The sequence below is a fragment of the Streptomyces sp. NPDC054866 genome (assembly GCF_053610745.1).
In genome coordinates this window covers 1-55,001 of the sequence record NZ_JBSGZA010000006.1, presented here as the reverse complement: position 1 = coordinate 55,001, position 55,001 = coordinate 1, and the positions used below count along the sequence as shown (strand labels likewise).

Sequence of the window (55,001 nt, the reverse complement as noted above, 5' to 3'; positions counted from 1 at the left end):
CGTACGCGGCAGGAACAGATCCCGGCCGTGCGGAGTCTCGCGTACGACGACGCCGTCCGGCACCGCCGCGATCGAACCGGCCGGGAGGTACACGACGGCGAACTCGTCCGTGCGGTCGGCGACTTCGACCCGGTTGAAGAACTTCATGCTCTCCAGGTACGCGACCAGCGCGTCCTGCGTACCGGGCTCGACGTGCGCCCACACCGTCTCGCCGTCGTCGACGAGATAGAGGGCGTGCTCGATGTGGCCGTTCGCGGAGAGGATCAGCGCCTCGGTGGCCTGGCCGACGGGCAGCTCGGTCACGTGCTGCGTGAGCAACAGGTGCAGCCAGCTCAGCCGGTCGGGTCCGGAGACGGTGACGACGCCGCGGTGCGAGAGGTCGACGAGACCGGTGCCGTCCGCGAGGGCGCGCTGCTCACGGAACAGGTCGCCGTAGTGGGCGGCGACGCCTTCGTCCACGCCCTCGGCGGGGACGGCGCCGGGCAGGGACAGGAGGGGGCTCTTCATGTTCACCCACACTACGACCTGCCGGTACGCGTACTTATTCCTTGCCGGAGGGCCCGGGCTTCCTGCCGGAGCAGTTCTCGCAGCGCCCGAAGATCGCGAAGTGCTTCAGATCGGTGTCAAAACCGAAGGTGTCCCGCAACTTCGCGGTGAACTCCGCGGCCACCGACACATCCGCCTCGATGACGTTCGTGCAGTCCCTGCACACCAGGTGGAGGTGGTGGTGACGGTCCGCGAGGTGGTACGTCGGCGCGCCGTGCCCCAGGTGCGCGTGGCTGACCAGGCCCAGCTCCTCCAGGAGCTCCAGGGTGCGGTACACGGTGGAGATGTTGACCCCCGACGCCGTCTTCCGCACTTCGGAGAGGATGTCGTCGGGGGTCGCGTGCTCAAGGGTGTCGACGGCTTCGAGGACAAGCTGGCGCTGCGGCGTCAGCCGGTATCCGCGCTGTCGCAGGTCGCTTTTCCAGTCGGTGCTCACCACACCTCGGAGTGTAGGCCTACTTGAAGAAAGCGATGCCGTCGTCCGGCAGGTCGCCCAGGCCCCGGGCCATCTCGGCGACGTCCTCGGGCGTGACGACCTTCTTCAGCTGCGCCGACATGTAGGGACGCAGTGGCACCTCGGGGGTCTGCTTCTCGCCGACCCACATGAGGTCGCCCTTCACATACCCGTAGAGACGCTTGCCGCCGGTGTACGGGCCGGACGCCGCCGTGCGGGCGACCGCGTCCGTGACCAGGTCGATCTGCGGCTTCTGGTCGGCGAGCTCGCCGTACCAGACCTCGACGACGCCGTCGTCGCGCACCATCACGGTCTCGACCTTGCGGTCCTTGTCGACGCGCCAGAAGCCCGACTCGGACTCCAGCGGCTTGACCTTGTTGCCCTCGGCGTCGAGCACCCACGTGTGCGAGTGGTACTCGATGAAGTCCCGCCCGTCATGGGTGAAGGACACTTCCTGGCCGAAATTCGCCTTCTCGGAGCCGGGGAAGTCGGTGACACCCGCGCCGGCCCAGTTGCCGAGGAGCCAAACGAGGGGCACGAGGTCGGGGTGCAGGTCGGACGGAATCTCGATCATGGGAAGCTCAGACGATCTCTAGGTGGCGTACGGGGCGTACGGGGCTCAGCGCTGACCCTGGTACAGCTTCTTCACGGACAGTCCGGCGAACGCGAGAACGCCGATGCAGACCAGAACCAGCAGGGCGGAGAAGAAGGCCTCAAGCACGGGGTGCTCCTCGGTGAGCTATGGGGTGAGCTATTGGGGCAGGTATCAGAGCCGATACCACTGTAGTCGTGCGCGACCCGCCCCTCTCTGCGAGGTGGCCTTACGGGTGACCGCGGGGATGGCCCTACGATGCGGCCATGGCGAAGAAGCTCGTGATCAAGGTGACCGCCGGGGCCGACGCCCCCGAGCGCTGCTCGCAGGCGTTCACGGTGGCGGCCGTGGCCGTGGCCAGCGGGGTGGAGGTCTCGCTCTGGCTGACCGGTGAGTCGGCGTGGTTCGCACTGCCGGGACGCGCGGCGGAGTTCGAGCTGCCGCACGCGGCACCGCTCCCCGGCCTGATCGACTCGATCCTGGCCGCGGGGCAGATCACGCTCTGCACGCAGTGCGCGGCGCGCCGCGAGATCACCGAGAAGGACGTGCTCGAAGGGGTGCGGATCGCGGGCGCGCAGGTGTTCGTGCAGGAAGCCATGGCGGAGGGCACGCAGGCGCTCGTCTACTGACGGGGCCGCCGCTTCCCGTCCAGCTCGTCCCACCACTCGTCGGACTTCGAGTCACCCGAGGGATCGTCCCACCAGCGGTCGTCGGGACCGCGCCGGTTGGCGACCATGGCGGCGACCGGCGGGATCACCATCGCCACGACGCACATCCCGACGGCGACAGGGATGGACCAGAGCCGTACGACGCCCCACGCCAGGACGAAGAGTGCGATGCAGATCCCCATCATGGCGAAGTAGGCGTGCCGCCTTCGCGCGTACATACGACCAGCGTAAGCCGAAGGACCGCACCCCGTTCCAGTGGCGTCCAACCCCCTGGGGTGCGGCCCTCCAGCCGTCAGTGATCCGCTGTCGTCAGACCGCGATCGCGACCTCCGCCAGGCCGCCCGTCTGGGCCACGACCGTGCGGTCGGCCGTGCCGCCCGGGATCAGGGCGCGCAGCGTCCACGTGCCCTCGGCCGCGTAGAAGCGGAACTGGCCGGTGGCCGAGGTGGGGACCTCGGCGGTGAACTCGCCGGTCGAGTCGAGCAGGCGTACGTAGCCGCTGACGGGCTCGCCGTCGCGGGTCACCTGGCCCTGGATGGTGGTCTCGCCGGGCTTGATCGTCGAGGCGTCGGGTCCGCCGGCCTTCGCTCCACACATATGCGTTCGTCCTTAACTGGTCAGGTCACTGCGGGCTTCGGGGAGGGATTACTTGTTGGCGCCGAGCTCGATCGGCACGCCGACCAGGGAGCCGTACTCGGTCCAGGAGCCGTCGTAGTTCTTGACGTTGGTCTGGCCGAGCAGCTCGTGCAGGACGAACCAGGTCAGGGCCGAACGCTCACCGATGCGGCAGTACGCGATGGTGTCCTTGGCCAGGTCGACCTGCTCGTCCTCGTAGAGGGCCTTGAGCTCGTCGTCCGACTTGAACGTGCCGTCGTCGTTGGCGTTCTTCGACCACGGGATGTTGCGCGCGGACGGGACGTGGCCCGGACGCTGCGACTGCTCCTGCGGCAGGTGCGCCGGCGCGAGCAGCTTGCCGCTGAACTCGTCGGGCGAACGCACGTCGACGAGGTTCTGCGCGCCGATCGCGGCCACGACGTCGTCGCGGAAGGCGCGGATCGAAGTGTCCTGGGGCTTGGCCTTGTACGAGGTGGCCGGACGATTCGGGACCTCGGAGCCGTCGACCAGGTCGCGGGAGTCGAGCTCCCACTTCTTGCGGCCGCCGTCGAGGAGCTTCACGTCCTGGTGGCCGTAGAGCTTGAAGTACCAGAAGGCGTACGACGCGAACCAGTTGTTGTTGCCGCCGTAGAGGACGACGGTGGTGTCGTTCGCGATGCCCTTGGCCGACAGGAGCTTCTCGAAGCCCTCCTGGTCGACGAAGTCGCGGCGGACCGGGTCCTGGAGGTCGTCGGTCCAGTCGATGCGGATCGCGTTCTTGATGTGGTTCTTGTCGTACGCGGAGGTGTCTTCGTCGACCTCGACGATGGCGACCTTCGGGTCGTCGATGTGGGCCTCGACCCAGTCGGCGTCTACCAGGACGTCGCTGCGGCTCATACTTCTTCTCCTCCGGGGCAGTTGCGGCGGGGCTGCGGTGCTGTGCGAGGGGTGCCGGGTACGGGCTGTGATCGCGCGGTGGCGCGGCGTACGCGGCGCGGGGTGGCCCTGACGGTGTCAACGGGCCTGGGGGACGCGGGAGTCGGAGCTCCCGCTCAGAAGGTGCGACAGAGCATGGCGGCGACGCGGCACAGGTCTACTGCCCGCCGCTTCGTGAGGTCCGCCTGTCGCTGCATGCGTCCGATCGTAAGGACGCGAGGGCGGCCGTGTCACCGGGGTGTCGAATGATGAGACGGGATCATCCGCATTGTGGGATGGGGAGAGGATTGGTTGAACGGCGAAGCCGCCCGTGCGGGGGCGGGGGCCTGTTTTCGCCCCTGCCGCATCCACCGCGCGGACGGCTTCGTCTCGTACTGCGGAACGGCCGCTCCGAGCGGCCGCCATCAGGCTCGTTCGGCCCGTTCCTGGCCTCAGCCCGCGAGCTTCACGTTCGTGCCCTTGACCGAGATGTCCACGCCGTCCTGCGCCGGCTCCACCTCGTCGATCTTGATGCCGCCCGGCAGGCCGGTGATCTTCTCCTCGAAGTCGGTCACATCGCGGACCATGCCCTCGGGGAGCGGGATCGAGACGCCCATGACCTCGAACTTCTTCGGGATCTCGTCGGCGTTCACCTTGATCGTGTCGCCCTCGACCTTGACCGAGCTCAGCACGTGCACCGGCTTGGGCAGCTTCGCGCCGCCCTTGCTCACCTCGACCTCGACCTTGATCTTGCCGTCGCCGCCGTCCGAGAGCCCGACGACCTTGCCGGTGGCGCCGAGCGGCAGCTCGACGGGCGGCTCGCCCTGCGCCTCCTTGAGCAGCTCGTCGTACGAGATCCGGGCGGTGCCCGTGGCCTTGTCGGCGGTGGCGGAGCTGTAGTCGCCGGAGAACTCGACGCCCTGCATCCGGGCGTTCAGATCGGCGATGCGGATCTTGTCGGAGCCGGAGGTGGCGTCGTAGTTCTCGATGCCGATCTCGACGTCGTCGAGCGTGCCGCCCGCGACCTGGGTCAGGAAGGGAAAGCCCTTGATGGAGACGTCGGGCGTCTCGCTGAGCCCCTCGGTGGTACGCAGCTTCTCCGCCGCCTCGTCCTCGGCGAAGCCCACCGCGAGGCGGTCGGCGCCCACGAAGAGACCCCCCAGGATCACGAGGACGATCAGAAGTATTCGTACGGAGCGCTTCATGTCCGGTGTTCCCCCACCTTGTACCCCCGCTTTGCTGTCGTTGCCGCGAGCCTAAAGGACAGGTCCCCGGCGGGAGAGCCCGGCCGGGGACCTGTCGATCAGCTGTGACGATCAGCCTGTGCGGATCGCGTTCCGTGGTCAGCCGATGGCACGGCCGAGCACGTAGACGGCCGGGGCCGCGGCGGCCAGCGGCAGGGCGACACCCGCCGTCATGTGCACGAAGCGGGACGGATAGTCGTAGCTGGCGACCCGGTGGCCGATCAGCGCGCAGACGCCGGCTCCGAGGCCGAGGAGCGCGCCCTTGCTGCCGAAGTCCGTCGCACCGCCGACGGCGATACCGGCTCCGGCGGCGGCGAGCAGCGCCACGACGACCGAAGCGGGCGTCGGCAGGGGCAGCGCGCGGGCGATCACGGCGACCGCGACGGCGATGCCGCCCACGGTCACGGCGTCGTCCGACGCCGCGAGGTGCCCGGTCGCGATGATCGCGAGCGCGGCGGACGCGACGGTCGCCATCAGACCGGACATCCGCTCGTCGGCGGAGGCGCGGCTGCGCAGCTGGAGCACCAGGACGAGCAGCACCCAGACGCCGAGGGTGCCGAGGATCGCGGCGGGCGCGTTCTCCTTGCCGGTGGCGAGCAGCGCGATGTCGGCGACGACACCGCCCATGAAGGCCAGCGCGATGCCCTGCCTGGCGGGCCACATCCCGTTGAGCCGGAACCATCCGGCGGCGGTGACGGCCTGGAGCAGGATGAGCGGTACGAGGAGCGCGTACTGCCCGACGGCGGCGGTCCCGGCGAGCAGCAGCCCGAGCACGGCGGTCAGCGCGGCGGGCTGGACCCCCGGCTCTATGATCGGCGACCGCCCTTCGGCCCGGGCCCGCTGGGCGTCGGTGACGCGGGGGTTGCCGGTGGTGGTGGCGGGGCCGTAGGTGGCAGAGTCGTCCGCTTCTGGTCCAGCCTCCGCCATGGGCAGGCGTCCCGCAGGGCGATTGGGGTCTCCCCTGCTCGAACGAAGTTGAGAGCTTGGGGAAGGGTGGGCATGGCCACCAGGGCTGCCGGGTTCGGAGTAAGCCGGGGTCGGCTCCGAAGGCAACGGCTGACCGTACGACTGCGGGGGCAGATAAGCCGTCTCCGTCACGTCCACCACAGGTGAAGGCTGGATCGTCGTGTCCCAGGTCTGCCCTTCCCACTGCTGGGTGTACGAGGCGTCCTGGGCGTACGGCTGCTGCGGGTACTGGTACTGCTGCTGGGCGTACTGCTGGTCAGAGGGGTATGCCTGCGGCTCGGCAGGCGGATAGTCCCCCCGGTAGGGGTCGTAATCCCCGTACCCCTGATATCGCGGATCGCTCATATCGCTGCTCACCCTCCTGCGAACGGCGGGAGCACCTCGACCGTGCCGCCCTCGGCCAGCCGTACCGTCTCATGCCCACGGGTACCCACGGGGTCGCCGTCGATGAGGAACGAGCATCGCCGCAGTACACGGACCAGCTCACCGGGGTGTCGCTCGCGCGCCGCGTCCAACGCCTCGGCCAGCGTCGTCGCGGCGTACGGCTCCTCCGCGACGCCTGCGGCTGCTTTGGCCGCGGCCCAGTAACGAATGGTGCCGTTCACCATGGCAGCTCCTCTCCTTCGGCGGATGCCGTTCCTTCGGCGGATGCCGTTCCTTCGGCGGATGCCGTTCCTTCGGCGGTTGCCGACGTCCATGATGCCGTGGCCCACTCGGCGATCCGACCGAGCAGCCCATCGTCCGCCGCGTTCTCCGCGTGCCCCATGCCCGCCTCCAGCCAGAGTTCCGCCCCGCCCTTCGCGGCCGCGGCCAGCATCCGGGGATGGTCCACGGGGAAGTACGGGTCCCGGTCACCGTGCACGATCAGCAGCGGCGTGGGCGCGATGAGGGGGACGGATTCCACCGGCGAGAGCGGTACGGGGTCCCACTCGTGCGGGTGGATTCGCGTGCGCAGACCCCACCGGCCCACCACGCGCCCCGCGGGCCGCGTCACCACCCAGTGCAGCCGCCGCATCGGCGCCGTCCCCCGGTAGAACCAACGGGCCGGAGCACTCACAGCGACCACCGCGTCAACCCGCGCTTCCGTGCGCCCCCCATGCGCTGCTCCCGCGAGCGCCGCGTGCCGGAGCACCACGGAACCGCCCATCGAGAAACCCACGGTCACCACGTGCGCGTGGCCGAGGGACCGGGCCCACTCCACCGCTGCCGCCAGATCGAGTACCTCGCGGTCGCCGACCGTCGAGAGCCCGCCGGACGCCCCGTGGCCCCGGAAGGAGAAGGTGATCACGGCCGCGGCCTTGGCGAAGAGACCGGCTGCGCGCCGCACGTGCGGCCGGTCCAGATCTCCGGTGAAGCCGTGCGCGAGCACGATCGCGAGGTCCGTGTCCGGGTCGGGACCGGGCTCGTACGCGGCGTCGATCGAGACACCGTCGCGTGTACGGAGCGTTGCTCGCTGTTGAACGTGAGTGATCGGCCGCACAGAAGATCGTGCGAATTGACCTGCCGGACCGGAACTCATGTGGGCTATTCTCCTTGGCAGAGGATCCGGGCAGCGAAGCCCCCGGGTCCTTTCGTGCTTTCAGACGCGTTGTGGACACAGAGCGCGCAGGAGCCCAGGGCGCGGGCTCCGGAACCACGGCAGTACGCAGTACGCAGTACGAAGCAGTGCCGTAAACGTCCTCGCAGGGACCGAGGAGGAACCGACGTTATGGGCGAGCGAACCGTGCACAACCGTAAGACGACCCAGGCAGGTGGGGCGCGATGAGTTCTCTGCTGCTCCTCACGAATGCCCTTCAGCCGTCGACGGAGGTGCTTCCCGCCCTCGGCCTGCTGCTGCACAACGTGCGGGTGGCCCCCGCCGAAGGCCCGGCCCTCGTCGACACCCCTGGTGCCGACGTCATCCTGATCGACGGCCGCCGTGACCTCCCGCAGGTCCGCAGCCTCTGCCAGCTCCTCCGCTCCACGGGGCCCGGCTGTCCGCTCGTCCTCGTCGTCACGGAGGGCGGTCTCGCGGCCGTCACCGCCGACTGGGGCATCGACGACGTACTCCTGGACACCGCGGGTCCGGCCGAGGTCGAGGCGCGGCTGCGGCTCGCGATGGGCCGCCAGTCGATCACCGCCGACGACTCCCCCATGGAGATCCGCAACGGCGATCTCTCCGTGGACGAGGCGACGTACAGCGCGAAGCTGAAGGGCCGGGTCCTGGATCTGACCTTCAAGGAGTTCGAGCTGCTCAAGTACCTGGCGCAGCACCCCGGGCGCGTGTTCACGCGGGCCCAGCTGCTCCAGGAGGTCTGGGGCTACGACTACTTCGGCGGTACGCGGACGGTCGACGTCCACGTACGGCGCCTTCGCGCGAAGCTCGGTGTCGAGCACGAGTCGCTCATCGGCACCGTCCGGAATGTCGGCTACCGCTTCGTCACTCCGGAGAAGGTCGAACGAGCGGCCGACGAGGAGAAGGCGAAGGCGGTACGGCCGCCGGCCGAGGGTGAGCACAGGGAGATCCCGACGCGGGATGCGGCACCCGCCGCGTCCGCGCCGAAGTCCCCGCCGAAGGAAGCTGTCGTACGCCCTGCCCAGCGGTAGTTCCATCCGCGTAGACTCCGCGCGTGGCCAAGGTGACTCGGGATGACGTTGCGCGACTTGCGGGTACTTCCACCGCCGTCGTCAGCTATGTCATCAACAACGGACCTAGGCCGGTTGCCCCGGCCACGCGCGAGCGTGTACTCGCCGCGATCAAGGAGCTGGGGTATCGGCCCGACCGGGTCGCCCAGGCCATGGCGTCGCGGCGTACCGACCTCATAGGCATGATCGTGCCGGACGCGCGGCAGCCGTTCTTCGCGGAGATGACACACGCCGTTGAGCAGGCGGCTTCCGAGCGCGGAAAAATGGTGCTCGTCGGCAACACGGACTACGTGGACGAGCGCGAGGCCCACTATCTGCGGGCGTTCCTCGGCATGCGGGTCTCGGGGCTGATCCTCGTCAGCCACGGCCTGACGGATTCGGCCGCCGCGGAGATCGACGCGTGGGACGCGCGGGTCGTGCTGCTGCACGAGCGGCCCGAGGCGATCGACGACGTCGCCGTCGTCACGGACGACTTGGGCGGCGCGCAGCTGGCCACGCGGCATCTGCTCGAACACGGCCATGAGTACGTGGCGTGCGTCGGCGGCACGGCCGAGACCCCGACCGTCGGTGACCCCGTCTCCGACCACGTCGAGGGGTGGCGGCGGGCCATGCGGGAGGCCGGGCACTCGGTGGAGGGGCGGCTCTTCGAGGCTCCGTACAACCGGTACGACGCGTATCAGATGGCGCTGGAGCTGCTGGCTCGGCCCGACCGGCCGACGGCGATCTTCTGCTCCACGGACGACCAGGCGATCGGCATCCTCCGGGCGGCGCGGGAGCTGCGGATCGACGTGCCGGGTGAGCTGGCCGTGGCCGGCTTCGACGACGTGAAGGAAGCAGGCCTGACGGACCCGCCACTGACGACGGTGGCGTCGGATCGCCCCGCGATGGCGCGGGCGGCGGTCGACCTGGTCCTGGACGACGGGCTCCGCGTGGCGGGCTCACGCCGAGAACGCCTGAAGCTGTTCCCGTCCCGGCTTGTGGTCCGGCAGTCCTGCGGCTGCAACTGACCCCTCGGCCTCATCCGCACCCTGCGGCTCCGGGGCTGTGCCAGCCCCGCGGCTGCAACTAACGCCTGCCCCACCGCTCACCCGGAGCTTCGGGGCTGTGCCCACCCTCCCCCACTCTCGGCTGCGCTCGAGCGGGGGGACCCCCATCGCCCTGCGGAACGCCTGCCCACAGCAAGGACGTCGAGGCGGCAGCCCGACAGCCCCCGCCACCCCCACCCACAGCGGGGGCAATCTGGCGGGCCCGCCCCCCCATCCCCACAGCGGGGCGACGCAGCAGCCCGCCCTCCCCCACCCACAACGGGAGCGTTCCGGCAGGGGTGGGTAGCTGCGGGGTGATCGGGTGGGTGGGCGGGAAAAAATCCGCCGCGAAGCGGCGGTCTAGTACGGCCCACCCCCCAGCGGAAGCGCCCCGCTTTATATGGGGCATACAAGGTTCTACCGGTGTTCTCAGGGCGTCCTCAGTCGCCTCTCATGAACACCCCGCAGCCTAGATTCCATGACAAACAGCGGCGAGTACCCCCACCAGCAGCAGTCGTCAGCGCCTGTTCATCATGGCGGTACGCAGGGCGCGTACCCGCCCCCGCCCGCTTTCGCGCCGGAAGCGCAGGCACCGGGAGAGCCCTCGAAGCCCCCGCGACGCCGCGCCAAGGGCCCCCTGGCCCTCCTCGCCGCCGTCGCCATCGCGGCCGCAGCGGTAGGCGGCGGCACCGCGTACGCCTTCCAGGAGCTGACCGGCAAGGACGGCACGTCGAGCAGCGCCACCAACACGAACGTCGTGCCCACCAGCCAGAAAGGCACCGTCTCCGGCGTCGCCCAGGCGGTGAGCCCCAGCATCGTGGAGATCAGCGCGAAGTCCAGCTCGGGCGAGGCCACGGGATCCGGCGTGATCATCTCGGAGGACGGCGAGATCATCACCAACAACCACGTGATCTCCGGCGCCTCGTCGGTCAAGGTGACGACGAACGACGGGAAGTCGTACGACGCGAAGGTCGTCGGCACCGACAGCAAGAAGGACCTGGCGCTGATCGAGGTCGAAGGCGCGTCCGGGCTCAAGCCCGCGAGCCTCGGCAACTCCGACAACGTCAAGATCGGCGACGACGTCGTGGCGATCGGCTCCCCCGAGGGCCTGACCGGCACCGTCACCAGCGGCATCATCTCCGCCCTCGACCGCGACGTCACCGTATCGACGGACGAGGACCAGGGGCAGCAGCAACAGCAGGGCGGTGGCGGCTGGCCGTTCGAGTACGGCGGCGAGCAGTTCAACGGCGACACCGGCTCGTCGAAGACCACGTACAAGGCCCTGCAGACCGACGCCTCGCTCAATCCGGGGAACTCCGGCGGCGCCCTCATCGACATGAACGGCAACATCATCGGCATCAACTCCGCGATGTACTCGCCCAGTTCGTCGCAGGCCGGGGCCCAGTCCGGCTCGGGCAGCGTCGGCCTCGGTTTCGCCATCCCGATCAACACGGTCAAGGCCGACCTCGACACCCTGCGGTCCGGCGAGACGAACTGACCCCGAACACACTCCCCCTGGAGGCCCCCATGCCCGGACCGACCATCACCGTCAACCGCGCCCGGCACGCCCTCGCCGTCTCCATCGGCTGGGGCAGCCTGCCCGACACCGACCCGGCGGGCCTCGGCCTCCCCCTCGCCGTGGCCGGGGAACTGCACGGCGCCACCGCGGCCCGCGCCCCGGAAGTGGCCACGGCCCAGGCGCCGCCCCGGCCCGCCGCACGCCGCAAGCCCCGCGCGCGCGTGCGAGGCTGATACCGGCCCCGTCCACCACCCCGTACCCGAGGAAGTACCAAGCCGATGAGCCCCGCCGAAGGCGACCGCGACCAGCTGCGCATCCTGATCGTCGACGACGAGCCCGCCGTGCGGGAGGCGCTGCAGCGCAGCCTCGCCTTCGAGGGGTACGGCACGGAGGTCGCCGTCGACGGCGCCGACGCGCTGGAGAAGGCCGCCGCCTACCGCCCCGACCTCGTCGTCCTCGACATCCAGATGCCCCGCATGGACGGCCTCACCGCCGCGCGCAGGCTCCGCGCGACGGGCTCCGTGACGCCCATCCTGATGCTCACCGCGCGCGACACCGTGGGCGACCGCGTCACGGGGCTCGACGCGGGCGCCGACGACTACCTGGTCAAGCCGTTCGAGCTCGACGAACTCTTCGCCCGCATCCGGGCCCTCCTGCGCCGCAGCTCGTACGCCGCCGCCGCGGGCCAGGCCGAGGAGGGCGACACGCTCGCCTTCGCCGACCTGCGGATGGACCTCGCGACGCGGGAGGTCACGCGGGGCGCCAGGACCGTGGAACTGACCCGTACGGAATTCACCCTGCTCGAGATGTTCCTCGCGCATCCGCGGCAGGTGCTTACGCGGGAGCAGATCCTGAAGGCGGTCTGGGGCTTCGACTTCGAGCCGTCCTCCAACTCCCTGGACGTGTACGTGATGTACCTGCGCCGCAAGACGGAGGCGGGGGGCGAGCCCCGGCTCGTTCATACGGTGCGGGGTGTGGGGTACGTGCTGCGGGGCGGCGAGTGAACAGGATGTTCCGGCGGCTGCGTTCGCTGCCGCTGCGGTCGCGGCTCGCGCTGCTGATCACGGCAACCGTGGCGGTCGCGGTGGCGGCCAGTGCCGTGGCCTGCTGGTTCGTCGTACGCAACGTGCTCGTGAACTCCCTGGACGACTCGCTGAGCGCCAATCGCGTCGGGGCGGTCGAGGTGTTGAGCCTGATCGACGGGGACGGGCGGTGCCTGCCGGGGGTGCCCAACCGGAAGAACACGGACCTGGCCAAGTCGACGGTTCAGGTGGTCGACCGCAACGGCGACAGCTGCACCATCCTCGGCACCTCCCTCAAGGTCACCGATGCGGACACCGCGGTCGCCCGGGGCCAGTCGGGCGATGTCTCCCACAACGCCACGGCTTCCAACGGCGACTCGTACCGCGCCCTCACCTACGCGCTCGACTCTCCTCGGGGGGAGGGCCTGGCCGTCACGGTGGCCCGCCCTCTGAGCGAGGTCGAGGACACCCTCGGCAACCTGACTCTCGTCCTCGCCTTCGTCGCCGGCATCGGCGTCATCGGCGCAGGCGCAGCCGGTCTATGGGTGGCCCGCACCGGCCTCCGACCGGTCGATCAGCTCACCGAGGCCGTCGAGCACGTAGCCCGCACCGAAGACCTCGACCTCCGCATCCCCGCCGACGGCGACGACGAGATCGCCCGCCTCTCCCGCTCCTTCAACTCCATGACCGCGTCGCTCGCCTCGTCCCGCGACCTCCAGCAGCAGCTCATCGCCGACGCCGGTCACGAGCTCCGTACCCCCCTCACCTCGCTCCGTACGAACATCGAGCTGCTCGCCCGCAGCGAGGAGACCGGACGCGCCATCCCGCCCGACGACCGCAAGGCCCTGCTCGCCTCCGTCACGGCGCAGATGACCGAACTGGCCTCGCTGATCGGCGACTTGCAGGAGCTGTCGCGCACGGACAGCGGGATGGGAGGAAAGGTGCAGGTCATCGCCCTGCACGAGGTCGTGGAGGCCGCCCTGGAGCGGGCCCGCCTGCGCGGGCCCGAGCTGACCTTCACCGCGGACCTCGCCCCCTGGTACGTACGCGCCGAGCCCCCGGCCCTTGAGCGGGCCATCGTGAACATCCTCGACAACGCGGTGAAGTTCGGGCCTTCGGGCTCCGCCGTCGAGGTGGCCCTGAAGGACGGCGCGCTGACCGTCCGCGATCACGGCCCCGGCATCCCCCACGACGAACTCCCGCACGTCTTCGACCGGTTCTGGCGTTCCCCGTCGGCCCGCAGCCTCCCCGGATCGGGCCTCGGCCTCTCCATCGTGGCCCGCACCGTGCACCAGTCCGGCGGCCAGGTCGCGCTCCGGCCCGCCGAAGGCGGCGGGACGGTGGCGACGGTCAGCCTGCCGGGAGCGCCCACCCCGCCCCCCGCCACGGCGTGACCTACTTGCCGATGCCGAGCCCCGTCCCGGTGAGCCGCACCCGGATCCCGTCCTTCTGCACGCTCACGTCCCGCAGCCACACGTTCCCCTCGCCCGGCAGCTTCGGCAGCTGGAAGGCGAGCGTGAGGCGGTCGGCGAGCACGGGGCGGGTGAGCTGGGAGAGGCCCTTGAGGAGCGCCGGGTCCAGGCCCAGCTTCTTCAGGAGCTCGGGGTGGCCCATCGCGACGTCGATGAGGTTCAGGCCCATCACGTCGTTGATGAAGCGCGGCGATCCGACCAGGTCGTGGAGCTTCGAGTCGCTCTTCAGGGCGCCGCTGACCACCGAGTCGGAGACCCCGAGCCGCTTGACGATCGACGGCACGGAGAGCAGCGCCTTCGCCTTGGCGGTCTCCTCGGCGAGGCGGTCCGCGGACTTCTTGCTGAGGTGCAGGCCCTCGGACTCGCGGGTGCCGGGCCGGTAGGTCGCCAGGTCGCCGATCTGCAGGCTCATCCTGCCGATGTCGGTGGAGATGCCGCGGTCGCCGTTGCGCTGGATGCGGGCGTCGGCGCGCAGCTTCAGGTCGTGGCCCGCGACAGGCAGGGTGCCGCGCGCGAGGACCTGGTCGCTGCCGTGGCCGGTGAACGTGACCTGGGACGCGCCCAGTTCACGGTTCAGGTCGTCGAAGGAGAGCAGCACCTCGCCCTTCATCTCGCGGATGAGGGCGCCCTTGATGTCGGTGGGCCCGTCGCCGGTGATCGTCACGTCCTCGGCGGTGGCGGAGACCTGGGCGAGCGAGATCCGGTCGGCCGCGACGTCGGGGACGGTGACCTTGACCTTGTCGACGCGCTTGTCGAGGACCTGGGTCAGGAAGGGGAAGCCCTCGATGTCGACCTCGGGCGCGGCGCTCAGGTGCATGGTGTCCTTGAGCTTCTCCGCGGCCTCGTGCTCGGCGTAGAGCAGGGCCCAGCGGTCACCGAGCGCGAGGAAGGCGGCGAGGACCAGGAGGGCGACGACGGCCTTGCCCGCGAGCGGGAGCCCGGCGAACCGGTTGCGGCGGCGACGGTTGCCGCGGCGGTGGTTCGGCGGCTGCCAGGGAGCGTCGGCCTTGCCGGCCCCGGCGTCGTTGTCGTCGTCGTCCGTCTCGCGGAGGAAGTCCTCCAGCGGGTTCGGCCCCGCGAGGGCGCCGAGCTCGTCGTACGGATTGAGCGGAGCGGTGGTCTCTACCGCCTCGTGAGGTGCTTCTGGGGGAACCGATGCGGCGTGCCAACCATCAGACGGATAGGCCTGGTTGTGATCGGGCGGAAGCGTGGCTATGCGGTGGGGGGAACGCATCAGCTGATTTCACCATACGTTCACACCCCACCCCAAGCCTTACGCCCAGTAACGACCGTTTTAGGTCACCTTCTGAGCGCGTCTGTTAACGCGCCATTCACTTCGCGAGCCACTTCGCGAGTCACTTCACGATGGTGATCCTGTCCGCCTTGGGCGGCGCGATCGGCTTGTCCGCCGAGGAGTTGGCGGTCAGGTAGTCGTTGAACGCCTTCAGGTCATCGCTGCCGACCAGCGGCTTCGTGCCCTTGCCGAGCTCGGCGAAGCCGTCGCCGCCGCCCGCGAGGAAGGAGTTCATCGCCACACGGTACGTGGTGGCCGGATCGATCGCCTTGCCGCCCAGCTTGATCGAGTCTGTCACGACACGATCAGCGCCGGACTTCGTCATGTCGAGCGTGTACGTCAGGCCGTCCGAGATCTGCAGAATCTTCGGGGATGCCTCGTTCGACCCGCTCACCTGCTGCTTGAGCCCGGTGATCAGCTGCGCGCCGGTCAAGTCGACGAGATTGACCGTGTTGCTGAACGGCTGCACGGTGAAGCCCTCGCCGTACGTCACCACCCCGTCACCCTCGCTCCCGCTCGCCTTGTGGACGAGGTCGGAGCGGATGCCGCCGGGGTTCATCAGCGCCAGGTCCGTCTCGGGGTCGAGGGACTTGCCGTGCGCGAGCTGCGCGTCCGCGATCAGGTCGCCGAGCGGCGCCTCGGGGACCCCGGCGCCACGGCCGGGGATGTCGGCGGAGATGAAGCCGACGGGCTTGTTGGCAACGGGCTCGGCCAGCTTGTTCCAGCGCCCGATGAGCGAGGTCATGTCCTTGGCCTTGGCCTGCTCACGGCTGACGACGTGGTTCGCCGACTTCACCGACGTACGGACGATGTCCTTCGTCTTGCGGTCGTACGTGAGCGTCGTGTCCGTGTAGAGCTTCCCGTAGGACGAGGCGGACGTGACCATGCGGGGCTTGCCCGCGGGGTCCGGGATGGTGCAGACGTACGCGGAGTGCGTGTGCCCGGTGACCAGCGCGTCGACCTTGGGCGTGATGCCCTTGGCGATGGTGGTGATCGGTCCCGAGATGCCGTCGCCCGCGCCCGGGGAGTCGCAGTCGTAGTTGTAGCTCTGCGACGCGGGGGAGCCGCCCTCGTGCAGGAGCGTGACGATCGACTTCACGCCCTGCTTGTCGAGGATCTTGGCGTACTTGTTGACCGTCTCGATCTCGTCGTGGAACTTCAGCCCCTTGATGCCCTCGGCGGAGACGATGTCGGGCGTGCCCTCCAGGGTCACGCCGATGAAGCCGACCTTGACGCCCTTGTTCTTCCACACCCAGTACGGCTTGAGGATGGGCCGTTCCGTCTTCTCGTCGGTCACGTTGGCCGCGAGGTAGGGGTAGTCGGCCCCCTGGAACTTCTTGCCCTTCTCGAAGCAGCCGTCCTTGGGGTGGCAGCCGCCGTTCTGTATGCGGGCCAGCTCCTTGGCACCCTCGTCGAACTCGTGGTTCCCGACGCTGGTGACGTCGAGGTCGAGCTTGTTCATCGCCTCGACCGTCGGCTCGTCGTGGAACAGGCCGGACAGGAGCGGGCTCGCGCCGATCAGGTCACCGGCCGCGGCCGTGACGCTGTAGGGGTTGCCCTTGCGGGCCGTACGGAGCGACGTGGCGAGGTACTCGGCACCGCCCGCGTCGATCTTCTTCTCGGTCCCGTCGGGCTGCTTCTCCGTCACCTGGCCCGACGATCCGGCCGGCGGCTGCAGATTGCCGTGGAAGTCGTTGAAGGACAGCAACTGCACGTCGACGGTGCGCTTCTTGCCCGCCGCACCCGCCGCACCGACTGTGTCCTGTCCGGCGGACTGCCCGGCGCTCGCGGGCAGCGCGGCGGCCAGCGCACCGAGCGTGGCGAGACCTGCCGCGGCGGCGAGCACACGGGTGGCGCGGCGTCTGGGCCGACGTGGCTGAGGAGTGGCTGACACGTGTCCCCCTGGGAGAGGTATAAGGCGACTGAGGGTGTGAAACTCGTGCGCAGCCTAAGGTCAACGCGCGTAGCGCGACAGGGGGTTACGGGTTACGAGGTGGTTGCCGTCGGGGGCCACGACGGGATCGTTGCGGACACTTCGGACAAGCGTGACGGCGTACGGGGGCGAAGTTCGGCCGGGTGCGCCGACAAGGGCGCGTACGCCGTCGCGCACTCCCCGGCGGACCGCGTCGTGCGCTTCCCGGCGGACCTCGCGTGCGTCGGTGATCTGCTGCTCGACCGGCCGCCGCCGTACCCTCGACTCCATGACTGACGAGCAGCAGCCTCCCGCCACCCTGCGGCAGATCGACACCGTCGCCGCCCTCACATCCGACCAGGCCGACGCCGTGCTCGGGCTCATCGCGGAAGCGGCCCGCGCGGACGGCCAGCAGGCCGTTTCCGAGCAGGGGCGGCTGCAGCTGCGGGGAGGTGCGCGGACGGGAGTGCGGCATCTGCTGCTCAGCCTCGGTGACGAGCTCGTCGGGTACGCGCAGCTGGAGGACACCGACCCCATCGAGGCGCCCGCCGCCGAGCTCCTCGTGCACCCCGCGCACCGCGGCCGGGGGCACGGCAGGGCGCTCGGTACCGCGCTCCTCGCCGAGTCGGGCCGGCGGCTGCGGATCTGGGCGCACGGCGGACACTCGGCCGCGCGGCACCTGGCCCAGGTGCTCGGGCTCACCCTCTTCCGTGAACTGCGGCAGATGCGGCGCTCGTTGGGCGATCTGAACCTGCCCGAGCCCGTACTCCCGGAGGGCGTCTCCGTACGCGCCTTCGTCCCCGGCGACGACGACGCGGCCTGGCTCGCGGTGAACGCCGACGCCTTCGCGCACCACCCCGAGCAGGGCTCCCTCACCCAGCGCGACCTGGACGACCGCAAGGCCGAGCCGTGGTTCGACCCGCGGGGCTTCTTCCTGGCCGAGAAGGACGGCGAACTGGTCGGCTTCCACTGGACGAAGGTGCACGCGGACGAGGGCCTCGGCGAGGTGTACGTCCTCGGGGTGCGGCCGGGCGCGCAGGGCGGCGGCCTCGGCAAGGCGCTGACGACCATCGGCCTCAACCACCTGGCGGCGGCGGGCCTGCCGACCGCGATGCTGTACGTGGACGCGGACAACAAGGCGGCGGTGAGCGTCTACGAACGCCTCGGGTTCATCACGCACGAGACGGATCTGATGTACCGGACTGAGTCTTAACCGGGACACACGAAGGGCGCGGTGTTCCCCCTGGGGAGCACCGCGCCCTTCATTCGTTCAGGCCGGCTACTTCGACTCCACCGGCTCCAGACACATCTCGAACTGCACCCGCCCGCGCCGGGTCTCCTGGTACTGGGACTGGCCCGGCTTGCACTCGCTCTCGAACTTGCTCGCGACCTTGTACTCGGCCTTGGCGTTCGAGCAGCCGATGACCTCCATGTCGGGGCTGCCGTCGGACCCCTTGTTCTGGACGCAGTCGCCGACCTCGGCGACCGCGGGCGCCTTGGCGGCCTCGCTGCCCGGGCCTGTGGTGTTGCCCCGGCTGCTGTACCACCAGACGCCCGCGACGACGGCGGCGATGAGCAGCGTCACCACCTTCATCAGGGGTGACAGGCGGCTGAAAGATGAATTGGACAAGGTAAGTCCCCCGACTTTCCATGCGTGTTCACGTCAAGACTGAGCGGCAGACGCTACAAGATCGCCTGCCCCTTGACGAAACCAGCCCCTTGCACCACCCTTTCACTACTCAATTAGTGAAAGGGTGGTGCAAGGGCATGGTCGAGTTCCGTATCGACCGGCGCAGCGGCGTCGCCACCTATCTCCAGATCGTCCAGCAGACCCAACAGGCCCTGCGCCTTGGCCTGTTGGAACCGGGCGACAAGCTGCCGACGGCCCGTGAGGTCGTGGAGGCGACGGCCATCAACCCGAACACGGTCCTGAAGGCCTACCGCGAACTGGAACGCGAGGGCCTGGTCGAGGCGCGGCGCGGGCTCGGCACCTTCGTGCGGAAGACGCTGGGCTCCACGCCCACCGACTCCCCGCTGCGGGGCGAGCTGAGCCAGTGGGCCGCGCGTGCCCGTGCGTCCGGTCTGGAGAGGGACGACGTGGCGGCGCTGTTCAGCGCCGTACTCGAAGAGCAGTTCACGCAGTCAGAGCAGAACGTGACCAAGGGGGGCTCCGCATGACCGACACCGCCATCGAGGCGGCCGCGCTGGCCAAGAGTTACGGGAGGCGGGGCGACGCCCTGCGCGACTGCTCCTTCCGGCTGCCCGCCGGGAGGATATGCGCGGTCGTCGGGCCCAACGGCGCGGGTAAGTCGACGCTGCTCGCCCTGGCCGCCGGTCTCGTCCGCCCGACCGGGGGCAGCGTCACCGTGCTCGGCACCACACCGGCCGCCGCGCGCGAACACATCGCGTACGTCGCCCAGGACAAGCCTCTCTATCCGCAGCTCAGCATCGCCGACACCCTGCGGCTCGGCGCCGAGCTGAACCCCGGGCGCTGGGACGCGGGGCTCGCCGAACGCGTCGTACGGGAAGGGGGGTTGGACCCGAAGGCACGTGTGCGCACGCTCTCCGGTGGTCAGCGCACCCGCGTCGCGCTGGCCCTCGCGCTGGGCAAGCGGGCCGAACTCCTGCTCCTGGACGAGCCGATGGCCGACCTCGACCCGCTCGCCCGGCATCAGCTGATGGGGACGCTGATGGCCGAGGCCGCCGAGCACGGCACCACCGTGGTGATGTCCTCGCACATCGTCGGTGAACTGGCGGAGTCCTGCGACCACTTGCTCCTGGTCTCCGGCGGCCGGGTCCGGCTCGGCGGCGGCACCGACGACCTCGTCGCGGCGCACGCCCTGGTCACCGGCCGCCGCCCCGTCGAGGAACTCGCCCCGCACACCGTCGTGGAGTCCCGCGCCACGGGGCGCGGCCTGGCCGCGCTGATCCGCCCGGAGGGCCCGGTCGGCGACGGCTGGGACGTCGAAGAGCCTTCCCTGGAGGAACTGTTGCTGGCCCATCTGCGCTCACCCGAGGCCCCGGCGCTGCTGACGCCGAGCACGGCGCCCGGCGCTGACCGCGAGGTGACGGTATGAGCTCGCCTCTCCTGCGCGGTCCGCGCTGGGCGGACGTCCGGCTGCATCGCACCGCGCTGTGGTGCGCGGGTGGCCTCGTCGTCCTGGCGGCGGTGGTGACGGGTTACCTGCGGTGGGCGGCCTCGGCCTACCCGGTGCCGACCGCCGACTGCTACGGCCCCTGCGAGGACACCTTCCTCGGGTTCGCCAGCGCCATGGACCTGCTCTCCAGCACCATGGAAAAGGGGGCCGTGGCCCTGCTGCTCCTGCCCGTGCTGATCGGTGCCTTCGTCGCAGGCCCGGTGATCGGCCGTGAGATGGAGTCCGGGGCGTACAAGCTGGCCTGGACCCAGTCGGTCTCCCCCGCGCGCTGGCTCGCGTCGAAGCTGACAACAGCCGCCGCGCTGACCGTGGGCGGCGCGCTCGTGCTCATGGCCGTCTTCCAGCTCGGCGCCTGGAACCTCCTGGGCCGCTGGAACCTCTCCTGGACCGACCGGGGCGTGTACGAGGCGATCGGTCCCGTGCTCATCGCGTACTGCCTGCTCGCCGTGGCCGTCGGCGCGCTCGCCGGACTGCTCCTGCGGCGCACGCTGCTCGGCATGTCCGTCACCGGCGTCGTCACCGGCGGCGTTCTCCTCGCCCTGGGCAGCGTGCGCTGGGACCTGTTCCCGGCGACCACGCTCTCAGGGCCCGCCTCGGGCAAAAGCACGGGCTACACGATGCATGACGTCCCCGTGGACTCGCTCATCATGGACATGGGGGTCCACAACGCCGCCGGTGAACGGTTCGTGGCCGGACAGTGCTCCCCCGAGCAGATGGCCGACTTCCCTTGCCCGTCCGACACCCGCATCACCGGCTGGTACGCGGACGTCCACCCCTACTCCCACTTCTGGTACGTCCAGTTGATCGAGACCGCCATCGTCCTTACCCTCGCCGCGGCAGCCGCGTACGCCGCGTTCCGGGTGCTGCGGCGCCGGACCGCCTGATTCCGCAGGGCCCCCGGCCGTGTAGACGTCCGGGGGCCTCCCGCACATGTCCCGCACGTCATGTCGCCGTAACCAGTGATTCAGACTGGCTTGCGACCCTCACTCAATGCAGCCCGCCGTGCCCGACCCTCCCCCCATGAACGGGAAGCTCGTCCTCACCCCGGCACTCTCCGACGCGCCCATCGGGGTCCCCACGCGGAACAATGGGGCCATGAGCCAGCCCAGCACGCAAGGTCAGGTCCAGCACGCCCAGCCCTCCGTCGGCTCCATCGCCGCGCACCGCCCTCACACACTGTCGGCAGCGGTCTCCGACCTCGACCCCGACATCGACGCGGATCTCGACGCGTACGACGAGGACGGCCAGGTGGGGCACGACGGCCAGGAGCTTCCGCAGGGCCGTTTCCTCGACCGGGAGCGCAGCTGGCTCGCCTTCAACGAGCGCGTACTGGAGCTCGCCGAGGACCCGAACACCCCGCTCCTCGAACGGGCTAATTTCCTGGCGATCTTCGCCTCGAACCTGGACGAGTTCTTCATGGTCCGGGTGGCAGGTCTGAAGCGGCGCATCGCGACCGGCGTCGCCACCCGTTCGGCCTCGGGCCTGCAGCCCCGCGAGGTCCTCGAACTGATCTGGAACCGCTCCCGCGAGCTCATGGCCAGGCACGCCGCCTGCTACCAGGAGGACGTCGCATCCGGCCTCGCCGACGAGGGCATCCACCTGGTCCGCTGGAACGAGCTGACGGAGAAGGAGCAGTCCCGCCTCTTCACGCTCTTCCGGCAGCAGATCTTCCCCGTCCTGACCCCGCTGGCCGTGGACCCCGCGCACCCCTTCCCGTACATCTCGGGGCTCTCGCTCAACCTCGCCGTGGTCGTGCGCAACCCGGTCTCCGGGCACACTCACTTTGCCCGCGTGAAGGTTCCGCCGCTCCTGTCCCGCTTCCTTGAGGCCTCCCCCCAGCGGTACGTCCCCATCGAGGACGTCATCGCCGCTCCCGCGCACCTCGCGGAGCTGTTCCCGGGCATGGAGATCCAGGAGCACCACATGTTCCGGCTCACCCGGAACGAGGACCTGGAGGTGGAGGAGGACGACGCCGAGAATCTTCTCCAGGCCCTGGAGAAGGAGCTCATGCGGCGCCGCTTCGGGCCGCCGGTGCGCCTTGAGGTCGAGGAGTCCATCGACAGGAACGTCCTCGATCTCCTCGTACGCGAGCTGAAGATCAGCGAGGCCGAGGTCTATCCGCTCCCGGGTCCGCTCGACCTGACCGGCCTCTTCGGCATCGCGGCCCTGGACCGGCCCGAGCTGAAGTACCCGAAGTTCATCGCGGGCACCCACCGCGACCTCGCCGAGGTGGAGTCCGCGTCCGCGCCGGACATCTTCGCCGCCCTTCGCGAACGCGACGTACTCCTGCACCACCCGTACGACTCGTTCTCCACGTCCGTACAGGCCTTCCTGGAGCAGGCCGCCGCCGACCCGGACGTCCTCGCGATCAAGCAGACGCTGTACCGGACGTCGGGCGACTCCCCCATAGTCGACGCGCTGATCGACGCCGCCGAGTCGGGCAAGCAGGTGCTCGTCCTGGTCGAGATCAAGGCGCGCTTCGACGAGCAGGCCAACATCAAGTGGGCACGGAAGCTGGAGGAGGCGGGCTGCCACGTCGTCTACGGCCTGGTCGGCCTGAAGACGCACTGCAAGCTGTCGCTCGTCGTCCGCCAGGAGGGCGAGACGCTGGTCCGGTACTCGCACGTCGGCACCGGTAACTACCACCCCAAGACCGCCCGTCTATACGAGGACCTGGGGCTGCTCACCGCCAAGCAGGAGGTGGGCGCCGACCTGTCCGACCTCTTCAACAGGCTCTCGGGGTACTCGCGCCGCGAGACCTACCGCCGTCTGCTCGTCGCCCCCAAGTCCCTGCGCGACGGGCTCATTTCGCGCATCGACAAGGAAATACAGCACCACCGGGCCGGCCGCCCCGCCTACGTGCGCATCAAGGTCAACTCGATGGTCGACGAGGCGGTCGTGGACTCCCTCTACCGCGCCTCGCAGGCAGGCGTGCCGGTGGACGTGTGGGTACGCGGGATCTGCGCGGTGCGGCCAGGCGTCGCGGGGCTCTCGGAGACGATCCGGGTCCGTTCCGTGCTCGGCCGCTTCCTTGAGCACTCCCGCGTCTTCGCCTTCGGCAACGCGGGCGAGCCGGAGGTGTGGATCGGCAGCGCCGACATGATGCACCGCAATCTCGACCGCCGTATCGAGGCGCTGGTCAGGGTCACCGACCCGGCACACCGGGCGGCGCTGAGCCGGCTCCTGGAGACCGGCATGTCGGACACCACCGCCTCCTGGCACCTGGGCGCGGACGGCAACTGGACCCGGCACGCGCTGGATCCGGAGGGCCAGCCCCTGCGGAACGTACAGGAGATGCTCATAGACGCCCGGAGGCGCCGGCGTGGCACAGCTAAACCATGAGACGACGACAGGCGACGTCCTGTCGGCCTATCTGCAGGGCCAGGCCACGGAGTTCCTGCGCTCGCTGCGGCTGCACCGCGAGTCGTCGACGGACGCGCAGGGGGCGGAGGAGTCCCTGGAGGCGGCCCGCGCCCTGCGCCGCGCGGCCCGCCGCATCGGCGGCACCCTGCACACCTTCCGCCCGCTCCTTGACCAGGAGTGGGCGTCGGGGCTGCGGCCCGAACTGGCGTGGCTGTCCGGCACGTTGGCCCGCGAGCACGCGTACGCGACGCGCTTGGAACGCCTGCTTGACGCGCTGCACCGCTTGTCGGGTACGCCAGGGGTTCCAGCGCCCAAAGAGCCGGTTCCCGCTGTGGGCAGGCGTTCCGCAGGGCGATGGGGGTCCCCCCGCTCGAGCGCAGCCGAGAGTGGGGGAGGGTGGGCACAGCCCACACCGCCGGGTGCGGATGAACAGGGCGGTACGCCGAGGGGCCTGACGGTCGGCGCAGCCAAAGCCGCAGCCCTGCTGGAACGGCAGCTGACCCTCGCCCGGACACGGGCCCACTCCGCAGCCCTCCAAGCCTTCGGCTCCTCCCGCTTCCACGCGGTGGCGGACAACGTCGCCGTACTGGCGAGCGAGGTCCCCCTGATCCGGGCAGCGGAGGACCTGAAGCCGCTGGCAGCCAAAGCCGAGGAAAACCTCGCGGAAGCCGTCGCCGCGCTCCCCCTCGGCCAGGCAGGCCACCCGTACAACGCGGAAGCGCTGACGCACGGCCTCGCGGCGAGCGAGGCCCCCGAGGCCCAGGACGCCCCCTGGCTGAAGACCCGCGCCCTCCTGCGCCTGCACAGGTACGCCCAGGAAGTCCTCACCGGAAGCCCCGGCGGCGACCTCCGCCTCGCGGAAGCGGGCCGCGCCCTGGACCGCCACCGCGAGGCCGCGGACGCGGCGTCGGCCGCGGCATCGGCGGCCCGCACCCCCCGCATCGCCCCGGCGACGGCGTACGCGCTCGGCGTCCTGCACGCCGACCAGCGCCACGAGGTGGAAGCGGCCCGCTTCGCGTTCCACCAGGCCTGGCTCCGGGAGACGGAGGCGGTGAGTACCCGGTGACGCGCCCCGAAGGGGAGGTCGTCCGGGCCGCGGGCTGCGTCCTGTGGCGCCACTCCCCCCATGACGGCCGCCTGGAGATATGCCTGGTCCACAGGCCGAAGTACGACGACTGGTCGCACCCCAAGGGCAAGCTGAAGCGGTCCGAGACGCCCCTCGCGGGCGCCCTGCGCGAGGTCGAGGAGGAGACCGGCCACCGCTGCACCCCCGGCGCCCCGCTCCCCACGGCCCGCTACCTCGCCCAGGGACGTCTCAAAGAGGTCAGCTACTGGGCGGCGGAGGCGACGGACGGCAGCTTCACGCCCAACGACGAGATCGACCGCATCATCTGGCTCTCGCCGACCGCGGCCCGCAATCGCCTCACGCAACCCCGCGACCAGCAGCTTGTCGACGCCCTGCTCGGGGTACTCAACCCTGCGTGACCTTTCGGCTACGTTCCGTAGTGCGTGGCCTAACCAGGCCGCCCTCCGAGGTTCACCCTCCGTTCACTCGTGCCCTTTGGCCACTTCACCTGCCCTGCCTAATTTCAGCCTTACAACACAACGTAAGACCGCAGAACCGCAGTACCGCTAGACCGCAACGACGAAGACCTCGCACGCCGCCAGCAAAAGGGCCGGCGGCTCCCGGAAGGAAGACCCGAAAGTGAAGCTTCAGCGCAAGAACCGGCTCCGCGCCCTCTCCCTCGGCGCCATCGCCGTCTCCGGCGCCCTGGCCCTCACGGCGTGCGGCTCCGACGACACGAGCGGCGGCAGTGGTGGCACCAAGAGCAAGGCCAACGCCGCCAACATCAAGTGTGATGACGCCAAGGGCCAGCTCGCGGCCTCCGGTTCGTCCGCGCAGAAGAACGCGATCGACGCCTGGCGCAAGGTCTACTCGACCGCCTGCAAGGACGTTCAGCTGAACTACAACCCGACGGGTTCCGGCGCCGGCATCACCGCGTTCATGCAGGGCCAGACCGCCTTCGCGGGCTCCGACTCGGCGCTGAAGCCCGAGGAGATCGCGGCGTCGAAGAAGGTCTGCAAGAACAGCCAGGCCATCGACCTGCCGATGGTCGGCGGCCCGATCGCCGTCGGTTACAACGTGCCCGGTGTGGACAACCTCGTCCTGGACGCCGAGACCCTCGCCAAGATCTTCGACGACAAGATCAAGACGTGGGACGACAAGGCGATCAAGAAGCTGAACCCGGACGCCAAGCTCCCCGGCACCAAGATCCAGGCGTTCCACCGCTCGGACGAGTCCGGCACCACGGACAACTTCACCAAGTACCTCAAGGGCGCGGCCCCGTCCGCCTGGTCCTACGAGCCCGGCAAGTCCTGGGAGGCCAAGGGCGGCCAGTCCGCCAACGGCTCCTCCGGTGTCGCGGGCCAGGTCAAGCAGACCCCCGGTGCCATCTCGTACTTCGAGCTCTCCTACGCCTCCGACGGCATCAGCACGGTCGACCTGAAGACCGACGCCAAGGAGCCGGTGAAGGCCACCGTCGACAACGCCTCCAAGGCCATCTCCGAGGCCAAGGTCGTCGGCAAGGGCAACGACCTCGCCCTGGAGCTGAACTACAAGCCCGAGGCCGAGGGCGCCTACCCGATCACCCTGGTGACGTACGAGGTCCTGTGCGAGAAGGGCAACAAGGCCGAGACCCTCGCCGCGACCAAGTCCTTCCTGACCTACATCGCCAGCGAGGACGGCCAGAACGTCCTCAAGGAGAACGACTACGCGCCGATCCCGGCCGAGATCATCTCCAAGGTCCGCACGACCGTCGCGGGCCTGAGCTAGCTGAACCGAGTGCGGCCGGCCCCGTAAGTCAGGGCCGGCCGCACCGTCCGGTGCACCGCCGCCAGGAGCAACTCCCGCTGGAGAAGCGGGGATTCGCTCCGCAGACCGGAGAATCCCATGGATATACCAAGCAGTACGACAGCACCTCCACCCCTCAACGACGTGAAGCCCTCGGGCATCACCCCCAAGAGCCCCCGCCGCGGCGCGACCCGCCCCGGCGACCGGATCTTCCTCGGCCTCTCCCGTGGCTCCGGCATCACGCTGCTCGTCATCATGGCCGCCATCGCGGCCTTCCTGACGTACCGCGCGACCCTCGCGCTCGCGGACAACACGGGCAACTTCCTCACCACCTTCGAGTGGGACCCGGCCGGCGCCACCACCGGCGGCAAGCCGTTCTTCGGCATCGCGGTCCTGGTCTTCGGCACCGTGGTGAGCTCGGTGATCGCCCTGGTGATCGCCGTCCCCGTGGCCATCGGCATCGCGCTGTTCATCTCGCACTACGCGCCGCGCAAGCTGGCAACCCCCATCGCCTTCGTGATCGACCTGCTGGCCGCCGTGCCGTCGATCGTCTACGGCCTCTGGGGCGCCCTCGTGGTCGCGCCCAACCTGACCGGCCTCTACAGCTGGCTCGACGACTACTTCGGCTGGACCGGCATCTTCGAGTACCAGGGCGGCGCCCCGCGCTCCCTGATGACGGTGGGCATCCTGCTCGCCATCATGATCCTGCCGATCATCACGAACGTCAGCCGTGAGGTCTTCCTCCAGGTCCCGAAGATGCACGAGGAGGCCGCGCTCGCGCTCGGCGCCACGCGCTGGGAGACCATCCGCATGTCGGTGCTCCCCTTCGCCCGCTCCGGCGTGATCTCCGCCTCGATGCTGGGCCTGGGCCGCGCGCTCGGCGAGACGATCGCCGTCGCCACCGTGCTCTCCCCGACCTTCCTCATCAGCGCGTCCGTGCTCGACCCCGGCGGCGGCACCTTCGCGCAGAACATCGCCAGCAAGTTCAACGAGGCGACCGAGTACGGCCGTGACGCGCTCATCGCATCCGGCCTGGTCCTCTTCGTCATCACACTGCTGGTCAACGGCGCGGCCCGCATGATCATCGCGCGCCGCAAGGAGTACTCGGGGGCCAACGCATGAGCGCCACCATCGTCAAGCCCGCGAACCTGAAGGGCGCCCGCCTCCCGCGCTGGACGCCGGCTGTCATCGCGCTCGGCTCCGCCGCCATCGGCATCGGCATCGGTGTGGGCGCGGGCCTGGACAGCCGCATCCAGTGGGGGCTGATCGCGGCCGTCCTCTTCATCACCGTCTCGTACGCCGCCGCGGTGGCCGTCGAGGGCACACGCCAGGCCAAGGACCGCCTCGCCACCTCGCTGGTGTGGGTCATGTTCCTGCTCGCGGTCGTCCCGCTCGCCTCGCTGATCTACGAGACCGTGGAGCGCGGCACCAAGGTCTTCAACGGCTACTTCCTGACCCACTCCATGGGCGTGGTCGCGGACGACGAGCCCGGCGGCGGCATCTACCACGCGATCATCGGCACCCTGGAGCAGGTGCTCCTGGCCTCCGCGATCGCCGTGCCGATCGGCCTGCTCACCGCGATCTACCTCGTCGAGTACGGGCGCGGGAAGCTCTCCAAGGTCGTGACGTTCTTCGTGGACGTCATGACCGGCATCCCCTCGATCGTCGCGGGTCTGTTCGTCCTCAGCTTCTGGATCCTGATCCTGGGCTTCGACTTCTCCGGCTGGGCCGGCGCCATGGCGCTCGCCATCCTGATGATGCCGGTGATCGTGCGCTCCACCGAGGAGATGCTCAAGCTCGTCCCGAACGAGCTGCGGGAGGCGTCACTCGCCCTCGGCATCCCGAAGTGGCGGACCATCCTGAAGGTGGTCCTGCCCACCGCGATCGGCGGCATCACCACGGGCGTCATGCTCGCGGTCGCCCGCATCGCGGGCGAGACCGCACCGGTCCTGCTCCTGGTCTGGGTCAACCCCATGATCAACACGAACCCGTTCGAAGGCTCGCAGGCCTCGCTGCCGCTGTACATCTACCAGCAGTACGCGGCGGGCAACCAGGCCGGTTACGACCGCGCCTGGGCGGCTGCTCTCGCCCTGATCGGCTTCATCATGATCCTCAACCTGGCGGCCCGCGGCGTAGCCCGCTGGAAGGCCCCCAAGACGGGCCGCTGACGCGGCCACTCAGCGACCCTCTCGTAACCCCCCTTAAGGCAGTGATCCCCATGGCCAAGCGAATCGACGTATCGGGCCTGACCGCTTACTACAGCTCCCACAAGGCCATCGAGGACATCTCGATGACCGTGGAGCCCCGCTCCGTGACGGCCTTCATCGGCCCCTCCGGCTGCGGCAAGTCCACCTTCCTGCGCACCCTCAACCGCATGCACGAGGTCACCACCGGTGGCCGCGTCGAGGGCAAGGTGCTCCTGGACGACGAGGACCTCTACGGTCCCGGTGTCGACCCGGTCGCCGTGCGCCGCACCATCGGCATGGTGTTCCAGCGCCCGAACCCCTTCCCGACGATGTCGATCTTCGACAACGTGGCGGCGGGCCTGCGGCTCAACGGCTCGTACAAGAAGAACGAGCTGAACGCCATCGTCGAGAAGTCCCTCAAGGGCGCCAACCTCTGGAACGAGGTCAAGGACCGCCTGAACAAGCCCGGCTCCGGCCTCTCCGGCGGTCAGCAGCAGCGTCTGTGCATCGCGCGGGCCATCGCGGTCGAGCCGCAGGTCCTGCTCATGGACGAGCCCTGCTCGGCCCTCGACCCGATCTCGACGCTCGCGATCGAGGATCTGATCGGCGAGCTGAAGGAGCGCTTCACGATCGTCATCGTGACGCACAACATGCAGCAGGCGGCGCGCGTCTCGGACCGTACGGCCTTCTTCAACCTCGCGGCGGTCGGCCAGCCCGGCAAGCTCGTCGAGATCGACGAGACGGAACGGATCTTCTCCAACCCGTCCGTGCAGGCGACCGAGGACTACATCTCGGGCCGCTTCGGATAAACCCCTTCCGACTCCTTGCGGTGCTGCATGGCGGTGCCACCGCAGGGGTAACAAGAAAGGCCCGCCCCCTGGCTCCCGGGGGGCGGGCCTTTCCGTTGTCTCTTTCGCGTACCGCTACAGGAACGCGAGATTCACGATCCAGAAACTGACGGCGGCGACAATGGCCGCGGCAGGCATCGTGATGAACCAGCCGAGAATGATGTTCTTGGCAACACCCCAGCGCACCGCGTTGACCCGCTTCGTGGCACCCACACCCATGATCGCGGAAGTGATCACGTGCGTGGTGGAGATCGGCGCGTGGAACATGAACGCGGTGGTGAACATGATGCCCGCGCCGGTCGTCTCGGCGGCGAATCCCTGCGGCGGGTCCAGCTCGATGATCTTGCGGCCGAGCGTACGCATGATGCGCCAGCCGCCCGCGTAAGTACCAGCGGAGAGCATCAGCGCACAGGCGATCTTGACCCAGATCGGAATGGGCGCGTCGGCGTCCTGCACATCGGAGATGACCAGGGCCATCACGACGATGCCCATGGTCTTCTGCGCGTCCTGGAGACCGTGTCCGAGCGCCATTCCGGCCGCCGAGACCGTCTGCGCGATACGGAATCCGCGCTTGGCCTTGTGCGGGTTGGACTTCCGGAACATCCACATGATCGCGCACATCACCAGATAGCCGGCGACGAGGCCGACAAGGGGCGAGATGAACATCGGAATGACGACCTTGTCGAGCACTCCGGACCAGATCACCCCGATCCCACCGGCGAGCGCGGCTCCGACCATTCCACCGAAAAGCGCGTGGGACGAGGACGAAGGAAGCCCGAAGTACCAGGTGATGAGGTTCCATACGATGGCGCCCACCAGGGCGGCAAAGAGGATCCACATTCCCTTGTTGCCTTCGGGCGTCTCGATCAGGCCCTTACTGACCGTCTTGGCGACACCGCTGCCCATGAAGGCACCGGCGAGGTTCATGACGGCGGCCATCGCGAGTGCCGCGCGGGGCGTCAGCGCACGGGTGGAGACGGAAGTGGCGATGGCGTTCGCGGAATCGTGAAAGCCATTCGTATACGTAAATCCGAGCGCGACGCCAATGGTCACGACCAAAGCAAAGGTGTCCATGGAGAGGCCTCAGGACTCCTTGACCGCGATGGTCTCCACCGTGTTCGCGACGTGCTCGAACGCGTCGGCGGCCTCTTCGAGCACGTCGACGATCTGCTTGAGCTTCAGCACCTCCATGGCGTCGTACTTGCCGTTGAAGAGCTGAGCGAGAAGCTTGCGGTGAATCTGGTCGGCCTGGTTCTCCAGACGGTTGACCTCGATCCAGAACTCGGTGAGGTTGTCCATCGTCCGCAGATTCGGCATGGCCTCGGCCGTGAGCTCGGCGGCTCGCGACAGGACCTCGATCTGCTGCTCGACTCCCTTGGGGAGTTCCTCGACCTGGTAAAGGACGACCAGGTCGACGGCCTCCTCCATGAAGTCCATGATGTCGTCGAGGGACGAGGCCAGGTTGTAGATGTCCTCGCGGTCGAAAGGCGTGATGAAGGAGGAGTTCAGCTGGTGGAAGATCGCATGGGTAGCGTCATCTCCAGCGTGCTCCGCGGCCCGCATACGCTCTGCGATCTCGGCTCGGGCGGAGGCGTCAGCCCCGAGCAGTTCCATCAGGAGCTTCGAGCCCGTGACAATGTTGTCCGCGGATGCGGCGAACATGTCGTAGAAGCTCGTCTCCCTGGGGGTCAGACGAAAGCGCACGTGGGGTCCTCGGGGTGCTTTGGATTCGGTCAGGCTGATGCTAGGCGCATCATCCGGCCACGGCTAACCGGCCAGACCCCAGTGTCGCCCATCAGGCACAGTGATCAGCACACCCCCCGAGCAATCGAGTATCCTATACCCACTAGGGGTATAGGAAGCCAGTTGAGCCAGTGGCTTTCCTATGACTGCCCAGCAGAGTGACTGTCCAAGCAGGAGGACGCGATGACGACCACCGAGCCGGCCGGTGTGGCCATGAACACCGAAGCGCCCTCCGAGCCCGGCGGCCACGACCAGGGTGTCCACGGCTACCACAAGCAGAAGGACGAGCACCTCAAGCGGCTGCGCCGTATCGAGGGCCAGATCCGCGGCCTCCAGCGCATGGTCGAGGAAGACGTCTACTGCATCGACATACTCACCCAGGTCTCGGCCGGCACGAAGGCCCTGCAGTCCTTCGCCCTCCAGCTCCTGGAGGAGCACCTGCGCCACTGCGTCGCGGACGCGGCGGTCAAGGGCGGCGACGAGATCGACGCGAAGGTCGAGGAAGCCACGAAGGCCATCGCCCGCATGATGCGCACCTGAGAGCGAGTAACGGGCGCGGCAGGGGCCGGGCCGCGCCCACCCCGGGAATCCGGGGCCCGGGACTAGTCCCGGGGATTGCCCAATCGCTGCCCGTCGGTGAAGACGTTCAGGACCTCGTCGATGCGGTCGGCACTCAACCGCTCCTCGGCGGCGGACGCCGCGATGATGAGTTCGCCGCAGAGCTCGATCTCGGCAAGGGCAACGTGGTCCTGAACAGTCGTACCACGCACCGGAGCCACGTCCATCACCTCTTCCTGACCTTGCTTCCTGCCGGTACCGACTTCCTAGAGTAGGGAGCGGCCTACACAACGCGCATGGCACGGACGGACCATTTCCACACCCCCGGGCGCGACTAGCCGGGTACCCCACTTCCCGGCTCCTACTGCCCTGCTCGTACGGCCCGGCTCCTACTTCTCGGCGATCTTCCCGGCGAAGATGTCCTCGCTCGCCGGCAGCCGCACGTCCACCCGCACCCCGAAGTCGAACAGCAGCGTGGTCGACGCCACCTCGGCGTTCGCGACGCTGAAGTGCTGCCGCAGCTTCCGCAGCCGCCCCTGCTCGTCGAGGTACGCGTCGAACGGCACCCGGCCCTTGCTGAACCCTTTCGCCGCCGCCCCCAGGGCCCCCCGCTGCCCTTCGGACGCCGACTTCGCGGCGCGCGGCAGGTCAGCGGTCCCGCGGTAGTGCCGCACCTTCACGCCCGCCACCGCCGTCTCCCCCACGTACGACGCCTTGCTCACGCCCCGCAGCAGCTCCGCCGCGGCCAGCGGATCGGTGGCCCCGCCCGTGACGAGGTTGCCGTCCGAGAGCGAGGCCGTGTCGATCCGCACCCACTTGTCGGCGGGTACCCCGGCCCCCCGGTTCTTCATGTAGAGCGCGCCGCTCGCCATCAGCTCGGTGATGGGACGGTGCTCCTCGTCCCCGGCGGGATCCTTCGGCAGCACCACCACGAAGCGCCCCACCTGCCGCCTGAAGTCGTACGAGCCCTGCCCACGGATGGTCACACGGGTCCCGCCGCTGGCCATCTCCATGGACGTACGCGCCTTGGAACTCCCCGCGCGGACAAGGGCGTCGGCGGAGTCCCGCACGGCGTCCACGGCGTCCTGGGGGCTGCGTCCGTCATCGGCCGCGGCTCCGCCGCCCGCACAGCCCGTGGCGACGGCCATGAGACCCACCGCCGCGGCCGTGGCGACCGCCCCGCCTGTGCGCCTGTGCTGCTGACCCATCGCCCGACTACCCCCAAGCCTTCCCGCGAGGTGCTGTAGCCCCCTGTCGTTCCGTGTAACGACCGGTACGTTGACCCGGTCACGCGTAAGAGCGTTCACCCGGCGTGGGTACGGTGGAGTCGTGGCCGAGGAGCAACAGGACGAACCCCACCGCACGACAACGGTCGAGCAGGGCCGCTTCTGCGCGGCCACGTGCAGCTGTGGCTGGCGCGGGCCCGCCCGCAGAGCGCGCAGCAAGGCCCGGACGGACGCGGAGTCCCACATGTCGGACCGGTAGGCCACCGCCGACGCACGCGACTCCCGTACAACTCCCCTTTCCGTTCACCGGAACCCATGGGTCCCGTATGCCGTCTCGTAAGCCGGGAAGCAACGGGAGGGGCGTCATGGAACGACGTACGTTCATCAGCACCGCGGCGGCGGCAACGGCGGCCTTCGCGGCGGCGGGCTGCACGAGCTCCGGCGAAGGCGCGGGGACCGGCGGCGGCACCGGCGGTGGCGGCTCGCGCTCCGGCACCCCCATCCGCACGTCGAGCGCCGCCGCGTCCGCCGCGGCGAACCTCACTGCCCTCGCCAAGGACCTGGACGGCACCCTGGTCAAGCCGGGCGAGGCGAAGTGGGCGGCGGCCCGGCAGCTCTACAACACGCGCTACGACAGCCTCAGGCCGACGGCGGTCGCGTACGTGGCGAACCTCGACGACATACGCACGACCCTGGCCTACGCCCGCGCGCACGACGTCCCGGTCTCCATACGCAACGGCGGCCATTCCTACGGGGGTTGGTCGTCCGGCACGGGCCGCCTCATCGTCGACGTGTCGAAGCTGAACAAGACCCGCGCCAGTGGCTCGACGGCCACGGTCGGCGCGGGCGCGAAGCTGATCGACGTCTACCGCGCGCTCGCCGCGAAGGGCGTGACGATCCCGGCGGGCTCCTGCCCGACGGTCGGCGTCTCCGGCCTGACCCTCGGCGGCGGCCATGGAGTGGTCTCGCGGGCCTACGGCCTGACCTGCGACAGCCTGACGTCGGCGACGCTGATCACGGCGGACGGCAAGCAGCTGACGGCGAGCAAGAGCGAGAACAAAGACCTGTTCTGGGCGCTGCGCGGCGCGGGCAACGGGAACTTCGGCGTGGTGACGGAGCTCCGGTTCCGCACGCACGCGGCTCCGCAGGCCGTCTCGGCGTACATGACCTGGCCCTGGTCGAAGGCCGCCGCGGTCATCAAGGCGTGGCAGGAGTGGGGCCCCGACCAGCCGGACGAGATCTGGTCGTCGGCGCACCTGGCGAACACGCCGGGCGGGACGCCCACGGTGTCGGTGGCGTGCTTCTCCCTGGGCACGTACGGCGAACTCCAGAACGCGGTGGACCGCCTGGCGGACAAGATCGGCGCCCCGGCGCGCAGCGTCTCGCTGAAGCGGCGCTCGTACGAGGAGGCGATGGAGGTGTACGCGGGCTGCTCGTCCTTCTCGGCGGACGCCCAGTGCCACCTGCCGGGCACGACGCCGGGCCGGAGTCCGCAGGGCACCCTCAACCGTGAGACGTACGCGGCGAGTTCGGACTTCTTCGACCGGTCGCTTTCGGCGGCGGGAATCCGCACGCTCCTCGCCCAGGCGGAGAACGTGACGGGCGCGAGCGGAGGCAGCATCGCGCTGACGGCACTGGGCGGCGCGATCAACCGGGTCGACCCGACGGCCACGGCCTTCGTGCACCGCCGCAGCCGGATGCTGGCGCAGTACATCGCGTCCTGGCGCCCCGGCACGTCCGGCAAGCCGGCCCAGGCCTGGCTGAAAAGCGCGCACGGCTCGATGCGGCGGTACGCGTCCGGAGCGGCGTACCAGAACTACGCGGACCCGACTCTGACGAACTGGCGCGAGGCGTACTACGGTTCGGCGGCGGCCCGCTTGAAGCAGCTGAAGAAGCAGTACGACCCGAAGCGCTTCTTCGACTTCCCTCAGGCGCTGTGACTCCGCTGTGACTGGCTCCTGAGACGCCGGAAGGGCTGGATCTACGCCGCGAGGTCCCGCTCGTCCGGGCCGGAGGCCGCCGGCTGGGCCAGCTCCGCCACAGCCTCCTCCTCCGCCCCCGGAGCCGGCTTCGACCACACCAGCCACCCGGTCCGCCCCGTCCGCCCGACAGCCTTGGCCACGGGCGTGAGCAAGGCCATCGCCAGCGGCGAGAGCAGCAGCGCGACGGCCGTTCCGAGCGCGAATCCGCCCACGACGTCCGTCGGATAGTGCACGCCCATAAAGACCCGGCAGAAGCCTTCGAGCAAGGCGAGAGCGATACCGGCAAGACCGAACTTCCGGTTGGCCACGAAAAGCCCGACGCCGAGAGCCATCGCGAGCGTCGCGTGATCGCTCACGAAGGAGAAGTCGGTCTTTCCGTGCACAAGGACCTCAAGGCCGTCGTGGTCCTTGAAAGGGCGACGCCGCTCCACAAATCCCCGGATCGGCACATTCACCAGGACGGCGATCCCGGCCGCCAAGGGCGCCCAGACAACGGCGGCGACAGAGGAAGCGGCGTCATCGAGTGAACCGCGCTTTCGCTGCCCCCACCAGCACCAGACGACCAGCAGAACAAGTGCGAGCAGCAGTCCGTACTCGCCGACGAATGCGATCGACTTCGTCAGCAGGGCCGGCGAATCCTCGGCCAGGCCGTTGATGTCGTAGAGCAGGCTGACGTCGGGGTTCGACCCTGTTGTGTCGAGTCCAGCCATGGTGCTGCGGCCCCTTGTCTCCTCGCTTCGGACGCACCTTGCCGTGCGCCCTTCCATCAACCCCCGTGGTCCGTACCGCTTGCTGCGTGACTGCTTGCCGCGTGGTCAATGCCGCTCGCTACCGGGTGGAACGCGTGGCCCCCTTCACTACGTTCCACTCTCCACTGAATGATCACGCAGACGTTACCGAAGAGAGACTCATCACCGCAGCTCAGAGAAGTGTACTGACGGAGAGTTCAAGCCACATCACGCGCCGCTCACGCCTCCACAACGGACCCGTTTCGGGGTCCTCCGCGACCCTTCAGGCCGCGGACAGCTTGTCGGGCACGGCGTTCGCCCCGTCCTCGGTGACGCGAGTCGCGCCAAAATAATCCGGTGTGTCGATCGGGTCGAAACGGATCACCGCGCCGGGCCGCGGGGCGTTAATCATGTAGCCCCCGCCGACGTAGATCCCGACATGCCGGATGGCCCGGGAATTGGTGAGGTCGTCCGAGAAGAACACCAGGTCTCCCGGGAGCAGTTCGTCCCGTTTCGGGTGAGGCCCCGCGTTGTACTGGTCGTTGGCGACACGCGGCAGATCGATATCGACACTTCGATAGGCGGCGAGCGTAAGTCCGGAGCAGTCGAACCGGCCGTTCTGCTCGGCGGTTCCATTGCCGCCCCACAGATACAGCGTGCCGAGCTTCTTCTGCGCGTAGTAGATGGCTCCTGCCGCCTGCTGCGAGGGCTGCACCCTGCCGGTGGGCCGGGCGAAGCTCTTCTCCAGGTCCGTGATGGTCTTCACGTAATTCTGGGTCTCGCGGTAAGGCGGCACGCCGCCGTACTTGATGACGGCGTACGCACCCGCGTTGTACGCGGCGAGCATGTTCTCCGTCGGACTTCCCGGGGCGTCCTTCACATATTTGGCGAGTTTACAGTCGTACGAAGCGGCGGAGGGGATGGCGTCCTTCGGGTCCCAGACATCACGGTCACCGTCACCGTCACCGTCGAGCCCGTGCGTGGCCCAGGTCCCCGGGATGAATTGCGCTATCCCCTGAGCCGCGGCCGGGCTCTTCGCGTTCGGGTTGAACCCGCTCTCCTGGTACAGCTGCGCGGCGAGCAGAGCGGGATTGATCGCCTTGCAGAGATTGCCCCACTTCTGCACGAGCGGCTGGTAGGTGGCGGGCACGGCGCCTTTCGCGAGCCCGACGTTCCCCTGCCCGGCGCCGTTCGCGATGCTTCCGGCGGCCATGTAGGTCCCCACGACGAGCAGGGCGATGAAACTCATCGCCCCACCGATACCGACGGCCGCGACCAGCCAAGCCTTACGCACCGTCAACCACCCCTCACCGCGCGGGAGTCCGCCGCGGTTCAGTGTAGAGGCGGGACCTGTGCCTTCGGGGGATCACCACCGAGCTCGACCCAGAGCAGTTTGCCGTCCCGGGCGGCGCCGAGGGGATAGGCACCCCAGGCATCGGCGCAAGACCGCACAAGATGCAGCCCACGCCCGCTCTCGGCGTCCGCCGGGGGTACGGGCGGGCTACCGGGCCGCCCGAACCCGGGCGGAATCCGCGGATCGGAATCCAACACGGCGACGCGGATGCCCTGCGGGGAGGAGTGGCGGAGGCGGAGGGCGTAGGGGCCGTCGGTATGGCAGTGGGCGTTGTTGAGCATCTCCGCGGCGAGGAGTTCAGCGGTGGGCAGGAGCTGGGGGAGGCCGTACGTGGCGAGGACGGCGCGGAGGGTGGCGCGGGCGATGCCGGGGGCGCGGGGGTCGTGCGGGAGTTGGAGGGTGTAACTCCAGGGCGGGGATACGGTTGTCGGCAGCATGGAAGTCTCCGTTCGGGGTGGGGAGTTGCCGGGCCCGTGTGCGTGTGCCCGGTTGTGCCCGGTGACGTTGTCGCTCCGTCGAGCGGGGTGCTTCCGGGTATCGGCGCCACTCATAACGTAGCGGCGCGTTGTTAAGGTGTTAATCGAAAACCTGCAAAGCCCTGCACAACCACTCGTGTGAGTGACTGGACAGAGGAGAGGCGAGCGCGCCCGTGAGAACCAACCCGACGGGACGTCAACTCCGGCTGGGCAGCGAGCTTCGCAAGCTCCGTGAACGTGCCGGCCTCACGTCGACGGAGGCAGGGAAGCTGCTCGGCGTGAAGCAGAACCAGGTCAGCAACATGGAGTCCGGACGGCTCGGCATGAGTGCGGCCCGAGTACGCACCCTCGCCAGCCATTACGGCTGCTCGGACAGAACCCTCGTTGAGGCGCTGGCCGGCATGACCGCTGAACGGACACGCGGGTGGTGGGAGGAGTACCGCGAGATCCTGCCCGCCGGACTGCTCGACCTGGCCGAGATCGAGCACCACGCCACGCTGCTGCGAACCGCCGTGACCGTACACATCCCCGGCCTTTTCCAAACCACGGACTACGCCCGCGAGATCTTCCGCCAGGACGTACCGGAGCTGTCACCCCCGGACATCGAGCACCGCATCTCGTACCGGATCAAGAGGCAGGCCGTGCTCTTCCGCGAAGTGCCGACACCGAACCAGGTGATCGTCCACGAGGCGGCTCTCCGGATGCAGTTCGGTGGCCCCACTGTGACCAGGACCCAGCTCAGGCACCTCGTGGACATGAGCGAGCGTGAGCACATCACCCTCCAGGTGATCCCGTTCGCCGCTGGCACGTTCCCCGGCTCGGGGCAGTCGATCTACTACTCGGCAGGCGCGGTGCCCCAGCTCGACACGGTGAATCTCGACCAGTCGCACGGCCCCGTGTTCCTGGACGCCGAGGCCCAGCTCGACAAGTACCGCGTACTGCTCAACCGCATGGAGGCCACAGCGCTCCCGCCCGCGAAGTCCCGCGACTTCATCCACAGCATCGTCCAAGACCTGTAGAGGAACCCCCATGCCCCAGCTCAACTGGCAGAAGTCGTCCTACTGCGCCCAGGGCAACTCCTGCATACACGTCGCCGCACCCCGCCCCGGAACGACGATCCACCTGACCGAGAGCGCCGACCCCACCGGAGCGATACTCACCGCACGACCCGCAGCCTTCGCAGCCCTGCTCCGCGCCCTCAGCCCCTCCGGCGCCTGAGGAGCGGGGTCTGGGGCGGAGCCCCAGTTTCGGGAAGGGGCGGGATTGGGGAAAGCCCCGCAGGGCCCCCACCCACCCCACAGAATTCCCACGAAGGACCCACAGACGAAGGACCCCCACAGATGACCGCCACCCCACCCCCCGCGATCCCCCCGAACCTCGACTGGATCCGCGCCGCCCCCGAAGGGGAAGAAGGCCCAGGCCCCTGGATCGAAATCGCGTACGGCCACGACGACGCCGTCTACCTACGGGAAACCAGCGACCCCGAGAACATCGTGACCACGACCCAGGCCAAGTGGGACGCCTTCGTACTCGGCGTACAGGCAGGCGAGTTCGACCACTTCGTGGAGGGCGTGGAGTAACGACGCGGGTAGTACCGCTCGTCGGACGGATCGACGCTGTACCGCTCCCCTCGCATCCCACCCGACCATTCCAGGCAAGGCACGTTCGCGCAGGTCAGGACCCTGGGACCGTTCCAGCGTCCCGGATGGGCCGACGATCCTTGCTCTCGCCGAGGACCCCGCCTTTAGCTGTGATCACCACTGAACAGCAGCACTTCTCCGGGGGATCCCATGAAGCACACCCGCAAGGCCGTCGCAGCAGTCATCGGCCTCGTCGCCGCCCTCTCGCTCACCGCCTGCAACGGCGACGACAACGCGTCGGCGGACACCAGCACGCCCACCGCGTCGGCGGACAAGGACAGCGGCAACGGCGGCACCGGGGGCGGCGGCGAAGCCACCGGTGGCGGGAAGAACCCGGGCGGCGGCGAAGCCCCCCAGGACACGGCCGCCGGCGCCGGTGACACCGGCGACAACAGCAACGGCAAGGTCGGCATCTGCCGTACCGACGAGCTCGAAGTGAACGCCACCGACAACACCACCGACAAGACGGAAGGCATCGTCACCGTCGTGTTCAAGAACGGCGGCGGCCGAGACTGCGCCATCAAGGGCTACGCCGGAGTCGACCTGACGGCGTCCACAGGCGACACCCTCTCCGTGAACCGCAACGGCGAGCAGCCCATCCCCGGTGTCCTGGAGGACGGCGAGTCAGCCGCCTTCAACATCACGTTCCCGTACAACAACTCGGGCGGCTCCGGCGTCCGCATCACCAGCCTCGTCGTGACGCCCCCGAACGAGACCAAGCACGTCACCCTCGACTGGCCCGCGGGCACGCTCCCGGTCTCGGACGGCGAGGGCGCGGTCAAGCTGGAGATCAACCCGGTGGGCAAGGTCGGCTGACACCCCCGGCTCCGGCCTCAGCCCCAGCCCCAGCCGCATCCCCAGCCCCGGCACTTGCTCAGGCGGCCTGCCTCGGGCGCACGACCTTGAAGCCGAAGCCGTACGTGCCGATCGAATCCCCCACCCCGATGAACAGCAGCGCGGCGTGTTCCTGACCGCGCGCGGTCCCGATGCCGCCCAGGTCCAACTGGGCGGCTTCGGGCCATCCCAAGTCGCTGAGCAGCTGCCGCGTCGTCAGCTTGGCGGCGGCGTCGTCACCGGACAGGAAGACCATGCCCGGCTCCTCCAGGCTCCCCGGATTCGTCATCACCACCGAGTCCATGGTGACGAGCGTCTTGACGACCGGCGTCTCGGGAAACGCCGCCTGGATCTCCTCGCTGAGGCTGTAGTTGGGGTGGGAGAGCTCCATGTTCTCGGTGAACCCGACCCCGACGTCGACCAGCACCTTCCCGGCCAGAGCAGCCGCGCCGATCCCCTTCAGGAGGCCGACCGACTCCGTCCCGGGCGTGGCATTGACCAGCACATCCCCGTACGCGGCAGCCTCCCCGAGCCCCACAACGGTGAACCCGCCAAGCTCCTCCGCACCACCCCGCTCCTCCGGGGAACGCGACCCCAGCACGACCTCATGTCCCGCCCCCCGCCAGCCAGTTGCCAGCGCACGAGCGACATTCCCTGTTCCAAGCAGTCCGATTCGCATGGGTACGACGCTAAGGACCACCCCCCGAATCCAAATCGGCCGGAAGTCGCGACCCCGCTGGGCCCGTCGACGTACTCCAATAGCCCGAGGCCGCAAGGCAGTCGGGGGCAGCCGGGGCAGTCGGAGGGCCTACGGACTAGGCCGGGCTGAAGATCTTGGTCAGGTGGTAGTCGAGCGTGGCTCGTACGTCGTCCAGGGTGCGGCGGGCGTGCAGTACGTCGCCGCCCAGGCCGACCGCGGCAGCCACCAGTAGGTCGGCCTCGCGGCGGGCGTCCAGGCCGGGGGCCGTTTGCCCGCTCTCCTGGGCCGTGGTGATGAAGCCCGCGACGAGTTCCTCCAAGGGGTGGTCGTCGCTCAGGAAGACCTCCGCGATGGCGGGGTCGGTGAGGCTGCGGGCGTAGTACGCGGAGAACACCCGCAAGGCCATGGCCCGTTGAGCGTCCAGCGGCAGGAACTCGTCGAGCATGGCGCTCAGTACGCCGCGCAGGTTCGCGGGGTCGAAGTGGACGCGGGTCCTTGCCAGGCGTTCGTTCTCGCGGTGGAGCATGTGCAGGGCGGCTACGAGGAGTTGGTGCTTGCTGCCGAAGTGGTACTGGACCATGCGGAGCGACACCCCCGCCTCTGCCGCGATCTCCCGCATGCTCGCCGCGTCCAGGCCTCGCTCGGCGGCGATGCGCCACACCGCCTCGGCGATCTGCCGGCGCCTGCGCGCCCGCGCGCCGGACGTGGGCGCGGGGCTCTCGGGCGCCGGGACGGGCGGCTGCTTCCGCCGCCGGTAGGCCCTCGCCTGGCAGCTCCGGGAGCAGTAGAGAGCGGGGCGGCCGCGCTTGCCCGCGGCGCCGATTCCGGCACGGCAGACCGTGCAGCGGGGCTTCTTTTCGTCACGCACGGCTCGAAGTATAGGACCTGGAATGTGTGACGTAATGGGAAGATAGCGCCTTGGAGTTAGGGGATTTCGAGAAAGCCGCTGATACGTTCGTAACGTGAAGTACGACATCCTCCAGGTCCTCGGCGCGATCCTGATGTGTTTCTCCGCGCAAGGCCTCATCCGACTGCTCCTCGACCACGACTACACCGGCCTCCTCGGCTGGCTCCCCGGCGGCTTCGCGGTCCTCCTGGTCGCCTACGTCGTCGCGCTCGCCGCGGGCGTACTCCTGACCGGCTGGTCCCACTCCCACGCGAAAGCCCTCGGCCGCCGCAGCTGAGGTCTGCGAATGGGGCTGCACGGGCGGTTGACGGGTGTCCACCTTTCCCCGATCGTTGGGGAATTGGGCGCAAATCAAAGCGCCGCGTTGTGACGGCTGGGGGGAGCCGAACATGCAACCTGGGGACGAGCACGGCAGCACGCCGAGCGATGCGGTACCACCCGGCCAGGGTGACCAGGGCGGCCAAGGCGAACAGCGGATCCAGGGCGGCCAGTTCGGGCCGCCTCCCCCGATGGCGCCTCCCCCAATGGCCCCGCCCCCGATGACACCGCCGCCGGGCCCTCCCGCATCGCCTCCCCCTCCACCGCCACCGCCCCCCACAGCCCCGCCCACCTACGGCCCACCCCCACCCGCGGGCCCGCCCGCACCCGCGCCCGCCCCCGACGCCCTGCGTGCCCTCTCCGCCGGGCTTCTCAACCTCACCGGCCTCGGCCTCGGCTACGTACTCCTGAAGCGCTGGCTCCTGGCCGCCCTGTGCTGGGCCGCGACCGCAGCGCTGCTCTTCATCGCGCTGCCCGCCGAGGTCGACGGCGTCCCCGGCGGCGTACTCATCGGGTTCGTGGCCTTCCTGCTCCTCGCGGCGGCCGACGGGGCCCGCCGCGCCCTCCGTACCCACCAGGCCTGGCCCCTCCGCGCGCCGCTCGCCGTCGGGCTCGGGCTCGTTCTCCTCGCCGTCCCCGCCGGCGGCGTCATCGCGTACGACGCCGCGCGCGACGAGGCCGTCGAGGAGATGCTGCTCGACCGGCTCGACAAGGCCGACAAGATCGTCACGGCCGCCGACGGCCGCACCTTCGACGCGGCCGAGGACGACTACCGCTCCGCCCTCGCCATCTACCGCGACCTCGGCGACGACCACCCCGGGTCCAAGGCCGCCAAGCGCGTCCCGGACAGCCTCACCGCGTACTACAAATCCGTCGCCGCCCCTTACGACGAGCGCAAGTACTGCGAAGCCCTCGCCCCCCTGAAGTACCTCCGCACCCTCCCCAACACCCTCGGCAAGGACCGCGTAGGCACCCTCGCCACCTGGCCCGACGACCGCCTCGCCACCTCCCTCTACGAATGCGGCAGCCAGGGGCTCGGAACCACCACGGCCGGAAGCGGCGGCGAGCTCGGCGAGCTCCTGCGGACATTCCCGGACTCCGACCAGGCCGAGAAGGTCGAGCCCGCCATCCGCGCCGCCATCGACTCACGCTCCTCCGACCTCAAGGGCTCCGACCCCTGCAAGGCCACCGAGGAACTCCGCGGCATCGGCACCACCGCCAAGGCCCTCCCCGACGACGCGGGCGCCGGCCTCTCCGGCGACGCGGCGAGCGCGGTGGAGTCCGGGGTGTACGCGTGCGGAGTGGACGAGTTCAAGGACGGGAAGTTCGGCGAGGCCGCCAAGACGCTCAGCGACTTCGCGGGGACCTACAAGAGCAACGGCAAGCGCGACCGCGCCAAGGACATCGCCATCGCCGCCGAGATCGCCGACGCCCGCCCGGCGGCGGGCCGCAGCCTGCCGCCGACGAAGTCACCGGGCGGCGCGAAGCTCACGTACGTCGTCGAGAACGGCGGCCCCGGCCCGCTCGAAGTGCTCTACACCGGCCCCACCACCGGCAGCCTCAAGCTCACCTCGTGCGACGGCTGCAAGACGTACACCAGCAAGGCCCAGGGCAAGAAGTCCTGCCTGGCGGGCAAGGGGTACCCGCAGAAGACGCTCCGTCTGCCCCCCGGTGACTACCACTTCCTCTACAAGCGCGACACGAGCAGCGTGGGCAGCGTCCGCAACAACGCCGAGGGCAGCAAGGTCCAGCCCGGCTACCGCTACACCGACTGCTCGTACGTGGTGACGGGCGGCGGCCTGGGCGACCTCGACGGCTTGGACGGTCTGGACGGTCTGGATGGCCTCGACGGGGTTGCATGACCCATGATGTGAGTCCCCGTCACCGGACCAGGTCGGAATGAACCTGCGATGAGACCTGCAATCAGACCTGCAATCAGACTCGCCATGAGACCTGGTCAGAGGGCACGCCGGGCCGTCATTGCCCGGCGTCACTCAGCGTGATACACAGAGTGACCATACGTTTCAGCCAACGAATGACGCCAAGTCGACATGCACTGGCCCGTTTGTCGGCGAGAATGAGCTGTCCTCTGTACTGCGGTAGGCAGAGGTGACGGAACAACCCACTAGGGGCGGTGAGTTACACATGCTTATGGCAGCCGAAAAGGGCGACATCACCACCATCATCGGCGGGATCGCCCCCGACTGGGGTCCCTTCGGGAGCCTGGGCAACGAGGCGCGGGTGATGATCGAGGTCGTGATGGCGATCGCCATCCTCCTCTGTCTCGGCATTGCGATCTGGGGCGCGGCGAAACAGCGCATCGGCGCGACGGCGCTGCGCGACACGTTCAGTGCGGAGCAGGGCAAGGGCCTGATCATCGCGGGCCTGACCGGCGTCTTCATCATCGGATCGCTCGGCACGGTCTTCACCATCGTGTACGGGATGGCGGTCTAGCCCACCACCACTTACGTCCCCGTTCCCTTCCCCGTCCCCGCCCTGTCCCCTCCCCCTGTCCCCCTTCGACCCACCCACCCGTCGTGCCCACCGGCTGAGGTTGCAACTCCCTGATGTCGAGTCACCACACCGCGCCCGCGCGGGAACCAGCACGGCTACCGTCGTACGTGGCGGTACACCGAGAGGTTGAGGGGGCGTGCGCGGCATGAGTCTCGACGACGAGCGAAACGACGGCCTCTACGGCGGCTCGGGCGAAACCCGGACGCGGCTTCCCGAGGGGGAGGGGGGCGGCCAGGACGGGTACGGCGGATCGCGCAGATCCAGCCGTTCTTCGTCACGGAGCCTCGTGACGGTGGTGGGTGTGGTGGTGCTGCTGATTGCGGCTATCGCCTTTGCGAACCGGGGTGGTGGAGGCTCCTCCGGAGAGGGCAGCGGGGACAGCGAGAAGCCGGGGGCGGCTCCCACCGCCCCTACCGGGGAGGAGCCTGTCCGGGGCAAGACGTCAGGGATTCCCTCCGGGTACACGAAGAGCGCACAGGGCGCGCAGTCCGCTGCCGCGAACTATGCGGTGGCGCTGGGCTCGGCGGACATGTTCAAGGCGGGACTTCGCCACAACATCGTCAACACCGTCTATACCCCGCAGGCCGCCGCCGAGCGCCAGGGTTCGCTGGACAAGGTGTACGCCGGTAAGGAGTTCCTGACCGGCATCGGCCTGAACCCCGACGGCAGCGCGCCGAAGGGTACGACCTTCGTCTCGCGCATCATCCCCGTGGGCACGACGGTCAAGAAGCTGAGCGGCAACGTGGCGACCGTGGACATCTGGTACTCCTCGCTCTTCGGTCTCGCGGGAGAGAACACCAAGAACCCCGTATCCGAGAGCTGGTACACGAACACGTACGAGCTGCGGTGGGTCGGCGGCGACTGGAAGGTCGCCGACTTCAAGCAGAAGGACGGCCCCGTCCCCGTCGGGCGCGACCAAAGGGCCTCGACAGCCGACGACATGGCGAAGGCTGTGGAGGAGTACGGAGGGTTCACTTATGCCCGCTAGCAACCGTCGCCGCACCCTCACACTCGCCGCCGCAGTCACCACAGTGCAGACTGCCGTGGTTCTCTTCGCGACGCGGGCCTTCGCCGCGCCCGAGCCCGACGAGGACCCCTGCGATCTCATCCGCGGCCCCGCAAAGGAGTACTGCGAAAAGGGCCAAGACGGCGGCGGAGGCGGAGGCGACTACCCCACCGACGACCCCCTCAGCTCCACCCTCGACCCCCTCTCCTCCCTGGCAAAGGGCTGCGCCGACGCCGCATCCTGGACCGTCGACAAGCTCTCCGAAGCCGTGAAGGAGACCGCCGAGGTCGACTTCACGAACCCCAGCTTCCTCAAGCAGTACGCGGTCGTCTTCGCCGCATCCACCATCCTGACCCTGCTGCTCTGGCTCCTCGCCGTCGCCAAACGCGCAGTGAGAGGCGTCCCCCTCACCACCGCGCTCTCCGAAGCCATCGGGTTCCTGTGGCTGACGGTCCTCGCCTCCGCCTTCACGCCGCTGATCCTCTATACGGTCGTCTCCGCGGCCGACGGCGTCACGGACGTCATCGCGAAGGCCACCGGCGGCCAGACGGACACCTTCTTCGGGACCTTCTCCGAGGCCCTGAAGAAGGGCGAGGACATCGGCGGCGGGCCGATCATGCTGATCGTCGTCTCGCTCGTGTCGATCCTCGCGGCCGGTGTCCTCTGGCTCGAACTCGTCATCCGGGCCGCCCTGCTCTACGTGGGCGCCCTGCTCGGCACCGTCGTGTACGCGGGCCTCGTCGACAAGAACCTGTGGACGCACGTCCGCCGCTGGGCGGGGATCATGATCGCCGTCATCCTCGTCAAACCGATCATCGTCATCGTGCTCGGTCTCGCCGGCGCGCTCTCCGCCGACGACGGACCCGACGCGTTCTCCGCCGTCGTCTCCGGGCTCTCGATCATCCTGCTCGCCATCTTCGCGAGCGCCATGATCTACCGCTTCGTACCCGGCTTCGGCGACGAGATCGCCAACTCCCGGAACAACCGCATCTCCCAGGGCGCCGAGAGCCGCGCCGCGGCCGTCATCACCTCCCCCGCGTCCCTCGTCTCCCAGGGCATCAAGACCCACAGCTCCCGCGGAGGCGGCGGAGGCGGCAACAACCAGTCGCGGCCGTCCAACCCCGCCAGCGGCGGCGTCGCCGCCCACAGCAGCCGCCCCAGCGGAGGCGGCGGCGGCGGCTCATCGAACGGCGGCGGATCTGTCCCCTCCGCCGCACCCCCGCCCCGGGGCAGCGCCACCAGCACTCCGCACGCGCGCAACCGCGGCTCGGGAAACGGCTCCACAGGTTCCACTGGCACTACCAATCGCACGGGAGGTGAAGGGCGTTCATGACCACCCAGTCCCACGTGTCCCATCCGGTCGCGCCCCGCCGCACATATCTGATCGGCCGCGCACGGCCGAACGCGATCGTCGGCAAGAACCGGGAGACCGGTGAGATCGCGCTGATCATCGCCGGCGCCTTCGTCGGAATGATGTGCGGGCTCCTCGTCCCGGTCCTCTCCCTGCGCATCGTGCTGCTCATGGGCTTCCCGATGCTGGCGATCGCCGCGGTCTACGTCCCCTACAAGGGCCGCACGTTCTTCAAATGGTTCGAAATCAACCGCAGCTACAAGCGCTCCCTCAAGCGCGGCACCGCCTACCGCTCCGCCACCCCCGAAGCGGGCATCCGCTTCGACGGGAAGGAGGTCGAGGTCGGCCCGCCGCCCGGGATCGGCCGCATCAGCTGGCTGGCCGCGCCCTTCGGGCCGGACGAGATCGCCGTACTGCTGCACGCCGACCGGCGCACCGTCACCGCCGCCATCGAGATCGAGGGCCCGGGCGTCGGGCTGAGGGACTCCGAGGACCAGGAGGCCCTCGTAGACCGCTTCGGGACGTTGCTCAAGCACGTCGCCAACGGCGACGGCTTCGTGACGCGGCTCCAGATGCTCGCGCGCACCCTTCCCGCCGACCCGGACGCCCACGCCAAGGACGTCAGCGTACGAGGCGACGACCGGGCACTGCCCTGGCTGCAGCAGTCGTACGAGCAGCTCCAGTCGATGGTCTCCACCAGCAGCGAGCAGCACCGCGCGTACCTCGTCGCCTGCATGCACTACTCCCGCGACCTGGCCGCCGAGGCCCAGGCGATGGCCCGCGCCAGCCGCCCGCACGGCGGCCGGAAGCTCGACAAGGACGCCGGTCTCGCGGTCGTCATGGCGCGTGAGCTGACCGACATCTGCTCGCGGCTCCAGGAAGCGGACATCCGGGTGCGTCAGCCGCTCGGCCAGGGGCGGCTTTCCTCCCTCGTGCACTCCATGTACGACCCGGACCACCCCATCGACCACATCCAGGCGATGACCAAGCGCAACGCATGGCCCGCCGAGCTGGACGCCATGGAGCCCACCTACCTCCAGGCCAAGACCCGCGAGTCCTCCACCCGCGCGCCCTGGTGCCACGCCACGGCCTGGGTGAAGGAGTGGCCGATGACGCCCGTCGGCGTCAACTTCCTCGCCCCGCTGCTCGTCCACACCCCGGACGTGATCCGCACGGTCGCCGTCACCATGGACCTCGAACCCACCGAGGTCGCCATCGAGCGCATGCTGACGGAGAAGACGAACGACGAGGCGGAGGCGAGCCGCCAGGCCAAGCTCAACCGCACCGTCGACCCGCGTGACATCGCGTCGAACTCCCGTCTGGACCAGCGCGGCGAGGACCTCGCGAGCGGCGCGGCCGGCGTCAACCTCGTCGGCTACATCACCGTCTCGTCCCGTTCCCCCGAAGCCCTCGCGCGCGACAAGCGCACCATCCGGGCCTCGGCCGGGAAGTCGTATCTGAAGCTGGAGTGGTGCGACCGCGAGCACCACAGGGCCTTCGTCAATACGCTGCCGTTCGCGACCGGCATCCGACGCTAGAGGCGAGGGCTGCCACCATGCGGGATCCGCTGACCATCCTCACGGACGCCTTCACGTCCTTCCTGTTCGGGAAGGTGGAGACGACCCGACTCCCCGTGCGTACGTCGACGGGGCAGGCCCAGGCGGTCTATCTGCCGACGGCCGCCCCCGGCCTCGGCGACTCGGGCGTGATCATCGGGCGCGAGGTGTACTCCGGCAAGGGATACATCTACGACCCGTTCCAGCTCTACGGCCAGCAGCTCCCCGCCCCGCACTGGCTGGTGCTCGGCGAGTCGGGCAACGGCAAGTCGGCCCTGGAGAAGACGTACGTCCTGCGGCAGCTGCGCTTCAAGGACCGCCAGGTCGTCGTCCTGGACGCACAGGGCGAGGACGGCGTCGGCGAATGGAACCTCATCGCCCAGGAGCTGGGGATAACTCCCATCCGCCTCGACCCGACGGCCGCCCTGGACATGGGCATCCGCCTCAACCCCCTCGACCCCGCGATCACCACGACGGGCCAGCTCGCGCTGCTCAGGACCATCATCGAGGTCGCGATGGGGCACGGCCTCGACGAGCGCTCGGGCTTCGCGCTCAAGGTCGCCCACGCGTACGTGAACGAGACGATCGTGGAACGCCAGCCGGTCCTGACCGACATCGTGGAGCAGCTGCGCCACCCGGAGCCGGAGTCGGCCGAGGCCATGAACGTCGCCATAGACGACGTACGGGCATGGGGTCTGGACGTCGCGCTCGTCCTGGACCGTCTGGTCGACGGTGACCTGCGGGGCATGTTCGACGGCCCGACGACGGTCGGCATCGACCTGGACGCGCCACTGATCGTCTTCGACCTCTCGCACATCGACCGCAACTCGATCGCGATGCCGATCCTGATGGCGATCGTGGGCGTCTGGCTCGAACACACCTGGATCCGCCCGGACCGCAAGAAGCGCATCTTCCTGGTGGAAGAGGCGTGGCACATCATCAACTCCCCGTTCGTGGCGCAGCTGTTCCAGCGGCTGCTGAAGTTCGGGCGGCGGCTCGGTCTGTCGTTCGTGGCGGTGGTGCACCACTTGAGCGACGTGGTGGACGGGGCGGCGGCCAAGGAAGCCGCCGCGATCCTGAAGATGGCGTCGACGCGAACGATCTACGCCCAGAAGGCGGACGAGGCAAGAGCGACGGGCCGGGTACTCGGCCTCCCACGCTGGGCGGTGGAGATCATCCCCACGCTCACACCCGGCATCGCGGTGTGGGACGTGAACGGCAACGTCCAGGTGGTCAAACACCTGATCACGGAGACCGAACGCCCCCTGGTCTTCACCGACCGCGCCATGACGGAATCGTCGGCGGACCAGCTGCTCGGCGACGACGCGCTGCGGGCGGCGGACCTGGAGGCGGAGGAGCGGGCGGCGTACATGGAGCAGCAGATGAACGGCCCGTCGTCGTCGCGTTCCGGGGTGGCGTAGGGGATGGGGTACCGGGAGCCCGAGCCCTCCGAGTACCACTACCGGGGCGGACGCCGCGAATCCCGCGAGCGGGGCATCCCGGACGGCCTCCTGGTGGGCGGCCTCGCCTTCGTGCTCGGCCTGACGGTGCTCGTCTGGTCGGCGACGGGCCTGGCGGGCCTGTTCTCGCACGGCTCCTGGCCCAAGAACGTCACCTTCGGCAATACGCCGGTGGCGATGCGGCACCTGGTCCAGCAGCCGCACGACATCGTGGGCGCGTGGCCGGCGACCCCGGCGCCCCAACTGACGGGCTACGGCCTGTTCTGGGGCCTCCTGATCGGCCAGCTGATGGTCCTGGTGGTCCTGACGATCTTCGTGCTGGGGACGGTAACGCGGTGGAGGGCGGTACGAAGGGCGAGGCGCGAGGCGCCACAAGAACCCGCCGTTGTCCCCGCTGTGGGCAATCGTCCCGCAGGGCGGGACGGGTGGGCACAGCCCACACCGCCGGGTGCCGATGAACAGGACGTCAGGGCTGCGGGGCCGCAGAGCACCGAGGTGCTGGGGGCAGAAACAGCCACGGTTCCTACCCCTCGTACGCCCCTGGTACTGGGCCCGCGGGAAACCCGCAGACCCCTAGCAGCAGAGGCAATCCGAGACGCAGAGGGCGCAGCCCTGATCCTCACCTCGGACCCCACCCTGTGGGAAGAAACAAAAGACGCCAGAGCGAAGCTCGGCCCAGTCCTGGTCTACGACCCCAGTCACCTCTGCGACACCCCCGCAAGACTGCACTGGTCCCCCACCACCGCCTGCGAGGACAAGGCAGTGGCCGCACAAAGAGCCACCGCCCTGCTGGCCGCCATAAGGCCAAGCGCCAAGCTGGACAGCACCGTCGCCGACACCGCGGAAACCCTCCTCCGCAGCTTCCTCCACGCGGCAGCGGTGGACGGCCGCCCCGTCAAGCACGTACACCGCTGGGCACAAGGCACCCAAGTCCAAGAGGCGGTCCGCATCCTCCGCACCCACCAGAAGGCCACCTCGGGAGCCGCCGGCGAGCTGGAGGCGGCCCTCACGGCGTACCCGGAACGGCGCGACATGGCCCAGGAGTTGACGGCACGCGCGCTGTCCGCCCTCTTCACCCTGAACGTACGGGAATCGTGCACCCCAAACCGAACCGATTCCCTCACCCTGGATTCCTTCATCGATGAAGGGGGCACGCTTTTCGTGGTGGGTGAAGCGATCGAGGACCCCAAGTCACCCAAGGGGCCGGGCGCGATGCCCCTCCTCACGGCACTCGCCTCAAGCGTGGTCGAGCACGGCCGGCGCATGGCCGAACGGTCATCCTCCGGTCGGCTCGACCCACCAATGACGCTGGTCCTGGACGACGTGGCCGCCGTGGCCCCGCTCCCCCAGCTCCCGGAGCTCCTTTCCACCGGCGCGGAACGCGGCCTGCCCACCCTGGCCCTCCTCCGCTCCCGCGAACAGGCCCGCGCCCGCTGGCCGCACGCGGAGCTCCCCGGCTAGACACCCGGCGCGGGCCACGGCCTCAGGGTCGCCGTCCTACTCCGGTACTACCCGTACCCGCCCACGTCCCGCCCCTGGTCCGACGCCCGGCACCCCCGCGAGCGCCAGCATCAGAAGCATGATTCGGGCATACGAACTCACCAAGCGCTACGGCGACAAGACCGTCGTGGAGGACCTCTCCTTCACCGTCCACCCCGGTACCGTCACCGGCTTCCTCGGCCCCAACGGCGCGGGCAAGTCGACCACCATGCGGATGCTCCTCGGCCTGGACGCCCCGACCCGCGGCCGCTCCACGGTCGGCGACCGGACGTACGCGACGCACACCGCGCCCCTGCACGAGGTGGGCGCACTGCTGGAGGCCAGGTCCGTCCATCCGGGCCGCACCGCCTTCCACCACCTCATGGCGCTGGCCCACACGCACGGCATCCCACGCCGCCGCGTCGAGGAGGTCCTGGACCTCGTGGGCATCCACGAGGTGGCCCGCAAGCGCGTGAAGGGCTTCTCGCTCGGCATGGGACAGCGCCTCGGTATCGCTGCCGCGCTCCTCGGCGACCCGGCCGTCGTCATCCTCGACGAGCCGGTCAACGGCCTCGACCCCGAGGGCGTCCTGTGGATCCGCAACCTCCTCAAGTCCCTTGCCGCGGAAGGCCGTACGGTCCTGGTCTCCTCACACCTCATGAGCGAGATGGCACTGACCGCCGAGCACCTGATCATCATCGGCCGCGGCAAACTCCTCGCGGACACGACCGTCGAAGCTTTCGTACGTGAGTCAGGCACGGGCTCCGTCAAGGTCGTCACCCCCGAGGCGGGCCTCCTCGGCGAACTGCTCGCCGCACCCAGCGTACAGATCACGAGCGACGCGCCGGGCGTCCTCGACGTACGCGGCACGGACGGCGAACACATCGGCCGCACGGCGGCGCAGCACGGCATCCCCCTCTTCGAACTCACCCCGCACACAGCCTCGTTGGAGCAGGCGTTCATGGACCTGACGCGGGATTCGGTCGAGTACGTCGCGTCGGCACCCGCCACCGCCACGGCGCTGGAAGGAGCAGCGGCATGAGCACCGCAACGGCAACCTCGCCCTACCGTCTTTCGTCCCGCGGGATCCTCCGCTCCGAGTGGCACAAGCTGTGGACGCTCCGATCCACCTGGATCATGCTCGGCCTGGCGAGCGTCTTCACCGTCGTACTCGGCATGATCCTCGCCGCCACCTACACGTACAGCCCCGGTGACGAGATCGACCCGGTCACGTACGCCCTGCTCGGCACCCAGATCGGCCAGGTCGCGATCGCGGTGCTCGGCATTCTCGTCACCGCGGGCGAGTACTCGACGGGCCTGGTGCGGGCCACGATGGCCGCGGTGCCGCGCCGGGTGCCGGTGCTCGGGGCGAAGACGGCCGTGTTCGCCGCGGTGGCGCTCGGGACGCTGCTGATCACGAACTTCCTCACGTTTCCGCTGGCCCAGATGTTCCTCGGGGGCACGGACCTGGAGGCGTCACTCGGCGACCCCGGCATCGCGCGCGCCGTGGCCGGATCCGCCGCCGGAACGGCCCTCATCGGCGTCATCGTGCTCGGCCTCGGCTCGGCCCTGCGCAGCATCCCGGGCACGATCGGCGCGTACGTAGGCGGCCTGATCCTTCTCCCGCAGCTCGCCACGATGATCCCGAACCACACGGTGCAGGATCTCCTGAACTACTTCCCGCTGCCCGCCGCCGAGTCCCTCGCGGCCCTGAACACCGCACCCGGCGACCTCTCACCTGGCGCGGGCCTGCTGACGCTGTGCGTGTGGGCGGCGGCTTCCCTGGCGGCGGCGACGTATCTGCTGAGGCGCCGGGACGTATGAGCGATGCGCGTACGAGGATGAAACGGTGACCCCGGCCAACGGAACCTCCGACCAGCCGCTGACCCAGTACGTGGAGCGCGGCGTCCAGTGGATGCGCGCTTTCGACCGCCGGCACCCGCTGGTCTGGGATCTCCATCTGGTCGGGTTCTTCGTGTTCGCCGCGTTCATCGACCTCGTGGGCGACGGCTGGCGGAACATCGCCCAGAACACGGACGTTCCGGCCTGGGCCCTGTACGCGATCACGCTGGCCGCCACCGTGCCGCTCCTGTGGCGCCGCACCCATCCGCTCGCGGTCTACGTCGTCATGCTGCTCGCGTCGCTGGCCAACAACTGGACGGGTGCCGTCCTGCAAGCCTCGCTCACCCTGCTCATCGTCGTCTTCAACATCGCGATACGGCTTCCGCTGCGCACATTGGCCTGGTCGTACGCGCTGCTCGTGCTGCCGCCCGTCGTCGGCCATCTCCGCCACCCGCAGGGCAGTTGGGACCAGGAGGTGGTCCCGACGATGATGAGCTTCGCGATCGTCGCCCTGCTGGGCATCGCGGTCCGCACCCGCCAGGAGTACATGGCCTCGCTGGTGCAGCGCGCCAAGCAGCTCGAAATCGAACGCGACCAGCAGGCACGGCTCGCCACCAACGCCGAACGCACGCGCATCGCCCGGGAGATGCACGACATCATCGGCCACAATCTCTCGGTCATCACGACCCTCGCGGACGGCGGTTCGTACGCCGCCGCCAAGTCCCCGGAGCGCGCCGCCCAGGCCCTCACCGCCATCGGCACCACAAGCCGCCAGGCCCTGACGGAACTGCGCCGGCTCCTGGACGTCCTGCGGGATGAGGCCCCTCAGCCCGCTGAAGGGCCCGCCCTCGCTCCCCAGCCCGCCCTCACCGACCTGGACCAACTCATCGACGGGGTACGGGCCGCGGGGCTTCCGGTACGCAGCACGGTGCGCGGCCGCCCGGACTCGCTCCCGGCGGGCCGCCAACTCACGGTCTACCGCGTGGTGCAGGAGGCTCTCACGAACACGCTCAAGCACGGGGGCCCGGAGGCAACGGCCTATGTGGAGGTCGCGTACGGCGACGACGGGGTGCGGGCGACGGTGACGGACACGGGTGTGGGAGGCGGGCCACCGGCGGAGGGATCCGGCGGGGGCTCCGGCGGCAGGGGACTGACGGGAATGCGCGAGCGAACTGCCCTGTACGACGGGACACTTGAGGCAGGCCCGCTGCCGCACCCCCAGGGCGGCTGGCACGTCGTACTCCATCTCCCCAAGGAACCCCCTCCGTGACGACCGTGCTCATCGTCGACGACCAGCCGATGCAACGCTTCGGATTCCGCATGCTCCTGGAGAGCCAGGACGACATGAGGGTGGTGGGAGAGGCCGGCAACGGCAGCGAGGCGGTCCGCATGACGGCGGAACTCCACCCGGACGTCGCCCTGATGGACATCCGCATGCCGGGCCTCGACGGAATCGAGGCCACGCGCCGCATCGTGGCGGCGGGCGACCGCACCCGCGTCCTGATCCTCACCACGTTCGACCTCGACGAGTACGCGTACGCGGGCCTGCGCGCGGGAGCCTCGGGGTTCCTCATCAAGGACGCCCTGCCGGAGGAGCTCCTCTCCGGCATCCGCGCGGTCGCCACGGGAGACGCGGTCGTGGCGCCGAGCCTGACCCGCCGCCTCCTGGACGCGTACGCCGATCACTTGCCGATGCCGCGGGCGGGCTCGGACGCCGCCGACCCGTCCCGGGACCCACGCCTGGCCTCACTGACGGACCGGGAGCGCGAAATCCTGACGGTCATCGGGCAGGGCTGGACGAACGCGGAGATCGCGGGGCGGCTGCATCTCGCGGAGTCGACGGTGAAGACGCATGTGGGGCGCATTCTGGCGAAGACCGGGGCGAGGGACCGGGTGCAGGCGGTAATTCTGGCGTACGACACGAAATTGGTGAGGCCGGAGTAATTGGCCGGCCCCGGGCGACCGGGGAAATTACTCCTGAACGCAGAAAACCCCCGCACCCAGAGGGTGCGGGGGTTTCCCGTTAATAATAGTTCGGCGGCGTCCTACTCTCCCACAGGGTCCCCCCTGCAG

The 55,001-nt window shown here is 69.3% G+C and carries 61 protein-coding genes (1 of these 61 running past the window's edge); 38 read left to right on the top strand and 23 right to left on the bottom strand.

Annotated features, from left to right (window positions below):
* The 3 genes in view from ygfZ to ACWGI2_RS28320 are tightly spaced (at most 34 nt apart) and all read right to left on the bottom strand, a layout consistent with a single transcriptional unit that may run on beyond the window.
* Positions 1 to 507, bottom strand: partial view of a CAF17-like 4Fe-4S cluster assembly/insertion protein YgfZ gene (gene ygfZ / locus ACWGI2_RS28330; protein ID WP_453698358.1) — the 5' portion only. Its footprint begins 459 nt before the window's first position; the window shows 507 of its 966 coding nt (coding positions 1-507); its start codon is at positions 505 to 507; the stop codon falls past the left edge of the window.
* Positions 508 to 541: 34 nt separating this feature from the next.
* Positions 542 to 985: a Fur family transcriptional regulator gene (locus ACWGI2_RS28325; RefSeq protein ID WP_453400784.1), complete on the bottom strand. Its 444-nt coding sequence runs from the start codon at positions 983 to 985 to the stop codon at positions 542 to 544.
* 16 nt (positions 986 to 1,001) lie between these two features.
* The gene (locus tag ACWGI2_RS28320; protein ID WP_453698356.1) at positions 1,002 to 1,574 is read right to left on the bottom strand and encodes an FABP family protein; all 573 of its coding nucleotides are present in this window, start codon (positions 1,572 to 1,574) and stop codon (positions 1,002 to 1,004) included.
* A gap of 284 nt (positions 1,575 to 1,858) precedes the next feature.
* Here ACWGI2_RS28320 and ACWGI2_RS28315 point away from each other — a divergent pair, with 284 nt between their 5' ends.
* Positions 1,859 to 2,221 carry a DsrE family protein gene (locus ACWGI2_RS28315; RefSeq protein ID WP_453400786.1) on the top strand — a complete coding sequence of 121 codons (363 nt, stop codon included), beginning with the start codon at positions 1,859 to 1,861 and terminating at the stop codon, positions 2,219 to 2,221.
* On the opposite strand, the gene ACWGI2_RS28310 is transcribed toward ACWGI2_RS28315, so the two are convergent.
* The 8 genes from ACWGI2_RS28310 to ACWGI2_RS28275 form a co-directional block, all read right to left on the bottom strand.
* A complete protein-coding gene (locus ACWGI2_RS28310; protein WP_453400787.1) occupies positions 2,215 to 2,478 on the bottom strand; it encodes a DUF3099 domain-containing protein in 264 nt (87 codons plus the stop codon). The genes ACWGI2_RS28315 and ACWGI2_RS28310 overlap by 7 nt on opposite strands.
* A 91-nt stretch (positions 2,479 to 2,569) precedes the next feature.
* Positions 2,570 to 2,857 (bottom strand): DUF1416 domain-containing protein, encoded by a 288-nt coding sequence (locus ACWGI2_RS28305; protein ID WP_160505842.1) that lies wholly within the window; start codon positions 2,855 to 2,857, stop codon positions 2,570 to 2,572.
* Positions 2,858 to 2,905: 48 nt separating this feature from the next.
* The gene (locus ACWGI2_RS28300; protein ID WP_453400788.1) at positions 2,906 to 3,751 is read right to left on the bottom strand and encodes a sulfurtransferase; all 846 of its coding nucleotides are present in this window, start codon (positions 3,749 to 3,751) and stop codon (positions 2,906 to 2,908) included.
* Between the two features lie 155 nt (positions 3,752 to 3,906).
* Positions 3,907 to 3,987 carry a putative leader peptide gene (locus ACWGI2_RS28295; RefSeq protein ID WP_351007875.1) on the bottom strand — a complete coding sequence of 27 codons (81 nt, stop codon included), beginning with the start codon at positions 3,985 to 3,987 and terminating at the stop codon, positions 3,907 to 3,909.
* 234 nt (positions 3,988 to 4,221) lie between these two features.
* On the bottom strand, positions 4,222 to 4,974 hold the full coding sequence (locus tag ACWGI2_RS28290; RefSeq protein WP_453400789.1) for an LmeA family phospholipid-binding protein: 753 nt from the start codon (positions 4,972 to 4,974) through the stop codon (positions 4,222 to 4,224).
* A 138-nt stretch (positions 4,975 to 5,112) separates the two neighbouring features.
* Positions 5,113 to 6,324, bottom strand: a complete 1,212-nt coding sequence (locus tag ACWGI2_RS28285; RefSeq protein ID WP_453698354.1) for a hypothetical protein — start codon at positions 6,322 to 6,324, stop codon at positions 5,113 to 5,115.
* 8 nt (positions 6,325 to 6,332) lie between these two features.
* On the bottom strand, positions 6,333 to 6,587 hold the full coding sequence (locus ACWGI2_RS28280; protein WP_160505846.1) for a MoaD/ThiS family protein: 255 nt from the start codon (positions 6,585 to 6,587) through the stop codon (positions 6,333 to 6,335).
* A complete protein-coding gene (locus ACWGI2_RS28275) occupies positions 6,581 to 7,498 on the bottom strand; it encodes an alpha/beta hydrolase (protein WP_453698353.1) in 918 nt (305 codons plus the stop codon). The genes ACWGI2_RS28280 and ACWGI2_RS28275 overlap by 7 nt, the downstream gene beginning before the upstream one ends.
* A gap of 242 nt (positions 7,499 to 7,740) precedes the next feature.
* On the opposite strand from ACWGI2_RS28275, the gene ACWGI2_RS28270 reads away from it, so the two are divergent.
* The 6 genes from ACWGI2_RS28270 (at position 7,741) to ACWGI2_RS28245 (ending at position 13,564) form a co-directional block, all read left to right on the top strand.
* The gene (locus ACWGI2_RS28270) at positions 7,741 to 8,565 is read left to right on the top strand and encodes a winged helix-turn-helix transcriptional regulator (RefSeq protein ID WP_453400792.1); all 825 of its coding nucleotides are present in this window, start codon (positions 7,741 to 7,743) and stop codon (positions 8,563 to 8,565) included.
* 23 nt (positions 8,566 to 8,588) lie between these two features.
* Positions 8,589 to 9,611, top strand: coding sequence for a LacI family DNA-binding transcriptional regulator (locus ACWGI2_RS28265; protein ID WP_453400793.1), 1,023 nt, complete (start codon positions 8,589 to 8,591; stop codon positions 9,609 to 9,611).
* Between the two features lie 496 nt (positions 9,612 to 10,107).
* Entirely contained in the window at positions 10,108 to 11,127 is a 1,020-nt protein-coding gene (locus ACWGI2_RS28260; protein ID WP_453698351.1) for a S1C family serine protease, read from the top strand.
* Between the two features lie 29 nt (positions 11,128 to 11,156).
* Positions 11,157 to 11,381: a hypothetical protein gene (locus ACWGI2_RS28255; RefSeq protein ID WP_453698349.1), complete on the top strand. Its 225-nt coding sequence runs from the start codon at positions 11,157 to 11,159 to the stop codon at positions 11,379 to 11,381.
* A gap of 45 nt (positions 11,382 to 11,426) precedes the next feature.
* Positions 11,427 to 12,152, top strand: coding sequence for a response regulator transcription factor (locus tag ACWGI2_RS28250; protein WP_453400796.1), 726 nt, complete (start codon positions 11,427 to 11,429; stop codon positions 12,150 to 12,152).
* Entirely contained in the window at positions 12,149 to 13,564 is a 1,416-nt protein-coding gene (locus tag ACWGI2_RS28245; protein WP_453698348.1) for a sensor histidine kinase, read from the top strand. The genes ACWGI2_RS28250 and ACWGI2_RS28245 overlap by 4 nt, the downstream gene beginning before the upstream one ends.
* Before the next feature lies 1 nt (position 13,565).
* On the opposite strand, the gene ACWGI2_RS28240 is transcribed toward ACWGI2_RS28245, so the two are convergent.
* Positions 13,566 to 14,876, bottom strand: coding sequence for an LmeA family phospholipid-binding protein (locus ACWGI2_RS28240; protein WP_453698347.1), 1,311 nt, complete (start codon positions 14,874 to 14,876; stop codon positions 13,566 to 13,568).
* A gap of 121 nt (positions 14,877 to 14,997) precedes the next feature.
* Complete coding sequence (locus tag ACWGI2_RS28235; protein WP_453698346.1) at positions 14,998 to 16,830, bottom strand: bifunctional metallophosphatase/5'-nucleotidase; 1,833 nt, start codon at positions 16,828 to 16,830, stop codon at positions 14,998 to 15,000.
* Between the two features lie 99 nt (positions 16,831 to 16,929).
* On the opposite strand from ACWGI2_RS28235, the gene ACWGI2_RS28230 reads away from it, so the two are divergent.
* Entirely contained in the window at positions 16,930 to 17,145 is a 216-nt protein-coding gene (locus ACWGI2_RS28230; RefSeq protein ID WP_453698344.1) for a hypothetical protein, read from the top strand.
* On the top strand, positions 17,138 to 18,061 hold the full coding sequence (gene mshD, locus ACWGI2_RS28225; protein WP_453698343.1) for a mycothiol synthase: 924 nt from the start codon (positions 17,138 to 17,140) through the stop codon (positions 18,059 to 18,061). Before ACWGI2_RS28230 ends, mshD begins: the two co-directional genes overlap by 8 nt.
* Positions 18,062 to 18,127: 66 nt before the next feature.
* Here mshD and ACWGI2_RS28220 read toward each other — a convergent pair whose 3' ends face one another.
* Entirely contained in the window at positions 18,128 to 18,478 is a 351-nt protein-coding gene (locus ACWGI2_RS28220; RefSeq protein WP_453698342.1) for an LppU/SCO3897 family protein, read from the bottom strand.
* A gap of 137 nt (positions 18,479 to 18,615) precedes the next feature.
* Between ACWGI2_RS28220 and ACWGI2_RS28215 the strand changes: the two genes are divergently transcribed.
* From ACWGI2_RS28215 to pstB, 10 genes are all read left to right on the top strand, one after another.
* Positions 18,616 to 19,026, top strand: a complete 411-nt coding sequence (locus ACWGI2_RS28215) for a GntR family transcriptional regulator (RefSeq protein ID WP_160505857.1) — start codon at positions 18,616 to 18,618, stop codon at positions 19,024 to 19,026.
* Entirely contained in the window at positions 19,023 to 19,925 is a 903-nt protein-coding gene (locus ACWGI2_RS28210) for an ABC transporter ATP-binding protein (RefSeq protein ID WP_453698340.1), read from the top strand. Before ACWGI2_RS28215 ends, ACWGI2_RS28210 begins: the two co-directional genes overlap by 4 nt.
* Complete coding sequence (locus tag ACWGI2_RS28205; protein WP_453698339.1) at positions 19,922 to 20,890, top strand: ABC transporter permease; 969 nt, start codon at positions 19,922 to 19,924, stop codon at positions 20,888 to 20,890. Before ACWGI2_RS28210 ends, ACWGI2_RS28205 begins: the two co-directional genes overlap by 4 nt.
* Positions 20,891 to 21,101: 211 nt before the next feature.
* Entirely contained in the window at positions 21,102 to 23,348 is a 2,247-nt protein-coding gene (locus ACWGI2_RS28200) for an RNA degradosome polyphosphate kinase (RefSeq protein ID WP_160505860.1), read from the top strand.
* Complete coding sequence (locus ACWGI2_RS28195) at positions 23,329 to 24,435, top strand: CHAD domain-containing protein (protein ID WP_453698338.1); 1,107 nt, start codon at positions 23,329 to 23,331, stop codon at positions 24,433 to 24,435. Before ACWGI2_RS28200 ends, ACWGI2_RS28195 begins: the two co-directional genes overlap by 20 nt.
* Entirely contained in the window at positions 24,432 to 24,854 is a 423-nt protein-coding gene (locus tag ACWGI2_RS28190) for an NUDIX hydrolase (RefSeq protein WP_453698336.1), read from the top strand. Before ACWGI2_RS28195 ends, ACWGI2_RS28190 begins: the two co-directional genes overlap by 4 nt.
* A gap of 220 nt (positions 24,855 to 25,074) precedes the next feature.
* Positions 25,075 to 26,202, top strand: coding sequence for a phosphate ABC transporter substrate-binding protein PstS (pstS, locus tag ACWGI2_RS28185; protein ID WP_453698334.1), 1,128 nt, complete (start codon positions 25,075 to 25,077; stop codon positions 26,200 to 26,202).
* Positions 26,203 to 26,319: 117 nt separating this feature from the next.
* Entirely contained in the window at positions 26,320 to 27,342 is a 1,023-nt protein-coding gene (gene pstC, locus ACWGI2_RS28180) for a phosphate ABC transporter permease subunit PstC (RefSeq protein ID WP_453698333.1), read from the top strand.
* A complete protein-coding gene (pstA, locus tag ACWGI2_RS28175) occupies positions 27,339 to 28,388 on the top strand; it encodes a phosphate ABC transporter permease PstA (protein ID WP_453400810.1) in 1,050 nt (349 codons plus the stop codon). The genes pstC and pstA overlap by 4 nt, the downstream gene beginning before the upstream one ends.
* Positions 28,389 to 28,438: 50 nt before the next feature.
* The gene (gene pstB / locus ACWGI2_RS28170; RefSeq protein ID WP_453400811.1) at positions 28,439 to 29,215 is read left to right on the top strand and encodes a phosphate ABC transporter ATP-binding protein PstB; all 777 of its coding nucleotides are present in this window, start codon (positions 28,439 to 28,441) and stop codon (positions 29,213 to 29,215) included.
* A 114-nt stretch (positions 29,216 to 29,329) separates the two neighbouring features.
* Here the strand turns inward: pstB and ACWGI2_RS28165 are convergent, their stop codons facing one another.
* Complete coding sequence (locus tag ACWGI2_RS28165; protein ID WP_249589095.1) at positions 29,330 to 30,328, bottom strand: inorganic phosphate transporter; 999 nt, start codon at positions 30,326 to 30,328, stop codon at positions 29,330 to 29,332.
* 9 nt (positions 30,329 to 30,337) lie between these two features.
* The gene (locus tag ACWGI2_RS28160; RefSeq protein WP_453400812.1) at positions 30,338 to 30,958 is read right to left on the bottom strand and encodes a DUF47 domain-containing protein; all 621 of its coding nucleotides are present in this window, start codon (positions 30,956 to 30,958) and stop codon (positions 30,338 to 30,340) included.
* A gap of 222 nt (positions 30,959 to 31,180) precedes the next feature.
* Between ACWGI2_RS28160 and ACWGI2_RS28155 the strand changes: the two genes are divergently transcribed.
* On the top strand, positions 31,181 to 31,537 hold the full coding sequence (locus tag ACWGI2_RS28155; RefSeq protein ID WP_160505880.1) for a metal-sensitive transcriptional regulator: 357 nt from the start codon (positions 31,181 to 31,183) through the stop codon (positions 31,535 to 31,537).
* A gap of 62 nt (positions 31,538 to 31,599) precedes the next feature.
* Here ACWGI2_RS28155 and ACWGI2_RS28150 read toward each other — a convergent pair whose 3' ends face one another.
* The gene (locus ACWGI2_RS28150; protein ID WP_453698332.1) at positions 31,600 to 31,782 is read right to left on the bottom strand and encodes a hypothetical protein; all 183 of its coding nucleotides are present in this window, start codon (positions 31,780 to 31,782) and stop codon (positions 31,600 to 31,602) included.
* 162 nt (positions 31,783 to 31,944) lie between these two features.
* Positions 31,945 to 32,763, bottom strand: a complete 819-nt coding sequence (locus ACWGI2_RS28145) for a hypothetical protein (RefSeq protein ID WP_453698331.1) — start codon at positions 32,761 to 32,763, stop codon at positions 31,945 to 31,947.
* A gap of 121 nt (positions 32,764 to 32,884) precedes the next feature.
* On the opposite strand from ACWGI2_RS28145, the gene ACWGI2_RS28140 reads away from it, so the two are divergent.
* Together ACWGI2_RS28140 and ACWGI2_RS28135 are read left to right on the top strand one after the other, a co-directional pair.
* On the top strand, positions 32,885 to 33,040 hold the full coding sequence (locus ACWGI2_RS28140; protein WP_453400815.1) for a hypothetical protein: 156 nt from the start codon (positions 32,885 to 32,887) through the stop codon (positions 33,038 to 33,040).
* A 106-nt stretch (positions 33,041 to 33,146) separates the two neighbouring features.
* Positions 33,147 to 34,721: an FAD-binding oxidoreductase gene (locus tag ACWGI2_RS28135; RefSeq protein WP_453698329.1), complete on the top strand. Its 1,575-nt coding sequence runs from the start codon at positions 33,147 to 33,149 to the stop codon at positions 34,719 to 34,721.
* Between the two features lie 41 nt (positions 34,722 to 34,762).
* On the opposite strand, the gene ACWGI2_RS28130 is transcribed toward ACWGI2_RS28135, so the two are convergent.
* The 3 genes from ACWGI2_RS28130 to ACWGI2_RS28120 form a co-directional block, all read right to left on the bottom strand.
* The gene (locus tag ACWGI2_RS28130; protein ID WP_453400817.1) at positions 34,763 to 35,473 is read right to left on the bottom strand and encodes a phosphatase PAP2 family protein; all 711 of its coding nucleotides are present in this window, start codon (positions 35,471 to 35,473) and stop codon (positions 34,763 to 34,765) included.
* Positions 35,474 to 35,774: 301 nt separating this feature from the next.
* Positions 35,775 to 36,785 carry a C40 family peptidase gene (locus tag ACWGI2_RS28125; RefSeq protein WP_453400818.1) on the bottom strand — a complete coding sequence of 337 codons (1,011 nt, stop codon included), beginning with the start codon at positions 36,783 to 36,785 and terminating at the stop codon, positions 35,775 to 35,777.
* Positions 36,786 to 36,823: 38 nt separating this feature from the next.
* Entirely contained in the window at positions 36,824 to 37,282 is a 459-nt protein-coding gene (locus tag ACWGI2_RS28120; protein WP_453400819.1) for an ATP-binding protein, read from the bottom strand.
* 212 nt (positions 37,283 to 37,494) lie between these two features.
* On the opposite strand from ACWGI2_RS28120, the gene ACWGI2_RS28115 reads away from it, so the two are divergent.
* The 4 genes from ACWGI2_RS28115 (at position 37,495) to ACWGI2_RS28100 (ending at position 39,777) form a co-directional block, all read left to right on the top strand.
* On the top strand, positions 37,495 to 38,340 hold the full coding sequence (locus ACWGI2_RS28115; protein WP_453400820.1) for a helix-turn-helix domain-containing protein: 846 nt from the start codon (positions 37,495 to 37,497) through the stop codon (positions 38,338 to 38,340).
* Positions 38,341 to 38,350: 10 nt separating this feature from the next.
* A complete protein-coding gene (locus ACWGI2_RS28110) occupies positions 38,351 to 38,539 on the top strand; it encodes a DUF397 domain-containing protein (protein ID WP_453400821.1) in 189 nt (62 codons plus the stop codon).
* Between the two features lie 122 nt (positions 38,540 to 38,661).
* Positions 38,662 to 38,901: a DUF397 domain-containing protein gene (locus tag ACWGI2_RS28105; RefSeq protein WP_453400822.1), complete on the top strand. Its 240-nt coding sequence runs from the start codon at positions 38,662 to 38,664 to the stop codon at positions 38,899 to 38,901.
* 210 nt (positions 38,902 to 39,111) lie between these two features.
* On the top strand, positions 39,112 to 39,777 hold the full coding sequence (locus ACWGI2_RS28100) for a DUF4232 domain-containing protein (protein WP_453400823.1): 666 nt from the start codon (positions 39,112 to 39,114) through the stop codon (positions 39,775 to 39,777).
* Positions 39,778 to 39,835: 58 nt separating this feature from the next.
* Here the strand turns inward: ACWGI2_RS28100 and ACWGI2_RS28095 are convergent, their stop codons facing one another.
* Positions 39,836 to 40,474, bottom strand: a complete 639-nt coding sequence (locus tag ACWGI2_RS28095) for an NADPH-dependent F420 reductase (RefSeq protein WP_453698327.1) — start codon at positions 40,472 to 40,474, stop codon at positions 39,836 to 39,838.
* A 136-nt stretch (positions 40,475 to 40,610) separates the two neighbouring features.
* Positions 40,611 to 41,363: a TetR/AcrR family transcriptional regulator gene (locus ACWGI2_RS28090; protein WP_453400825.1), complete on the bottom strand. Its 753-nt coding sequence runs from the start codon at positions 41,361 to 41,363 to the stop codon at positions 40,611 to 40,613.
* A 94-nt stretch (positions 41,364 to 41,457) separates the two neighbouring features.
* Between ACWGI2_RS28090 and ACWGI2_RS28085 the strand changes: the two genes are divergently transcribed.
* The 12 genes from ACWGI2_RS28085 (at position 41,458) to ACWGI2_RS28030 (ending at position 54,872) form a co-directional block, all read left to right on the top strand.
* The gene (locus tag ACWGI2_RS28085; RefSeq protein ID WP_453400826.1) at positions 41,458 to 41,679 is read left to right on the top strand and encodes a hypothetical protein; all 222 of its coding nucleotides are present in this window, start codon (positions 41,458 to 41,460) and stop codon (positions 41,677 to 41,679) included.
* A 112-nt stretch (positions 41,680 to 41,791) separates the two neighbouring features.
* Positions 41,792 to 43,582, top strand: coding sequence for a hypothetical protein (locus ACWGI2_RS28080; protein WP_453698326.1), 1,791 nt, complete (start codon positions 41,792 to 41,794; stop codon positions 43,580 to 43,582).
* A gap of 283 nt (positions 43,583 to 43,865) precedes the next feature.
* A complete protein-coding gene (locus ACWGI2_RS28075) occupies positions 43,866 to 44,174 on the top strand; it encodes a hypothetical protein (RefSeq protein WP_160505898.1) in 309 nt (102 codons plus the stop codon).
* A 205-nt stretch (positions 44,175 to 44,379) separates the two neighbouring features.
* Positions 44,380 to 45,222: a hypothetical protein gene (locus tag ACWGI2_RS28070; RefSeq protein WP_453698324.1), complete on the top strand. Its 843-nt coding sequence runs from the start codon at positions 44,380 to 44,382 to the stop codon at positions 45,220 to 45,222.
* Positions 45,212 to 46,573: a hypothetical protein gene (locus ACWGI2_RS28065; protein WP_453698322.1), complete on the top strand. Its 1,362-nt coding sequence runs from the start codon at positions 45,212 to 45,214 to the stop codon at positions 46,571 to 46,573. Before ACWGI2_RS28070 ends, ACWGI2_RS28065 begins: the two co-directional genes overlap by 11 nt.
* Positions 46,570 to 48,129, top strand: coding sequence for an SCO6880 family protein (locus tag ACWGI2_RS28060; RefSeq protein WP_453698321.1), 1,560 nt, complete (start codon positions 46,570 to 46,572; stop codon positions 48,127 to 48,129). The genes ACWGI2_RS28065 and ACWGI2_RS28060 overlap by 4 nt, the downstream gene beginning before the upstream one ends.
* Before the next feature lie 17 nt (positions 48,130 to 48,146).
* Positions 48,147 to 49,568 (top strand): ATP-binding protein, encoded by a 1,422-nt coding sequence (locus ACWGI2_RS28055; protein ID WP_249589079.1) that lies wholly within the window; start codon positions 48,147 to 48,149, stop codon positions 49,566 to 49,568.
* A 3-nt stretch (positions 49,569 to 49,571) separates the two neighbouring features.
* Positions 49,572 to 51,068, top strand: coding sequence for a TraM recognition domain-containing protein (locus ACWGI2_RS28050; RefSeq protein WP_453698320.1), 1,497 nt, complete (start codon positions 49,572 to 49,574; stop codon positions 51,066 to 51,068).
* Between the two features lie 118 nt (positions 51,069 to 51,186).
* Entirely contained in the window at positions 51,187 to 52,128 is a 942-nt protein-coding gene (locus tag ACWGI2_RS28045; RefSeq protein ID WP_453698318.1) for an ABC transporter ATP-binding protein, read from the top strand.
* Positions 52,125 to 52,910, top strand: coding sequence for an ABC transporter permease (locus ACWGI2_RS28040; protein ID WP_453698316.1), 786 nt, complete (start codon positions 52,125 to 52,127; stop codon positions 52,908 to 52,910). Before ACWGI2_RS28045 ends, ACWGI2_RS28040 begins: the two co-directional genes overlap by 4 nt.
* A 91-nt stretch (positions 52,911 to 53,001) precedes the next feature.
* Positions 53,002 to 54,198: a sensor histidine kinase gene (locus ACWGI2_RS28035; protein ID WP_453698874.1), complete on the top strand. Its 1,197-nt coding sequence runs from the start codon at positions 53,002 to 53,004 to the stop codon at positions 54,196 to 54,198.
* Complete coding sequence (locus ACWGI2_RS28030) at positions 54,195 to 54,872, top strand: response regulator (protein WP_453400834.1); 678 nt, start codon at positions 54,195 to 54,197, stop codon at positions 54,870 to 54,872. The genes ACWGI2_RS28035 and ACWGI2_RS28030 overlap by 4 nt, the downstream gene beginning before the upstream one ends.
* The last annotated feature ends 129 nt before the right edge of the window (positions 54,873 to 55,001 follow it).

Coding starts and splice junctions, on each gene's coding strand:
- ACWGI2_RS28320 (WP_453698356.1), bottom strand. CDS start 1,574: ATGATCGAGATTCCGTCCGACCTGCACCCCGACCTCGTGCCCCTCGTT.
- ACWGI2_RS28315 (WP_453400786.1), top strand. CDS start 1,859: ATGGCGAAGAAGCTCGTGATCAAGGTGACCGCCGGGGCCGACGCCCCC.
- ACWGI2_RS28310 (WP_453400787.1), bottom strand. CDS start 2,478: ATGTACGCGCGAAGGCGGCACGCCTACTTCGCCATGATGGGGATCTGC.
- ACWGI2_RS28305 (WP_160505842.1), bottom strand. CDS start 2,857: ATGTGTGGAGCGAAGGCCGGCGGACCCGACGCCTCGACGATCAAGCCC.
- ACWGI2_RS28300 (WP_453400788.1), bottom strand. CDS start 3,751: ATGAGCCGCAGCGACGTCCTGGTAGACGCCGACTGGGTCGAGGCCCAC.
- ACWGI2_RS28295 (WP_351007875.1), bottom strand. CDS start 3,987: ATGCAGCGACAGGCGGACCTCACGAAGCGGCGGGCAGTAGACCTGTGC.
- ACWGI2_RS28290 (WP_453400789.1), bottom strand. CDS start 4,974: ATGAAGCGCTCCGTACGAATACTTCTGATCGTCCTCGTGATCCTGGGG.
- ACWGI2_RS28285 (WP_453698354.1), bottom strand. CDS start 6,324: ATGAGCGATCCGCGATATCAGGGGTACGGGGATTACGACCCCTACCGG.
- ACWGI2_RS28280 (WP_160505846.1), bottom strand. CDS start 6,587: ATGGTGAACGGCACCATTCGTTACTGGGCCGCGGCCAAAGCAGCCGCA.
- ACWGI2_RS28275 (WP_453698353.1), bottom strand. CDS start 7,498: ATGAGTTCCGGTCCGGCAGGTCAATTCGCACGATCTTCTGTGCGGCCG.
- ACWGI2_RS28270 (WP_453400792.1), top strand. CDS start 7,741: ATGAGTTCTCTGCTGCTCCTCACGAATGCCCTTCAGCCGTCGACGGAG.
- ACWGI2_RS28260 (WP_453698351.1), top strand. CDS start 10,108: ATGACAAACAGCGGCGAGTACCCCCACCAGCAGCAGTCGTCAGCGCCT.
- ACWGI2_RS28255 (WP_453698349.1), top strand. CDS start 11,157: ATGCCCGGACCGACCATCACCGTCAACCGCGCCCGGCACGCCCTCGCC.
- ACWGI2_RS28250 (WP_453400796.1), top strand. CDS start 11,427: ATGAGCCCCGCCGAAGGCGACCGCGACCAGCTGCGCATCCTGATCGTC.
- ACWGI2_RS28240 (WP_453698347.1), bottom strand. CDS start 14,876: ATGCGTTCCCCCCACCGCATAGCCACGCTTCCGCCCGATCACAACCAG.
- mshD (WP_453698343.1), top strand. CDS start 17,138: ATGACTGACGAGCAGCAGCCTCCCGCCACCCTGCGGCAGATCGACACC.
- ACWGI2_RS28215 (WP_160505857.1), top strand. CDS start 18,616: ATGGTCGAGTTCCGTATCGACCGGCGCAGCGGCGTCGCCACCTATCTC.
- ACWGI2_RS28210 (WP_453698340.1), top strand. CDS start 19,023: ATGACCGACACCGCCATCGAGGCGGCCGCGCTGGCCAAGAGTTACGGG.
- ACWGI2_RS28205 (WP_453698339.1), top strand. CDS start 19,922: ATGAGCTCGCCTCTCCTGCGCGGTCCGCGCTGGGCGGACGTCCGGCTG.
- ACWGI2_RS28200 (WP_160505860.1), top strand. CDS start 21,102: ATGAGCCAGCCCAGCACGCAAGGTCAGGTCCAGCACGCCCAGCCCTCC.
- pstC (WP_453698333.1), top strand. CDS start 26,320: ATGGATATACCAAGCAGTACGACAGCACCTCCACCCCTCAACGACGTG.
- pstA (WP_453400810.1), top strand. CDS start 27,339: ATGAGCGCCACCATCGTCAAGCCCGCGAACCTGAAGGGCGCCCGCCTC.
- pstB (WP_453400811.1), top strand. CDS start 28,439: ATGGCCAAGCGAATCGACGTATCGGGCCTGACCGCTTACTACAGCTCC.
- ACWGI2_RS28165 (WP_249589095.1), bottom strand. CDS start 30,328: ATGGACACCTTTGCTTTGGTCGTGACCATTGGCGTCGCGCTCGGATTT.
- ACWGI2_RS28155 (WP_160505880.1), top strand. CDS start 31,181: ATGACGACCACCGAGCCGGCCGGTGTGGCCATGAACACCGAAGCGCCC.
- ACWGI2_RS28150 (WP_453698332.1), bottom strand. CDS start 31,782: ATGGACGTGGCTCCGGTGCGTGGTACGACTGTTCAGGACCACGTTGCC.
- ACWGI2_RS28145 (WP_453698331.1), bottom strand. CDS start 32,763: ATGGGTCAGCAGCACAGGCGCACAGGCGGGGCGGTCGCCACGGCCGCG.
- ACWGI2_RS28135 (WP_453698329.1), top strand. CDS start 33,147: ATGGAACGACGTACGTTCATCAGCACCGCGGCGGCGGCAACGGCGGCC.
- ACWGI2_RS28130 (WP_453400817.1), bottom strand. CDS start 35,473: ATGGCTGGACTCGACACAACAGGGTCGAACCCCGACGTCAGCCTGCTC.
- ACWGI2_RS28120 (WP_453400819.1), bottom strand. CDS start 37,282: ATGCTGCCGACAACCGTATCCCCGCCCTGGAGTTACACCCTCCAACTC.
- ACWGI2_RS28110 (WP_453400821.1), top strand. CDS start 38,351: ATGCCCCAGCTCAACTGGCAGAAGTCGTCCTACTGCGCCCAGGGCAAC.
- ACWGI2_RS28105 (WP_453400822.1), top strand. CDS start 38,662: ATGACCGCCACCCCACCCCCCGCGATCCCCCCGAACCTCGACTGGATC.
- ACWGI2_RS28100 (WP_453400823.1), top strand. CDS start 39,112: ATGAAGCACACCCGCAAGGCCGTCGCAGCAGTCATCGGCCTCGTCGCC.
- ACWGI2_RS28095 (WP_453698327.1), bottom strand. CDS start 40,474: ATGCGAATCGGACTGCTTGGAACAGGGAATGTCGCTCGTGCGCTGGCA.
- ACWGI2_RS28080 (WP_453698326.1), top strand. CDS start 41,792: ATGCAACCTGGGGACGAGCACGGCAGCACGCCGAGCGATGCGGTACCA.
- ACWGI2_RS28075 (WP_160505898.1), top strand. CDS start 43,866: ATGCTTATGGCAGCCGAAAAGGGCGACATCACCACCATCATCGGCGGG.
- ACWGI2_RS28070 (WP_453698324.1), top strand. CDS start 44,380: ATGAGTCTCGACGACGAGCGAAACGACGGCCTCTACGGCGGCTCGGGC.
- ACWGI2_RS28065 (WP_453698322.1), top strand. CDS start 45,212: ATGCCCGCTAGCAACCGTCGCCGCACCCTCACACTCGCCGCCGCAGTC.
- ACWGI2_RS28060 (WP_453698321.1), top strand. CDS start 46,570: ATGACCACCCAGTCCCACGTGTCCCATCCGGTCGCGCCCCGCCGCACA.
- ACWGI2_RS28055 (WP_249589079.1), top strand. CDS start 48,147: ATGCGGGATCCGCTGACCATCCTCACGGACGCCTTCACGTCCTTCCTG.
- ACWGI2_RS28050 (WP_453698320.1), top strand. CDS start 49,572: ATGGGGTACCGGGAGCCCGAGCCCTCCGAGTACCACTACCGGGGCGGA.
- ACWGI2_RS28045 (WP_453698318.1), top strand. CDS start 51,187: ATGATTCGGGCATACGAACTCACCAAGCGCTACGGCGACAAGACCGTC.
- ACWGI2_RS28040 (WP_453698316.1), top strand. CDS start 52,125: ATGAGCACCGCAACGGCAACCTCGCCCTACCGTCTTTCGTCCCGCGGG.
- ACWGI2_RS28035 (WP_453698874.1), top strand. CDS start 53,002: ATGCGCGCTTTCGACCGCCGGCACCCGCTGGTCTGGGATCTCCATCTG.